We start from the raw sequence: 57,671 nt of genomic DNA on the forward strand, positions 1-57,671 counted from the left end.
AAAAAGCGAATTTATTACCAATTACTCTACCAATAACGGTCTTACGGCCAACTCTTTAATGTTAAATGGCAACGAAAACGGTTTTGTTTGGCGTGCTAGGGGGACTTACAAAAATGCCTATTCTTTTAAAACCCCTACAGGCTATTTCCCAAACTCTGGTTTTAACGAAACAGATTTGAGCGGCATGGTAGGCTTAAATAAAAGTTGGGGTTACACCCATTTAAACGTATCCAATTTCCGCAACAACATTGGCTTTTACGAACCCTCTTTAGATGAGAACGGAAACTTCGTTAAGGAAGACGGAGCGGCTTTCACAGATCAGGATAATAAAAACCGTACGTTAGGCTACCCACGGCAAGACATTAGGCATTTTAAAATTGCTCTAAACAACAACTTTATTTTAGGGAATGGCAATTTGAAAGCCGATTTTGGTTATCAGCAAAATCAGCGTCGTGAGTTGGATGGACCTGATCCAGCCTTGTTTTTCGACCTCAAAACCTACAACGCCGATTTAAAATATTACCTACACGAAACCAATGGATGGCAGCCCGTATTCGGACTAAGTGTAGATGACGCCCATAGCCAAAATAAGGGCTCAGAATTTTTAATTCCCGCTTATGATACCTTTGGATTTGGGGTATTTGCCTTTGCAAAGAAAAACTGGAATAACAACACCTTTAGCTTGGGTGCCCGCTACGATTTCCGAAAAAATAATGGGAAGCAACTTATCGAAGATGGAGAAGAAGTGTTTGCCCCTTTCCAAAATAAGTTTTCTAATGTAAGTGGTGCATTAGGTTTCACCCATCAATTTAACGAGGAATGGAACTTTAAAGCCAATGCGGGTTCTGCTTTCAGGGCACCAAACCCTGCCGAATTAGGATCAAATGGAGTACACGAAGGAACATTTAGATACGAAATTGGAAATTCAAATTTGAGTCCGGAGCGCAGTTATCAAGTAGATGCCACATTGGAATATGAAGGGAAAATTGTTAGCGCAAGTGTTGGTGTGTACAACAACTACATCCACAATTACATCTATGCCGCCAGCAATGGCGAAATTAGAGATGTAGATGGAACAGATTTTGCCATATATCGTTACGGACAAGTTAATGCAAATTTATATGGTGCAGAAGCCAGCTTAACCATTCACCCAGTTTCCTTTATTCATTTCGAAAATACCTTCGGCTATGTTCATGCACAAAACAATACCTTGGGCAAGCCACTATCATTTATCCCGGCCGGCACATTGAGAAACGAGTTGCGTTTCGAGCCTAAATTAAAAGGAACAAATGATGCTTACCTATCCGTAGGCATAAACTCGGCATTTAAACAAACCCGTGTTGATGACGTTTTCGAAACGCCAACAAGCGGTTATACCCTATTAAACGCTGGCATAGGCGCAACTGTAAATGTGGGCAAACAACCCATCAAAATATCCGTATCGGCAAACAATCTGTTAAATCAAAAGTATTACGATGCACTAAGTAGATTTAAACCAGGCCGTTTCGATCAGGAAAATCCAAACTTGGGCGTTTACAATACTGGCAGAAACATCACCTTCGGTTTGTATGTGCCTTTTACGCTGGCTAAATAGTCAAAATCATTTTCAAGATGCCTTCTTGGAAAATTGTTGCGGGGCCAGTCGGAAGATTTAGGCCCCGCTTTTTATTCCAAAAATGCTGATTGAATTGTTTAAAAAACCTTTCGTTTTTGGTACGTTTCGGCGTGGTTGATGTCTCAACCGAATAAGCTCACGCTGTGGTTTATCGTCACGAAACACAAAAAACAATTGCTTAATCTAAAGAGTTTCATTATAACTCAGATGCGATTTTTTTTTGGAAAACAACGTTCAGTGTTGCATGGCATCTTCAGTCCTGCGTTAACGATGGAAGCCAACCGCCATGGTTCGTGTCCTCACGAAACAAAAAGAAATAACTAAAAACGACAATTGGCAAATAATCTTTTTTTGGAAAGCAACGTTCAGTGGTGCTTGGCATCTTCAGTCCTGCTTTACCTCCAAGCCCAATGGAAAATTGGGGCTTTCCGTTCAATCAGGTTTGGGCACAAAGGTGCTTGCGTTAACGATGGAAGCCAACCGCCGTGGTTCGTGTCTTCACGAAACAAAAAACATCTCCTTAGTTGCGGGTACACCAACCGAACAAATTGCTAACCTCATCATGAGCAGTATAACAACAAATTGAATAACAGTATTTTATGGTTTTTCTTGAAAGGTTTGCTTTGTTCTTAAACCCGATCAAAGCGGCATCCCCCAATTTTATTGGGGATATAGCGCAGAGCGGGGTTACACTCCGCCAAGTATTCCTGAACGCTCATTTCCAAATTATAAGATTTTAAATTCCTTCAGCATCGTTCCGTTCACTGTGGTTCCTGTTTCCATGAAACAAAAAAACATCTCCTTAAATGCGGGTACACCAACCGAATAAATTGCTAACCTCATCATGAGCAGTACAACAACAAATTAAATAACAGTATTTTATGGTTTTTCTTGAAAGGTTTGCTTTGTTCTTAAACCCGATCAAAGCGGCATCCCCCAATTTTATTGGGGATATAGCGCAGAGCGGGGCTACACTCCGCCAAGTATTCCTAAACGCTCATTTCCAAATTATAATATTTTAAATTCCTTCAGCATCGTTCCGTTCACTGTGGTTCGTGTTTCCATGAAGCACCTTAAAATCAAATCATCTTACTTCCATTCGGAACGTGGCTGGCGACACTAGTTAAAACAATATCTCCATTTTCATCGGCAAAACCAGTCACCAAAAATTCAGACATAAAATTGCCGATTTGCTTTTTAGGGAAATTAACCACCCCAACAATCTGTTTTCCTGGCAGCTCCTCCAATTTGTAATGTTTGGTAATCTGTGCACTCGTCTTCTTTATGCCAAAGGCTCCAAAATCTACCTTCAATTTATAAGCGGGTCTTTTTGCCTCAGGAAATGGTAGGGCTTCTACAATGGTACCCACTCTTAACTCAACTTTTTCGAAATCTGCCCAGGTAATGTCTTGCATAGTATAAAGGTTTAAACAAAAATATAAATAAACAGGAAACAGGCTTAACCTTTTCTAAGGTAGAATCCACTAAAATATTTGCCATGTACAGATTAACAACTATATTTAAGCACCGTTTGCATAACCGAATATTAAATCAATCTCCTGGCATGTATTTATTAGGTATCGATATAGGCACCTCGTCTATAAAAGTTGCAGTTGTTGATGTAAATACCCAGAAATGTGTAGCAACTGCCCAATATCCAGAACAGGAAACCGAAATTAAATCCGTTAAACCTGGCTGGGCAGAACAATCGCCAGAAGATTGGTGGCAAAACACACAACAAGCAATTCTAAAATTAAATGCTACCGGATTATTTAATCCAAAAGACGTACAAGCCATTGGCATTGCCTATCAAATGCATGGCTTGGTTTTGGTAGATAAAAGGCAACATGTGCTACGCGACAGCATCATCTGGTGCGACAGTCGCGCAGTGGCACTTGGCGAAAAGGCATTCGACGCTATTGGTCGTGAAAAGGCTTTAAAAAGTCTTTTAAATTCCCCAGGAAATTTTACCGCATCCAAATTGGCTTGGGTAAAAACTAACGAGCCAAAAATTTATAAGGCAGTTGATAAAATGATGCTACCCGGCGATTTCATTTCCATGAAACTTACTGGTGCCGTAACTACAAGCATAGCTGCATTATCAGAAGGTGTTTTTTGGGACTTTAAAAAAGACGAAATATCTACAGCAGTAATGAGCCACTATGGATTGGATTATAATCATATTCCAGATGTAAAACCTTTATTTTCAATCCATGGAAATGTTGATGCTGCCGTTGCCAAGGCTCTAGGTTTAACAGCAGGCATTCCTGTTGCTTACAAATCGGGTGATCAGCCAAATAACGCCTTGTCTTTAAATGTATTAGCGCCTGGCGAAGTTGCTGCAACAGCAGGAACTTCAGGCGTAATTTACGGCGTAAGCGATAAGCTCACCTACGATCCGCAATCAAGGGTAAACACTTTTGCCCATGTAACGTACTCAAAAGAACAAAAGCATACAGGCGTATTGCTCTGCATAAACGGAACAGGAAGTATGTACAGGTGGGCAAAACACAATTTTTCCCCAAATTCATCATACACAGCGCTTAATTTATTAGCCGCTCAAGCACCTATCGGAAATAGAGGTATAAAAGTTCTGCCGTTTGGAAATGGCGCGGAACGCATGCTCAACAACAAATATACAGGCGCACAATTATTGGGTATTGATGTTAATATCCACAATCAGTCCCATATTTTTAGAGCTGTACAAGAAGGAATAGCATTTTCCTTTAGGTATGGTTTAGACATTATGAGGGAAAATGGCATGAAACCCTCGGTAATTAGAGCAGGTAAAGCCAATTTATTCTTAAGTGAGGTATTTGCCCAAACCTTTGTTGATGTAACCGGAATCCCTGTAGAGCTTTATGAAAACGATGGCAGTGTAGGAGCCGCACTAGGCGCAGGAATTGGCGCAGGCATTTTCAAAAATGCAAAAGAAGCATTTACACAACACAAAGTTTTGGAAGTTTTAGAACCTAAAAATTCTAAAGCCTATGAACCCTTTTATCAAGAATGGAAAGCCATTTTAAATCAATCACTATACAAGTAGAACCACAAAATAAACCACAATGACGAAAGTAGTAACCGGTACAAAAGAATTTTTTAAGGGCATCAATCAAATCCAATTTGAGGGTTTAGGGAGCGATAATCCATTGGCCTTTAGATGGTATGATGCAAAGAAAATTGTTGCAGGCAAAACCATGACCAGCCATTTTAAATTTGCCTGTGCCTACTGGCATTCTTTCAATGGAAACGGATCAGATCCATTTGGCGGCGCAACGCATGCTTTTCCTTGGGATGAAAAAAAAGATGTTATAGAACGCGCCAAAGATAAAATGGATGCTGCTTTTGAATTTATAACGAAAATGCAATTGCCCTACTATTGTTTCCATGATGTAGATGTGGTTGATTATGGCGATAACATTGCCGAGAACGAGAACAGACTGCAAACCTTAGTAGAATATGCCAAGCAAAAACAAGCAGATAGTGGCGTTAAACTTCTTTGGGGAACTGCAAATTTATTTAGCCATAAACGCTACATGAATGGCGCCTCAACCAATCCAGATTTTCATGTCCTTGCCCACGGAGCGGCACAAGTTAAAGCCGCTTTAGATGCAACCATAGCCCTTGGCGGAGAAAATTATGTGTTTTGGGGAGGTAGAGAAGGCTATATGAGTTTGCTCAATACCAACATGAAACGAGAGCAAGAGCATTTGGCAAAATTCTTACACACCGCAAAAGATTATGCACGCAAACAAGGCTTTAAGGGCACATTCTTTATCGAACCTAAACCATGCGAACCCTCAAAACATCAGTATGATTACGATGCCGCAACGGTAAAAGGTTTCTTGCAAGAATACGATTTATTGGCCGATTTTAAATTAAACTTAGAAGTTAACCATGCAACACTAGCGGGACATACTTTTCAGCATGAGCTTCAAGTGGCAGTTGATAATGGTTTGCTGGGCTCTATTGATGCCAATCGTGGCGATTACCAAAACGGGTGGGATACTGATCAGTTTCCCAATGACATTTATGAGTTAACCGAAGCCATGTTAATCCTATTAGAAGGTGGTGGTTTGCAGGGTGGCGGTGTAAATTTCGATGCGAAAATCCGACGCAACTCTACCGATCCGCAAGATCTATTTTATGCCCACGTTGGTGGGATGGATATTTTTGCACGTGCCTTAATCACCGCCGATGCAATACTGCAAAAATCTGATTATAAAAAAATAAGAACAGAAAGATATGCTTCTTTTGATAGCGGAAAGGGTGCTGAATTTGAACAAGGTAAATTAAGCTTAGAAGATTTAAGAAACTACGCAGCAGAAAATGGTGAGCCAGAAATACGCAGTGGCAAACAAGAATATCTAGAGAATATCATCAACAGATACATCTAATTATTAGGTTTTCAATACGTTGTAAATTATTAAATGTCACTTTAACATTTTTTAATTCAAAAAATAGCAAAAATAATTTTTGATTTACTACATTTAACTTTCTAAACCAAATAACATATTGTAAATGAAAGTTACAGATTACATTATCTTTCTAGCCTACTTTGCTATTGTGGCAATTTATGGCTTCTGGATCTATCACCGCAAAAAGCAAGCTCAAATGAGCAGTAAGGATTATTTCCTTGCCGAAGGTTCGCTTACTTGGTGGGCAATTGGTACATCATTAATTGCATCAAACATTAGTGCCGAACAATTCGTAGCCATGAGTGGTGATGGATTTAAAATGGGTTTAGCCATATCCACATACGAGTGGATGGCCGCCGCAACGCTAGTCATTGTTGCCACATTTTTTATCCCTGTATATTTAAAAAACAAGATTTACACCATGCCTCAATTTCTAAGTCAACGGTACAATGGTACAGTTGCAATGATTATGGCGGTGTTTTGGTTATTGTTGTATGTTGTTGTAAACTTAACTTCAATACTTTACTTGGGGGCTTTAGCCGTAAGCAGTATATCGGGTATAGGCTTTTGGTATTGTATGATAGGCTTGGCCGTTTTCGCTGTAATTATTGCCTTAGGCGGTATGAAAGTAATTGGCTATACCGATGTTATTCAAGTAGCTTTCTTAATATTTGGCGGTTTAGCCACAACCTATTTGGCTTTAAACTTGGTTAGCGATCATTTTGGTGGCCATGGCGTGTTGGATGGGCTTGCCTTTTTACGAGAAAAGGCCCCAGATCACTTCCACATGATTTTCAAAAAAGATAGTGCAAATTATGCTTCACTACCTGGCATGACGGTTTTACTGGGTGGTATGTGGATTGTTAACCTAAATTATTGGGGTTGCAATCAATACATTACCCAACGTGCCCTCGGTGCAGATTTAAAAACCGCCAGAGCAGGTATTTTATTTGCAGCATTTTTAAAGCTCCTCATGCCATTAATCGTGGTATTACCAGGTATTGCGGTGTATATGTTATATCAAGAAAAAACAGGTATCGATGTAAATTCAATGATGCCTGGAGGCGAACTCCGTCCAGATCGAGCTTACCCTACTCTACTGAACATTTTACCCACAGGTTTAAAAGGACTATCTTTTGCCGCACTAACCGCAGCCATTGTGGCCTCATTAGCGGGTAAAATCAACAGTATATCAACCATTTTTACTTTAGATATTTTCAAAAAACACATTAAAAAAGATGCAACTGAAAAAGGTTTAGTAGGTACAGGGCGCCTTGTTGTAATTGTTGCAATGGGTGTTGCTGTGGCAATCTCTCCTTTCTTAGGTATCGATAAAAAAGGTGGTTTCGAGTTTATTCAAGAATATACAGGCTTTGTAAGTCCGGGTATTTTTGCCATGTTCATACTCGGCTTCTTTTGGAAAAAAACAACCTCCAATGCGGCTTTATTCGCTACAATCGGTGGTTTCGGACTATCCGTACTGTTTAAGTTTTTACCAGGAATGATGGATTTGTCATTCTTACACGATTACGGATTCGCAGTTGCCAATGCAGATGGTGTTTATGAAATCCCGTTTTTAGATAGAATGGGCTTCGTTTTTGTAATTTGTATGGTGGTGATGTTTGCCATCAGTATGATCGAAAACAGTAAAGGCGACAAATCTAACGGTTTAGAGATCGACAGCAGCATGTTTAAAGTGCATCCTGCCTTCGCAGTAGGGTCTTTACTTGTAGTGGGTATTTTGGTAGCATTGTACTCCATTTTCTGGTAGTCAAACAGCTATTTAATTATGAAATGCTTTTCGGTTAAAATCGGAAAGCATTTTTTTTGCTAGAGGATTATCGCCGTGGTTTCTGTGCTGTAGTTAGTGTCTTCACCAAGTACAAAACTCCCGGCCATGGTTTGTGTCTCCACGAAACACAAAATAGATCATTAAAAGCCTCATTAATCATTTTTTTTGGAAAGCAACTACTCGCCATGGTTCGTGTCTCCACGAAACTCAAATTAGACTACCAAATGTGGGATTAACCGCCGTGGTTCGTGTCTCTACGAAACACAGAAGAAACTATTTAAAACCATCATTAACCTATTTTTTTGGAAAACAACGTTCAGCGGTTCTTGGCATCTTCAGTCCTGCTTTACCTCCAAGCCCAATGAAAAATTGGGGCTTTCCGTTCAATCAGGTTTGCATTACAAAGGAAATACACAAATCTGCCGTGGCTCCTGTCTTCACTAAACTCAAATTAGACTACCAAATGTGGGATTAACCGCCGTGGTTCGTGTCTTCACGAAACAAAAATAAATAACTAAAAACGATAATTGGCAACCAATTTTTTTGGAAAGCAACGGTCAGCGGTTCTTGGCATCTTCAGTCCTGCTTTACCTCCAAGCCCAATGAAAAATTGGGGCTTTCCGTTCAATCAGGTTCGCATTACAAAGGAAATACACAAATCTTCCGTGGCTCGTGCCTTCACGAAACAAATAAATACATCAAAGATTCGGCTTATCCGCCGCCATGGTTCGTGTCTTCACGAAACACAAAATAGATCATTAAAAACCATCATTAACCATTTTTTTTGGAAAACAACTCCGCCGTGGCTCCTGTCTTCACTAAACTCAAATTAGACTACCAAATGTGGGATTAACCGCAGTGGTTCGTGTCTCCACGAAACACAAAATAGATCATTAAACACCATAATTAACCAATTTTTTTGGAAAGCAACGGTCAGCGGTTCTTGGCATCTTCAGTCCTGCTTTACCTCCAAGCCCAATGAAAAATTGGGGCTTTCCGTTCAATCAGGTTTGCATTACAAAGGTAATACACAAATCTGCCGTGGCTCGTGCCTTCACGAAACTCAAATTAGACTACCAAATGTGGGATTAACCGCCGTGGCTCCTGTCTCCACGAAACACACAATACATCACAGATTGAGCTTATAAAGAATAGGCAGAGAGCGCTATCCAATTACTCGTTTGTTTTGTCAGTGGAATTGGCTTATAAGAAGCAGGATGATGATTTAGATCGAAATTAATAGAATGAATTTTACTGTGCGCAGGGGCCATCAGGGATTTCTTTGCTGATTTTAATAATCTTAGTTACAACCAGCGTAGAATCAAAATCATCCGAAACAGTTGCCGTATCAGATTTTGCAAAGTAACCCTCAAGCTCTACATAAACAGGCTCATAAGGCTTCTCAAAGTTTAATTTACTGTAAGAAAGTTCTAGATTTTTCACGCTATCTGCCACCCAATACTCCCGACCATCTTCACATAGCGTAAAAGATTTCATTTCAGGGCCAAAGCTGTATAAGCCCTTCACGGTTTTAACGTTGCTCTTTTCTCCTTCTGTCCTTTGATCACGATTACAAGCCGTAAAAACTACACCTAAAAGCATAGCAGATCCGATTACTTGTTTAAAAAACTTTCTCATTTATATTGATTGATTAATCTGGTCTATCTTTTTAACACTTAAATTAGATGACAAACCCGATGCCAAAAACGAAAAAATACCCACTGTAAAAAACACTAAAATGAAATCTTTCCATTTTAATCCTATCGGATAGGCACTTATCAAAGTCGTATTTTCTTCGCCCATTTTTACTAGGTTAAAATGTTGTTGCAGTAGGCAAAACATTAATCCTATAAACAAGCCCAACACACACCCAGACATGGTAATCATCATACCTTCAAATAAAAAGATACGTTTTATTAGTCCTTTGCCCGCACCCAAGCTGCTTAAAATAGCAATATCCTTAACTTTATCTATTACCAACATGGTTAAAGAGCCAATGATATTAAATATAGCAATAATTAATATAAAAGTTAGAATGATGTACACTGCCCACTTTTCTGTATTTAAAATGTGGTACAGCGAACGATTTTGTTCTGCTCGATTTCGCACCTCGAAACCCGAACCCGCTTTTTTGACTACCTCATTCTGAAAATCATCCACATTTACCCCAGGCTGAAGGTTTATTTCTATCGCAGATATATTTTTATCCTCTCCCAATAGGCCCCTTGCAAAATCAAGAGGAACAATGATGCCGTTATCAAACTCTTGTTGCACTTCAAAAACGCCACTTACCCTAATGCTTTTAATCACAAAATCATCGGCAGGATTTATAGAATTTACAGACATGGTTTTCTTTGGCGAAAAAATTTCCAGTTCGGTAAAAGGATCTACGGTATTTACAGCGAGATAGCTTTGTAACGCCGAGCCAATAACTGCACTGTTTCCGCTTTTGTTGCGGAGCACAAAATGACCTTCTTTAATGGTGCTATCTAATTTATCGTTTTTTAAATAATCTAAACTAACCCCTTTAACCATTCCTACCGCTTGCTTATTGTTGTATTTTAACAAAGCATTTTCTTGCAAAACTTCCGTGAAAGAGTAAATATCTTGGTTTTTCTTAAGTTGATTAAAGTAAGCCGTATTTGGATCAAAAGTTTTGCCCTGCGCTGGAGTTATTGCAATTTGAGGGGTAATGGTGTTAAACATATTTAATACCACAGTTTCGAAACCATTAAATACCGATAAAATTATAATTAATGCCGCACTCCCAACCATAACCCCCACCATAGAAATCCCAGAAATTAGGTTGATGGCATTGGTCGATTTCTTTGCAAAAAGGTATCGTTTAGCAATATAAAAGGGCGTATTCACGTCGGTAAATATAGGTAAAATGAAAAAGAGAACACCAATAATGTAGGAGATACGAAAGGAAATGATTAATCATCATCATTGGTTCTTCTACCTTATTCATCTTTTAGTAACACTAAAAGAAGGGATTATGTTCTTTCTCAAAGCCGATTGTCGTAGCCGGACCATGACCAGGGTAAACTTTTGTTTCATCGGGCAATACAAACAATTTGTCGCTTATGTTTTGAATGAGTTGTTGATGGTTACCCCCAGGTAAATCAGTACGTCCAATGCTGCCATAAAACAGCACATCTCCGCCAATTAAGAAACGATCTTGCTTACTGTAAAAGCACAAATGAGCAGGAGAATGTCCTGGTGCAAAAATTAATTCTAATGTGCTGTTACCAAAGCTTATGGTCCCAGTTTCTGGTAAAAACACTTCGGGCTCCGGAGAAAGCTCGTAGCGGCCAAAGCCCATTTGTGGTGCGTAACTCGGCACCGCCTGAAGAATTGGCAATTCACCAATGTTAAACTGTGGTTTTAAACCATAGGTATCAAAAACAAACTTGTTTCCGAAAACATGGTCGAGATGGCAATGAGTATTCAACAGCAAAACAGGCTTTAACCCATTTTCTTTAATGTAAGTAGTAAGTTCATTTTGCTCTGAGCCTTCATACATGCCAGCGTCGATAATTACACAATCTTTCGTTTCATCAAAAAGAATATAGGTGTTTTCGCTGTAGGCGTTGAAGGTGAAAGTTTTTATTGTAATCATAATTTTTTTGATGCTGATATTGCAGAAATCCTATTGCTTCCACTTAAATGTAGAAATCATTTTATCGATGTCCTTTTTGATAAACTTAACCACAGGTTCAATAGAATCGTATTGAGGTCTTTCGTTAAAATAAAGTGCCCCTCTAAAATAGTGTTGTGCACTATCGGTTAAGAAAAATTGCACCGATGAAGCTGTATTGCCCTCTATAGCATAATAAATTCCATAAACCCTTCTGTCTGGATAATTAATCATTTTTTGATCAATTGCTGTGGCTTTAATGGTATGCTTAAAAGCCAGTTTTCGAGCATCTTCTACCATTTCATCGTATTCGCCTTTTCCAGATACATCGTAATACGTTAAATGTAAAAAGCCGTTAAACTGTTTGAAATGCAAATTGTACCAATCCTTATGTGCATCACGACTTTTATCTTGCTCAATGGTGGCATAAGTTGGATATTCGAAACTGAACGGAACAGGCCGATTAAAACTTGTATATTGTTTCTTCGGAAATTCTATCCTGTAATAGGCTTTCGGCTTCGGGCTGTAATCATTGTTATTGCAGGCAGCAAGGATTAAGAGCAGAATAAAAGGTGCAAAAAAAAGGTTCTTCAATTTCATCGTTTATTCAACTATGGTGCAATTAACGGTAAAATATTTCAATTATTCCATATTGCCCAAGCTTTTTCGGCCTGTTTGTGCAACATTTCTAAGCCATTTTTAGTTTGGGCACCTTGTTGAGCTGCTTTGATCAAAAAGGCGGTTTCTAGTGGATTGTAAACCAAATCGTAAGCCAAATGATCTTTCCCAATCATCACATAATCAATTTCAGGAAAGGCATCTACGTTTGGCGACATGCCCAAGGGCGTTGTGTTAATCAATAACTTGTGTTTTGCCAAAATTTCTGGTGTAACATCATCGTATAAAATGGCTCCAGATGTTGGCTTCCGTACCACCACCAAATACTCAATATTTAACTTTTCGAGCACATATTTTACCGCTTTTGCAGCACCCCCATCGCCAAACACAAGGGCTTTATTATGGTGGGGCAAGAGTAAGGGCTTTAGCGATTCTTCAAAGCCATAAGCATCTGTATTATATCCCTTTAAATAATTTTCGCCTTCAAAAGTGCTAATTGCAATGCAGTTTACAGCCCCAATTTTTTCAGCCGCTTCATCAACTTCATTCAAATAGCAAAGTACATTCACTTTATGCGGAATGGTTACATTTAGCCCCTTTAATGTTGGGTTAGTTTCCAGCAAATTGGGCAGCGCATTGATGTTTTCAATCGGAAAAAGTTCGTATTGATGCTCGGTTATACCCTCATTCAAGAATTTTTCTGTAAAATACTTTTTGGAGAAAGAATGAGAGAGTGGGTAGCCGATTAAACCATAAGTTTTCATGAAGCATTATTTACGTGAATACAAAACATGAAGCAACCTTAAAAAGATTGCTCCGAGCTTTGCCTAAAACGATAGAAAATTATTTTGCTTGATTTAAAAAATAATCAAAAGTATCTCCACGTAAACCCAAACGAATGGTTTCTAAAGGGATCACTTCTGCCGGTGCAATGTTACCTAAGTTTACGTTCGTGCCAATTAACTTGATAAACCAAACCTGTTGCTCTTTTTGCGGGGCTTCCCAAATAATGGTTTCTTCCGGAATTTGAGTTAGTATTTCATCAACTAAGCCTTCACGTACTTCGCCACTTCCGCGGTAAATACCAACGTTACCACCTTCGCGTGCTTCGGCAATAACTTTCCAAGAACCCGCTTCAATTTCTGCATTCATCAGTTTAATCCATTTGTATGGTGCAAATATTTTAGCAGCATCTTTACTTCCAACTTCTGATATAACAGTAACTTGTTTGGCCAATTCCCGAATAAACTCACATTTTTTATCGTGCTCAATTTCTATAGAACCATCAGATACTTCTGCATATTCCATTCCGTATTGATCTAAAACACGCTGATAATCAGAAAATTGGTTACGAATAATGAAAGCTTCAAAAAGTGTTCCCCCAAAATAGGTTGGAATACCAGCACTTTTATATAAAGCTAATTTTTCTTTAAGATTTGGCGTAACATGAGATGTTGCCCAACCTAATTTTACAATGTCTGTATGTACACCGGCAACTTCAATAAAATCTTCTACCTGGCGTAGGCTTAATCCTTTATCCATAACCATGGTTAAGCCTTTTTGGCGTGGTTTGGTTGGGCGTTCAGGAACGTTTGTTAATGGGTAATTCATATGTGTACAAAAGTGAAAAAAATTTTGAGATTTATATGTTAAAATTTTCTCACAAGTTTTTTACCTAATGTAGCGGTTAATTACGTTAATTATTGCGCTATTGTCTTGCAATTGTGGCAAATATTCGAATAAGATGTAATGTTTATCCGGATCGGTGGTCAGCGCGGTCTCCAAATAACCTAAAGCATCGCCATAATTTCCTAAAGCAAATAAATAGGCAACCATTCTGTAATATAATTCAGCGGCTTCAGGATTGTTCTTAATGGCTTCAGCAATGGTTTCAGACGCTTCCAAAATCTTACCTTGCTCATAAAGCACGGTACTAAAATCCAACCAAGCCTCAACATCTACCGGATTAAACTCTAAAACTTTCTCGTAAGCCACGATAGATTCTTCAATTTGCCCCAGTTTATAATAGGCGTCTGCCATTGCAAACCAAAAATCTGGATTTTCATCCTCAATATCGATTGCTTTTTTGTAAAAATGCAACGATTCAAAATAGCGTTCTTCATGGTTTAAAGTTACGCCAATCCCAAACCAGGCATCAGCCATTTTTGGGTCCATTTTTACCGATTTTTTGTAATATGATCGGGCCTCATCCATTTTCTCCAACTTCTCATAGCACTCACCAATGGCGCAATAGGTATCAGCATTTGGTTGTTCATATTCAAAAGTATGCTTGTACACCTCTATCGCTTCATCATATTTATCTAACTGCACCAATGCATTGCCCTTATTAAAATAGGCAGAACTAAAATCTTCCTTAATTAGAATGGCATAATCGTAAGCATCAATAGCCTTTTCAAATAAATTAAGTTTATGGAAACTGTTACCCAAATTATACCAGGCGGCATAAGAGTAAGGATCGGTATCAATGTATTGCTGATAAAATTTAATACTTTCTTCCTGTTTGTCTAAAACATCATAACAAAAAGCCAATTCGTACAAGCCGTCTTGGTTTTCCATATTTTGTTCTAAACTTAGCTTAATGTAGGTAATGGCACTTTCATAGTCAGACATGCTTTGGTAAACATAAGACATCTGCAATAAAATTTCATCCGTGCTTTCTGCCAAACCCAATGCCTTTTCATAATTCTCCAAAGCCTCATCAAAACGTTCGGTGTTTTGGAAAATATTGCCACGCAACAAATAAATATCTGGTTCTGATGGCTCCAAAAGTTCGGCCTGTTGCAAAGCAATAAAAGCCTTTTCGTTATTGTTGGTCAGAATATAAAGATGCGCCTGTTTAATTAAAAAAACGGTTGCATATGGGTGTTGGCTAATTGCAAAATCTACAACCTGCAAGGCTTTAACCGGATCGTTTTTTTCAATGTAAAAATCTACAATATATTCGAATGCACCCGCATCAAAGAAATACTGATCCTGATTACGGAGCATTTCTTCATAACGCTCTACAGAACGTTGTGCGTCTTCGTTGGATTCAAAAAAGAATTCTTCTTCCATATTAATTAAATTAAAAGAACCGTGCCAATAAGCAGAAAAACACATTATAAGTTTACAAGTTTTAATTATTCGTTTCAGAAATAATTATTAACATCAGCAGGTTTATTCTATGTAAATAGCTGAATATAAACACTATTCAATGTGATTAAGATGTGTGGATAATCTTCGGATTTTTTACAACATCAGCGGCTTCTTTCCCTTCAAATACAAAAATAGTGCAAATAAATTATAAAAACGTAATGAAGGAGTCAAGAAAACGAAGTGTGCATTTTAGTAAATGTTTTGTTTTTGTAAAGCACTCGCTGTGCAATAATCAGCGTTAGTCGGGCTTTACGCTAAATCTTTTGTTTTGAAATAAAACAAAAGGATACCGCTTCAATCCCGTTTAAACGAGCAAGGTGTCTGCTAATGTTTAGGGAAATGAAAAATTATCCTTTTAACAAAATATTTGTAGGCCAATTAATCTTAAACCCCGATATTAAAAAATGTGTTAAACTAAAGCGTTAAATGTAACAGGCTTTATCTTAATTTTTTGTTTTTTTGTGTAAATCATAAGATATATATGAGAACTGAAATTCAATCCATATTAAATAAATTGGGCATAAAAGCCGATAATGCTGCTTTTAGTACCGGAAGCGTTTGGGGTGGAGATGCCAATGCAAAATCGTTGGAGAGTTACTCTCCTGTTGATGGAAAAATTATAGCCTCAGCTAAGGTGGCAACTGCTGAGGATTATGAGCTTATTGTTAAAAAATCGCAAGAAGCATTCAAACACTGGAGAACCATCCCAGCACCAAAGAGAGGCGAAATTGTACGTCAGTTTGGCGATGCTTTAAGGGCAAACAAAGATGCTTTAGGAACCCTTGTTTCGTACGAAATGGGTAAAAGCTTGCAGGAAGGTTTCGGCGAAGTTCAGGAAATGATTGATATATGCGATTTTGCCGTGGGTTTATCTCGACAACTTTATGGCTTAACCATGCACAGCGAACGACCAAACCACCGCATGTACGAGCAATGGCATCCACTTGGCCCGGTTGGAATTATTTCTGCCTTTAACTTTCCAGTGGCCGTTTGGAGCTGGAATACCGCACTGGCCCTGGTTTGCGGAAATGTTTGCATTTGGAAACCATCAGAAAAAACACCATTAACTGCAGTTTCCTGTCAGCATATCATCGCACAAGTTTTTAAAGATAACAACATCCCCGAAGGCGTTTGTAACCTAATCATCGGCGATAAAGAAGTTGGTGAATGGATGACAAATGATGTACGTGTGCCATTGATTTCTGCAACGGGTTCTACCAGAATGGGAAAAGCCGTTGCTGCGGCAGTGGGTGCTCGTTTAGGCAAAAGCTTATTGGAACTTGGTGGCAATAACGCAATCATTATCTCAGCGGATGCTGATTTGGATATGAGTTTAATAGGAGCCGTTTTTGGTGCAGTGGGTACTGCTGGCCAACGTTGTACATCAACCAGGAGGCTAATTATCCATGAAGATGTTTACGATGCCTTCGCTGCAAAATTGGTTAAGGCTTATGGTCAAATAAGAATTGGAGACCCCCTAGACCAAAACAACCATGTTGGTCCATTAATTGATACAGATGCAGTTGCCAACTACTTAAATTCAATTGAAAAATGCAAAGCGGAAGGCGGGAATTTTTTGGTAGAGGGTGGTGTTTTAGAAGGCGCAGATTATGCAAGTGGATGTTATGTTAGGCCTTGCATTGCAGAGGTCGAAAACGATTTTAAAATTGTTCAGCATGAAACTTTTGCGCCAATTTTGTACCTGATTAAGTATAAAACCTTAGATGAAGCCATTGCTTTGCAAAATGGCGTTCCGCAGGGATTGTCTTCGGCCATAATGACCTTAAACTTGAGAGAGGCAGAGCAGTTTTTGTCTAGCACGGGTTCTGATTGTGGTATCGCTAATGTGAACATTGGAACATCTGGAGCAGAAATTGGCGGCGCTTTTGGTGGTGAAAAAGAAACTGGTGGGGGTAGAGAAAGCGGATCAGATGCTTGGAGAGCATACATGAGACGACAAACCAATACCATTAATTATTCCAACACCTTACCACTTGCGCAAGGCATAAAATTCGATTTATAATGACGAGCTAAATTTAGCGTTAATGGTACGTGGAAACACGTACCATAGCGTTATAAACACATTTAATGGATTTGAAAAAAGGCAATTATCGCTTTGGGTATTGCTATACTCGTCTCGTTATTGGCTGTATCTTTCAACGCATAGGTTTGTGTTTTTACGAGCCTCATCGCTAAATTCCTTATCTTCCCACTCGAAGCAGAATTGGAAAAATCACATCTTTTTCAGCATCATCGCCCCAAGCCATTTTCAATTCCGTAAGCATATATTCTAAAGGATTTCTATCATTTGCCTTTTTATAGTGCTGAAGCGAGGACCAAGTGTTCAAATATCCCACCATCTGATTAAAATCCCACTTGGTTTTGATTTGAAAATGAGGTGCAATAATTTCTTCGAAAGGAAAAGGAATAGTTTTATATCCTTCTTCTATGTATCTGCGTTCGGGATCCCAATATTTACCCAAAATATCCTCATATAACTTGTAAATGGATTGATCCACTTTTTTATCGATTTGCATTAGCCCATAACCAATTACAGCAAATAAGCCATTGGGTTTTAAAGTACGCTTAACCTCGGTATAAAATTGTTCAAAATTAAACCAATGTATGGCTTGGGCTACTGTAATTAAATCAAAGCTAGCATCGGCTGCCGAAGTTGTTTCTGCAGGCTCAATCTTATACGTGATGTTTGGCAACTTCAACGCATTTTTAAGCTGATTTTCGCTCATATCGCTTGCATAAACCGCATCAAATTCGCCCGCTAAAACCCTAGCAACTTGCCCATTACCCGTTGCACAATCCCATGCCCTTTGTTTATTCTCTACCAGAGAAAAAAGATAGTCATACAATTCTTTTGGGTAGGTAGGTCGATAAATCGAATACCCTTCAGATTGAGTGGAGAAGTTATCTTTCATTTTTTAAAAGTTATCTGTACAACAAGGCGTTTATTTATAATTACTGATCTCAATCAAATTTAAGTCTGGGTCTCGCAGATAAACCGACAAAATTTTGCCATTTGCACCTGTTCTTTCCACTGGCCCATCCTCTATCTCAATACAATTTTCCTTCAGCTCCCGAATAACTTCATCAATATTGGTGTCTGTAATAAAACACAAATCAGCGGTACCCGGCATGGGTTTAAAGGCTTTAGGTTCAATCTCGCAGCGCAGTGGGCGGAGGTTTATTTTCTGGTTTCCAAATTTAAGCGCCGTTCTATCCTTCCCGAAGGTGATGATTTCCATTCCCAATGCTACACTATAAAATCTGCAAGTGCTTTCGAGGTTGGCAACGGTAAGCACCAAATGGTCTAAATTTTTAATGTCCATAATCATCCATTATAATTAAATAGAACTAAGCTTTGCGCGAATTGTTTTAGATTAAGATTACTGTTTGATTTTCCATTTAAGAAGTTAGATTGAGGCGATAATCCCACCACAAAATACCCAATTTTTACATATTTTTACCATTATGCAAAACCAAGCACCTTTAGCGGAAAGAATGCGCCCTCAAAATTTAAGCGAATATGTTGGGCAACAGCATTTAGTTGGTCCAGGTGCAGTTTTAAGAAAAGCCATAGAAAGTAGTCAACTCCCTTCCATGATTTTTTGGGGACCACCGGGAGTTGGTAAAACAACCTTGGCCTATATCATTTCGCAGGCTTTAGATCGACCTTTTTTTAATTTAAGTGCGATAAATAGTGGTGTAAAAGACATTCGTGATGTGATTGATAAGGCCGCAGCCTTGAAAGACAGCTTTTTGGGTTTACCAATTCTGTTTATTGATGAGATTCATCGTTTCAGCAAATCTCAACAAGACAGTTTATTGGGTGCCGTAGAAAGGGGCTTAGTTACCTTAATTGGAGCAACAACCGAAAACCCATCTTTCGAGGTTATTTCCGCTTTGCTATCTAGATGCCAAGTTTATATTTTAAAATCCTTAACCGAGGAAGAATTGGCCGGATTGCTGGAAACTGCCATTAAGAAGGATGCAATTTTAGCTGAAAAGCACATTACAATAAAAGAACACGAGGCATTAATTAGGCTATCAGGTGGCGATGCCAGAAAGTTGCTTAATGTTTTAGAGATTGCTGTAAATGGAATTGGTGGCAATAACATCACCCTAACAAATGACAGTGTTTTGGCACATGCACAGCAAAATCTGGCCTTATACGATAAAGCTGGAGAGCAACATTATGATATTATTTCGGCCTTTATCAAATCCATCCGCGGAAGTGATCCCAATGCTGCGGTATATTGGCTAGCCCGAATGATTGAAGGCGGAGAAGATCCTTTATTTATCGCTAGAAGATTACTAATCTTATCTTCAGAAGATATTGGGAATGCAAACCCCAATGCCTTGTTGTTGGCTAACAACTGTTTTACTGCCGTTAATGTAATTGGTTACCCAGAGGCACGTATAATCTTATCGCAATGCGTTACTTACCTAGCCAGTTCAGTAAAAAGTAATGCGGCTTACATGGCAATTAATGAAGCACAGGCATTGGTTAAAAAAACTGGTAATTTGCTAGTACCATTGCACATCCGCAATGCGCCAACCAAATTGATGAAAAATATTGGCTACGGCAAAGATTACAAATACTCGCACAGTTACGAAGGAAATTTCGAACCACAAGAATACCTTCCCGACGAAATTAGCGGCACCAAATTATACGACCCAGGCAAAAATCCTGCTGAAGAAAAGATCAGAGAAAAGCTAAAACAGAATTGGAAAGACAAATACAATTATTAGTGTAACAATTATTTAAAAACGGGTACTAATAAACAAACAAGACTAAACCCTATGCTAAGTACTTTTTTAAGCCATCAACGAAAATCTTTTTGGCGCTCGCGGAACCGAGGTAGTAGTATTGCCACTCAGATTATTTTAGGTTTTTTTATGCTTTACTTTTTGGCAATTGCAGTTGGGGCAGGTTTCAGTATGCCGTTCTTGCTCCCTAAAATTTTCCCGAATCAAGATGTAATCAAAAGTTTTAATGGATTAATTCTTTATTATTTTGCCTTTGAGTTTATTATGCGCTTGCAACTTCAAGAGTTGCCAACCATGAGCATTATTCCCTATCTACATCTAAAAATTAAGAAGCGCCAAATCATTAGTTTCTTAAACATAAAAGCACTTTTTTCTGCATTTAACCTTTGGCCTTTCTTTTTATTCCTCCCTTTTATTTTTATGAGAATTGCAGGTGCCTACGGTGCTTTTGCAACCATCATGTATATCATTTCGATTTTCTCGATTGCCCTCTTTAACAACTACTTAGTTTTATACATAAAAAGAAAAACCATTACCAATGTTTTATACACCGGTATTGGCTTATTGATTGTCGCTGGTTTTGCCGCTCTGGAATATTTCAAAATTATTTCCATCATGGCCGCGTCCAACTTTGTTTTCAATACCATTGCACAACATCCGTATCTTGGTTTGATCTTCACCATCGCTGCTTTTTTGGTTTTCAAGCTCAATTCGAATTTCTTAGCCAGAAATCTTTATACAGAAGAACTAAGCAGTAAACAGGAGAAAAAGGTCAGTACAGATTATGCTTTCTTAAATCGCTTTGGTAAAGTTGGCGAATTGGCCGCACTAGAGCTTAAACTGATTCTTCGCCACAAACGTTCAAGATCATCGGTTATATTGGGTTTCTTTTTCCTTTTATATGGATTTTTGTTCTACAAAACACCAGCAATTGATGGCGATAAATTTGGGCAAATGATGTTCGGAGCAATTTTTATGACAGGTGTTTCCATCATCATTTATGGCCAGTTCATGTTTGCTTGGCAAAGCTCACATTTTGATGGACTGTTAAGTGCAAAAATAAACTTTAAAGATTTTATCAGAGCAAAGTTCCTCTTGTTTACCATTGCATCAACCATTATTACGGTTTTAGCTAGTTTTTATGGATTTTTAAGTCCGAAATTGTTGCTTTTACAGCTTGCCGCCTATTTGTATAACATTGGTTTTGGGACAGTTGTAGTGCTTTATTTGGCTACCCTAAACCATAAGCGCTTGGACATTACCAAAGCTGCCAGCTTTAATTATCAGGGTACAAGCGCAACACAATTTATACTCATTTTTCCTTATGCCTTAGTTCCAATTTTATTATACGTACCCTTCGGGATGCTCAATATGCCGTATTGGGGCTTAGTGGTTGTAGGTTTGTTCGGATTAATTATGCTACTGCTACGAGGTTTCTGGGTAAACTTCATCACCAAAAAATTTGAAAAACAACGATATAAAATAGCCGAAGGCTTTAGAGAATAATTATGATTTTAGAAGTAAAAAATTTGAAAAAGGTTTATGGCGATAAAACCGTTGTAAACATTGCGCATGTGCAGATTGAGCCAGGCGAAACCATTGGCTTAGTGGGCAATAATGGCGCAGGTAAAACCACTTTCTTCAGAATGCTTTTGGATTTAATTCGCCCAACTGAGGGGGAGGTTTTATCAAAAGGCGAAAATGTAATGCAGAGTGACGGGTGGAAAGATTACACCGCTTCATTTCTGGATGAAGGTTTTTTAATTGATTATCTAACGCCAGAAGAGTATTTTATTTTTATAGGCAGTTTGCATAATTTGAGCGTAGCCGATGTTTCGTCATACTTAATGCAATACAATGAATTTTTTAACGGAGAAATTTTGAATAGCGGCAAATATATCCGCGATTTTAGTAAAGGAAACCAAAACAAAGTTGGAATTGCAGCAGCCTTGATGCAGAAGCCAGAAATTTTAATTTTGGATGAACCCTTTGCTAATTTAGATCCAACTACTCAAATCCGTTTAAAAAAATTGTTAAAGGAACACCCTGGCAATATGACCACCTTTATTTCCAGTCATGATTTAAATCACGTTACTGATGTATGTAATCGAATTATACTGGTAGAAAAAGGACAGGTAATAAAAGATTTTAAAACCGACGAAAACACATTAAAGGAACTAAAGAGCTATTTCTCTGCATAGTTTTCGTACTAAGAATGATACATACTAGAGTGTTCGCTAAAACGGCTCTCTTTTAAATACCCTTAAATTTATTTTTAATGGCGCTCCTGTAATCAAATCCAAATAATATCACTGGCGGGGTTTTTTTGGCATTGTGTTTGAATAGGATGGATAGAATTATAAATCTAGATTATTATGAGTATTTCAAAAGTAAGAATAGCGACACTAAGTATAGGATTGGCAGTAGGTTCAATGGCTTTCCAAAGTTGCGATAGTTTAACTAAAACACAAAAAGGAGCAGGTATTGGTGCCGCAGCAGGTGGTGTAATTGGCGCATTAATTGGTAAAAAAGCAGGTAATACTGCGGTAGGCGCATTAATTGGCGGTGCTATTGGTGGTACTGCTGGTGCATTTATCGGACGTAGAATGGATAGACAAGCAGCCGAAATTCAAAAAGCAATCCCAAATGCAGAGGTTATTCGCGAAGGTGAAGGTATTATTGTAAAATTTGATAGTGGTATTCTTTTCGATTTCGATAAAACAGCGTTGAAAGATGCGGCTAAAAGCAACGTTCAAAGTTTAGCTTCATCATTAAACCAATATCCTGATACCGACATTAAGATTATCGGTCATACAGATAACAAAGGTACAGAAGTGTATAACCAAGGCTTATCAGAAAGAAGAGCGGCAGCGGTAAAAGCTTATGCAGTATCACAAGGTGTTCCAGCTTCTAGGTTGGTAACCATTGGTAAAGGTTTTGCTGAACCCATTGCTGATAACGAAACTGACGCTGGCCGTGCGGCTAACCGTCGTGTAGAGATTGTTATTGTAGCCAACGATGCTTTAAAAGCAGCGGCACAAAAACAAGGATAATATTTGCAAATTCCCTCTACCTATGAGGTCATTATATAGTCAAACCCCAGTGCATTGCATTGGGGTTTTTTGTTATTCAACCCCGAACTCCGGTTAAGAATAAATATCTTCAAAATAGCTCACCACCAACGATTTCATCAAAAGCTCCTGCTCCAACATGGTGTAAGGTGGTATGGCCTTCACCAATTTCCAATGTGGCCAACCGTCTTGATCTACACCCTCCAGTTCGTAGAAATCCATTTCACTTAAAAGTCTGCAAGTTGCAATATGCATAAGCTCCTCTTTTTGGCGTTTGCTGTATTTTTTTGGTCCCTTTCCTAATTCTTGCACGCCAATTAAAAACAGCATCACTTTCAAATCCGGAAAATCAGAATCAAATTCTTTGGCAATTCGTTCCTGTAAAATTTTCCATTTCGCATTAATTTCCGACGGCTTCATAGAATGCAAAGATAGTGTAAAAAGGTTTATACCCTCTGGTAAAAGGTTTATGGTTTAGTACAAAACATTAAACCATTATTGTATTTTTGGTTACATTACATACTTATGGATACGAATTCAAATAAAATAATTACTGTTGGATTAATGGCTTACGGCATGTCTGGAAAGGTTTTTCATGCCCCATTTCTAAATGCACATCCTGGCTTTAAGTTAAAAGCAATTACCGAGCGCAACCAAAAAAAGGCACAAGAAGATTACCCAGATGTGATGAGTTACAACAGTATTGATGAGTTGCTGAACGATGAAGAAATCGAACTGATCGTAATTAATACGCCAAGTAATCTCCACTATGAGCACGCCAAAATGGCTTTGAAAAAGGGAAAAAATATTTTAGTAGAGAAACCATTTACGGCTACCTCTGCCCAAGCTCAAGAACTTTTTAACCTTGCAGATCAGTTTGGGAAACAAATTTTATTTTATCAGAATCGCCGTTGGGATAGTGACTTTATATCAGTAAAAAAGGTTTTAGATAGTGGTAAATTGGGCAAGCTGGTTGAAATGCATTTGAGATACGATCGTTATAGAAATGTAATTGGCCCCAAAGCATTTAAAGAAAACCCTGTAGAAGCCAGCGGGTTATTGTATGATTTAGGTCCACACCTCTTAGATCAAGTGATCAGTCTGTTCGGAAAACCATCGGACTACCATAAAATTACAGGTAAAAATAGACAAGGAACCTTGGTTGATGATTATTTCAGCATTCAGCTAAATTATCCAAATGACTTTAACATTTTCGTAACTTCGAGCATGTTGGTGGTAAACCCTCAAGCTGCATTTGTATTGCATGGCATAAACGGAAGTTTTATCAAACAAAAGGCCGACATTCAAGAGGAGCAGTTATTGGCTGGGATGAAACCAGCTGATGATGGATATGGCATTGAACCAAAAGGTAAAGAAGGAATTTTAACCACCATTGATGCTGAAGGCAATAAATCAGAAGAAATTATCGCATCAGAAATTGGGACATACTTACCACTCTTCGAAGCGGTTTACCAATCGTTAGTAGCACATAAGCCTTATCCAGTTGGTAGAGCAGATGTGTTAACTCAATTGGAAATCATAGAAAGTTAGTACCTACAAACCACACAAATCTAAAACAACGCAATTACAAAAAATGAATTCATTACCATTTGCTTATTTAATCCCGATCTTCCTACTTACTTTATATTTTATTCTCCGAAAAAAGAAACCTGCGATTGAACCTTTAACAGATACCGATAAGAAAATTTTGGATGATTATGTTGGCTTCTATCATAATTTAGATTCGACTGAAAAGATGAGATTTGAGCAGAAAATTGCCGAATTTTTTAGCACGGTAAAAATTGAAGCGGTTGAATTGGAAATGACAACTTTAGATGAACTCTTGATTGCCTCAAGTGCGGTAATTCCGATATTTGGCTTTGAAGATTGGCAGTATAAAAATCTAACCAGCGTACTGTTATATCCCGATACCTTCAACAAAGATTTTCAATTTGAAGGTGGCGAACGAAATATTATGGGAATGGTTGGAAGTGGTTACATGAACGGTCAGATGATTTTATCCCGATCGGCCTTAAGGCATGGTTTTTCTAAGAGCGCAGGTAAAGAGAACACTGCCATTCACGAATTTGTACATTTACTAGATAAATCTGATGGAGCCACAGATGGCGTGCCCGAAAATTTAATGAGCCATGAATATACCCTACCATGGATTAAAATGATGCATGAAGAAATGGAAAGAATTGAGGAAAACAAATCGGATATTAATCCTTATGCCATTACCAATCAGGCGGAATTTTTTGCCGTTGTTTCAGAATATTTTTTCGAAAAGCCAGAACTTTTAAAAGATAAACACCCAGATTTATATCAGGCTTTGAGTCGGATTTTTGCCCAGCAACCTGTCGGAAACAATTAAAACCCAACATCTAATTATGAAAATCTTCCCTACATTAATTTGCTTCTTTTTGATCACCAGCACATTCGCTCAAAAGGTTTATGTTTTGAAACAAAACTATCCAATAGGCAAAAAGTATGATTATAAGCTCACTTCCAACCAAATTATCAAACAAAAAATTGGAGATCAGAACATCAATCTGAGCCAGGAAATTGGAACGGCTTATACTTTTGATGTTGCTGCAAATCAGGGAGGCGATAAAACCGTAAAAGTGATTTACGACAGGATCAATATGAAATCAACCGGAATGGGAAATACCCTAATTATGGATTCCGACCAGCAAGAACCGGGTAAGCCAAATCCATTTGCGGGTTTAAAAGGTGCTTCCTTCGAAATGGTTTTTGGTCCTAATGGAAGTATAAAAAAGGTTAATGGAGTAGAAAAAATGCTGGATAACATGGCTTCTAAAATGACTTCAGACACCAGTCAGATAAGGGCAATTAAAGCTTCCATAGGCAAGCAGTTTAGTGCTGACGGCATGAAACAAACAATGGAATCCTCCTTCAAGGTTTATCCAGATAAACCAGTTAAAATTGGCGATAGCTGGACAGTTGATACCAAAATGCAAATGACCATGCCAGTGGAAACCATAACCACCTATACCCTTAAGTTGGTAAAGGATGGAATAGCCTTTTTAAATGTGAAAGGAAATTTGATTTCTAAAGGCGGTTTTGATTCGATGGGAACCAATATTGAGACCGATTTAAAGGGAACAAATTCAGGCGACATGCAGATTGACCTTCAAACTGGCGTAATACTAAGCAGTTATTTGCGTTTGGAGCTGTACGGAACCATGAAGGCTAAAAATCAAAATATAGATTTCGAAATGGAAGGCATTAACCAAATTACAGGTAAAGCCATTAACTAAAACCTCAATTGGTGATGAGGCTGTATCATCAATCAAAAATAGTTTTAGCACCAAAAACAAATTTTGAACCACCTAAGCACGCAAGAAACATATAACCCAAACGGCAATCAAAAATCGGTTGAGAAGATTAATTCGTTCTGTGTATTCGGTGTTTCCGTAGCAAAAAATCCAGTTTTAACCGTTTTGGAAGCTAAAACATAAAAGAAAGGAGACAAAGTTGAGGTGTAAGAATCGGTACTCTAAACGCATAATATATTTTGGTTACCTCAAGCGCAAAATCATACGATACATCCTAGCCAAAAAAATTGCATTTTACAAACTTCCTGTAAGCGCAACTAAAAACTCGGTAGGTATTTCAACATGCGGGATGTGCCCACAAGCATCAAATTCAACAATTTTTGCACCTGGTATTTTTGCGGCGGTTTGTTTCCCCAAAAATTTATATTGGCCATGTAAGGTTTGCTGATCGGGCGATAAAAGTCCCTTACCCACAATGGTTTTATCTTCTTTACCAATAAACAAAACGGTAGGTACCTTTAAATTTTGAAATTCATATACAACGGGTTGCTCATAAATCATGGTATAAGTTAGCGCCGCAACTTTTGCCCACCTTGGGTAATCGGCACTAAAAGTTACGCCTCCAGCAACACTTACTAAGGTTTCATATTCTGGTTTCCAATAAGTAAAATAAGAGCTTTGGTAATATTTACGTACACTTTCTGCCGTAGTTTTTAATTCGGTTTGGTATTGCTGTTCGGTGGTTTGGTAAGGAACAAAAGTTTTATAATCTTCTAATCCGATTGGGTTTTCGAGCAGCAGCTTTTCAGTTTGATCTGGATATAACAGTGCAAAGCGGGTAGCCAGCATTCCGCCCATGCTATGACCTAAAACCGAAGCCTTCTGGATGCCCAATGTATCCATTAATTTTTTGTTCCAAAAAGCCATTTGATGAAAACTGTAATGTATAAATGGCTTGGATGATTTTCCAAAGCCAATTTGATCGGGAACGAGCACTCTAAATCCGGCAGATGCTAAGGCCTTAATTACATTTCCCCAATAATACCCGCCAAAGTTTTTTCCATGGAAAAGAATCACCGTTCTGCCATTAGCCGCACTGGTTGGCGCTACGTCCATGTAAGCCATTTTAATATCCTGCCCCTCCGTACTTATTGGGAAGTATTTTACTGGATAAGGATATTTTACATTCTCAAGCGTAATGGATAAGGTATCAATCTTTTGTGCTCTGGCGTACTTGAAAACAAATAGGGAAATGGCAATTAGGAGGAAAAATCTTTTCATGATTAAATGTATAAAAATCGAATTGGCCTAAGTTAATGCATATTTACATTTTCAACCAGCCATATCGATTAAAAACCATGCCTATTCAACGGTCGATGATCTCTTAAATACTCCCTAAGCCAAATTATTGGCTTTCTCCCGCCTGTAGCACAGGCTATTGGGCATCAAAGCCAAATGTAAAGTTACTGTTGCTTTTAAATTTCGATCCTTAATTTATTCATATTCCAACATCGCTTTCAAAATTTACGGTACAGTGCCAGATTTAAATGGCCTGCAATTTAACCATCGCAAATTGCAGGCCTTAATTTAATTTTTAAAAAGCTGTTTCAGGTTTAAAACAGGCGCGAGTATGGTGGTTTGATCAGATATCTTGCCAGAGAGTTTGTTAATTTTAATATTGCCTATGGTTACGGAAGCAGTGTCAATAGTATTTATCGTTAGATTATTCACTCTATATCGATCTTTTGCGTTTTCATCTCCAGTTAAGCCAATTTCTGAACGACCTTTGGTATTGATGATTAAATTCTCATAAGAACGACCTTCACTAGAAAAAATAGAATTCACTAGGTTAACGGTTAGTTTGCCCACATTTGTGCCATTGAAGGATTGTATCACTTTTCCGTTTTGATCATTTGTGGTAATTGCTCCAGATAAACTGAATGACTCCACATGACTCAAGTTTGCCTCAAGCGAATCTGCAATGGCTGATACAACCAACATTCTGGAGTTGGAAACGTTTACACCCTTAAATTTAGGAGCGTAAATACTTATCGGAATTGCATTGCTTAAATCTGGATTTCCATTAATTGTGATGTTTAAAAATCCATTGCCATCTACTTCAAATTTGAAATAATCTTTAGCAAAATTGGGCACTTTAATTCCAAATACTTCAGAATTATTTAAATGAATTTCCATTTCTATCCCCTTAGCATCGGCAACGTTTATGAAGTTAAATGGCATCTGGATTGGGATTGCCACTCTTTGGGCAGATTTTTTATTGAAAGGCTCGTTATTGATTTGCTGCCTAGAAATATAGTCTTCGCGCACAACGTAAGCATAATTCATCTTAAAATTTATGGCAATGGTGAGTATTGGCACAATGATTAACAATGTGGCAAGAACGATTAATAATTTGTTACTTGTTTTCATGTTCTAGGCGTTAAAATTTTCTTTAACAAATGTTTCATATTTGGTTTTCAACTCATCGAAACCAATGTTTAATAAATAAATATTCCTGAATACCACCGGCAATTCATCATCCATAAATTGAACCTTTTTATAGCTTTTAACGCCCTCAATTGCATTTTCAGCTACAAAAAAGCCAATTCCTCTTTTATTATTGATGATGTTTTTGTTTTGTAGTAATTCATAGGTACGCATAATCGTATTCGGATTTACTTCTAGCTCTACAGCCAGCTCCCGTACAGAAGGTACTTTTTCGTCGGCTTTCCATTTCCCTAGCAAAATATGTTCACAAACGTATTCTGCTATTTGAAGGTATATCGCCTTGTTGTCTCTAAATTCCATTTTATACCTTTTAAATTATATTTCTTTCTCTTTCAGTCGAACGTAGGTTATCACCCAAAAAAATATGGAGATCACAGCAGATGAAACAAATATGATTGTAAATGCAAGCTGCTCGTTATTCCCCGAATCGGTAATCTTTACCATATTTTCGCCCATTTTTGAAACACAGAGATAAATCACATAGCCGATAATTGAGCATGCGATAAAAACTGAAACCGCAGTTTTGATATAATGAAAGCGGTTAAAGTACACCGAACCCAAAAGAAACATGCTGGTAACCATTACAGGAACACAGGCAAAACCTCTATACTGTTCAAAATTCATTTCACTATTCAGCAATCTTGCCTTAACTAAGGTAGCAGCGCTGTTTTTCCCGATATGAACTGGTGGAAATGCGCTGAAGGTGTTGTTTAGGTATTTGCAGAAAACCAAATCTGTAATGTAAAAGATGAATAGATAGCTTCCTATACCCAAAATGGTCGTGTAAAAAACCCCTGCCAGAAATTTTTCAAAAACAGAAGCAGGTGTCATTAAATCGATAATGGCTTTGGGTTTCTGACCGAGGTTGGTAAAGTAACTGCTTGCCAAAATACTGATGAATAGAAAGCCAACCATTCCAAAAATCGGATATCGGAATCGCAAGCTTATAAATCCATCATCCATTGATGGCAATCCATCACTTGGTTTTGGAATGTTAGTGACATAAAACCCCACCAATACCCCAAAAACTACAATTAAACTTAATAAGTAAATCTTTCCAAAATCCAACCATTGTCTTCGTAACAATAGTCCAAATCTGTTTATGTTAAATGTATTGTTCATGATGGGGGAGATTAATTAAATAACGGCTTAAACTTGATCTTTTCGGCAAGGATGGCATTAAACAGGAGTTCCATATCCAGCTTACTTTCTTCTTGATGATAATTTGGCATTACGGCATTGTAGCCAGAAAGCGATGGCTCGGCATAAATGATGCTGTCATCAACTTCTTTAACTTTTTTGAAAGTTAATTTCTCTGTAATCTCCTGTACCGAAGCTTTTAAGGCTACATCATTTTCATCAAGCATAATTACCGTATCAATTAAATTGTCTAAATCTCTAACTTGATGCGTAGATATGATAATGCAGCGATCATCTGTCATCGCTGAAGCCATAATTTTTCTAAACTGTGCCTTCGAAGGAATGTCTAGCCCGTTTGTGGGTTCGTCCATAATGATGAGTTTGGCTTGTGTTGCTAAACCAAAAGCAATAATTACTTTTTTCTTTTGGCCGTAACTCATGTTAATCAATTTCTGACTAACAGGAATATCAAACTCTTTTAAGAGGTTACCGAAGTATTGGTGGTTGAAGTTTTTGTAAAAAGGCGCATTTGCTTTTATGTATGCAGAAATTTTTACCGAAGGCAAATAAAACTCTTCTGGAATAAAACAGATTTGCTCAAGTAAAGCTGGCTGGCGTTTGGCAGGGTTAAAACCCATTACATCTAATGTCCCGCTTTGGGCGTAAACTAAGCCAGCCATGTTTTTCAACAAGCTCGATTTACCAGCTCCATTTTTTCCGAGCAAACCATAAATGTGGCCGTTGCTCAATTGCATACTCATATTCTTGAACAGTGGCTTATGCTTACTGTAGCCAAAATTAAGATTGTTAATTTTTATCATATCTACTGTATTAGTTAAATAATACACTAAAGTATGTTGTATTTTGATTACCTCCAAATTTTTTACTAATTTTTTTTCCGAAGCCAAAATTTTATAACCCGCTTGTAAAATATCGACTAAAACTTATGGCCCTAAAACTTCCTTAATGCATAGATTGTATGTTTGTATAAAAGAAACGATCATGTCAAAATTATTTTCTCCCCTAAAGCTCAAACACGTAACCTTAAAGAACAGAATTGTAATCTCGCCAATGTGCCAATACTCGGCGGTTGATGGTTTTGCGAATGACTGGCATTTGGTGCATTTAGGAAGCCGTGCAGTGGGTGGTGCGGGGCTCATTATTCAAGAAGCCTCGGCAGTAAGTCCTGATGGAAGAATTACGTATGCAGACTTAGGGATTTGGAAAGATGAACATGTAGAAAAACTAAAACAGATTGTATCTTTTATCCATGAAAATGGCGCCGTTGCCGGAATTCAATTGGCTCATGCGGGTAGAAAGGCCAGTTGCGAAGTGCCTTGGGCGGGTGGCGAACAAATTAGTGAAGGCGAAAACAGTTGGTTGCCCGTTAGTGCTTCAGCAGAGGCCTTTAAACATGGTCAGTTAGTTCCACACGAGATGAGTATCAAAGAAATTCAGGATGTTGTTTTTGCTTTTCGTGCGGCAGCGCAACGTGCTAAAGATGCTGGATATAAAGTGGTAGAAATACATGCCGCACATGGCTACTTGCTGCACCAGTTTTTTAGTCCGCTGAGTAATAAACGCAACGATATTTACGGCGGAAGTTTTGAAAACCGCATCCGTTTTACCATTGATGTTGTTGAAGCAGTACAATCGGTTTGGCCCGAAGAATTGCCAATTTTTGTTCGCATTTCGGCTACAGACTGGACAGAAGGCGGATGGGATGAAAATGACTCTGTTCAGCTGGCGGCGGTTTTAAAAGATAAGGGTGTTGATTTGATTGATACTTCTTCTGGTGGGAATGTACCAGATGCTAAAATTCCGGCTGGCCCAAATTATCAGGTGCCCTTTGCGGATAAAATTAGAAATGAGGTTGGCATTTATACTGGCGCTGTTGGTGTTATTGTAGAGGCCCATCAAGCTGAAGAAATTTTAGAACAAGGAAAAGCCGACTTAATCTTCATTGCTAGAGAATCTTTACGCGACGCCTATTTCCCAATGCATGCCGCTCAAATTTTGGGCGATGAGACGGAATGGCCAAATCAGTACGTAAGAGCTAAAAGAGAAACGTTTAAGAAGTAATGTGCTTTTAACATAAACGCCCTTACGATAAATTTAAATATCTTGAAATTATAATTGATTCATAAATTCTTTGATGATTCGGGCGTTTTAACACGCTGTCCGCTATATCTTTTTGGCTGAAAAAGCCAAAAAGGATGCCGCTTCCATCGTTAACGCAAGCATCTTTGTGCCTAAACCTGATTGAACAGAAAACCCCAATTTTTCATTGGGCTTGGAGTTAAAGCAGGACTGAAGATGCCAAGCACCACTGAACGTTGTTTTCCAAAAAAAAGATTATTTGCCAATTGTCGTTTTTAGTTATTTCTTTTTGTTTCGTGAGTACACGAACCACGGCGGTTGGCTTCCATCGTTAACGCAAGCACCTTTGTGCCCAAACCTGATTGAACGGAAAGCCCCAATTTTTCATTGGGCTTGGAGGTAAAGCAGGACTGGAGATGCCGAGCACCGCTGAACGTTGTTTTCCAAAAAAAAATTATTTGCCAATTATCGTTTTTAATTATTTCTTTTTGTTTCGTGAGGACACGAACCACGGCGGTTGGCTTCCATCGTTAACGCAAGCACCTTTGTGCCCAAACCTGATTGAACGGAAAGCCCCAATTTTTCATTGGGCTTGGAGGTAAAGCAGGACAGAAGATGCCAAGCACCGTTGAACGTTGTTTTCCAAAAAAAGATTATTTGCCAATTGTCGTTTTTAGTTATTTCTTTTTGTTTCGTGAGGACACGAACCACGGCGGTTGGCTTCCATCGTTAACGCAAGCACCTTTGTGCCCAAACCTGATTGAACGGAAAGCCCCAATTTTTCATTGGGCTTGGAGGTAAATCAGGACTGAAGATGCCAATCACCACTGAACGTTGCTTTCCAAAAAAAGATTATTTACCAATTATCGTTTTTAATTATTTATTCTTTGTTTCGTGAGGACACGAACCACGGCGGTTGGCTTCCATCGTTAACGCAATTACCTTTGTGCCTAAACCTGATTGAACGGAAAGCCCCAATTTTTCATTGGGCTTGGAGGTAAAGCAGGACTGAAGATGCCAAGCACCGCTGAACGTTGCTTTCCAAAAAAAGATTATTTACCAATTATCGTTTTTAATTATTTCTTCTTTGTTTCGTGAAGACACGAACCAAGGCGGTTGGCTTCCATCGTTATCGCAAGCGCCATTGTGCCTAAACCTGATTGAACGGAAAGCCCCAATTTTTCATTGGGCTTGGAGGTAAAGCAGGACTGGAGATGCCAAGCACCGCTGAACGTAGCTTTCCAAAAAAAGATTATTTGCCAAATATCGTTTTTAATTGTTTCTTCTTTGTTTCGTGAGTACACGAACCAAGGCGGTTGAGTGATCCTGAACAAAGCTTGGTTTCCAAAACTCCCAGCAAACTCCTTCTCCAGAAATCCTTTTAAAAGTTAACTTTGCGGCATGAGTTTCTACGATTTTGAACATACAAACCCTGAGGATGAAGACATCCACTACATGAAATTAGCACTAGCGGAAGCGCAAAAAGCTTTAGCAGAAGATGAAATTCCGATTGGGGCTATCGTGGTATGTAAGAATAGAATTGTTGGTAGAGGATATAATTTAACCGAGCGTTTTAATGATGTTACCGCACATGCAGAGATGCAAGCCTTTACATCGGCGGCGCAAACCATTGGTGGCAAATATTTAAGAGACTGCACCCTTTACGTAACCATTGAACCTTGTGTAATGTGTGCCGGGGCAAGTTATTGGACTCAAATTAGCCGCATTGTTTATGGAGCCAGAGAGGAGAAACGTGGTTTTATTTCTAAAAATGCAAGCCTATTACACCCGAAAACTGAATTAAAGGGTGGTGTACTTGCAGACCAATGTGCTTTATTGATGAAGGATTTTTTTGCCAGAAAAAGGTAGCAAAAAAAGATTTTATTCATGGGATTTAACTTTACACCATTTTAACACGATGCTTAAACAAAACTTAACCTTTGAATGTTATATTTGCTACAGTAAACATATTTAAAACTTTAAACATAACATATTATGGCTTTTGAATTACCTGCGTTACATTACGCAACCGATGCATTAGAACCGCATATTGATAAATTGACCATGGAAATCCACCATGATAAACATCATCAAGCTTACGTTACCAACTTAAACAAAGCATTGGAAGGCAAGCCTGAATCAAATTCTAGTATCGAGGAAATTGTAAAAAACATTTCAAAATATCCTGCTGCTGTAAGAAATAACGGTGGTGGACACTATAATCACTCTTTATTCTGGAACGTTTTAGGTCCAAATAAAGGTGGTGAGCCAACCGGTGATTTAGCTAAAGCGATAAACGAAACTTTCGGTTCATTTGCTGATTTGAAAACCAAATTACAAGAAGCAGGTGCTACACGTTTTGGTTCGGGTTGGGCTTGGTTATCAGTTGGTGCAGATAAAAAACTTCAAGTTTCTTCTACCCCAAATCAAGATAACCCACTAATGGATATTGCCGAAGTAAAGGGTACTCCAATTTTTGGTATTGATGTTTGGGAACATGCTTATTACTTAAAGTATCAAAACAAACGTCCTGATTATTTAGCTGCAATTTGGAACGCAGTTAACTGGGATGCTGTTGCAGAACTTTATAAAAAAGCGTTGTAAAACTTCATATTGAAATTTGGAAAGCCCGCAAAATCTATTTTGCGGGCTTTCTTGTTTTTAAGATTAATTAATAACTTTGCAGGGTATTAAATTGTTCAAAATGAAGAGGATTGTATTTTTATTCTTAATTGTAATTGGAATGGTTGGGCTAGCAAAAGCGCAACAAAATAAAGTTCCGACACCTGATGAGATTGCAAAAAAGAATGTGGAGGACTTGGATAAAAGATTAAAGTTAAACGATACCCAAAAGAGTGTGGTTTATAGATTTACCTACAACCAAGCTAAGGAACAAGCAGAATTAATTAAAAGGCAACAAGCGGGCAACCCTCGTGAGGATGATGTTGATAAATTTTACAAACTTCAGAATGAAACTTCGAAAAATATTCGCAACGTATTAAAAGGAGAGCAACAAACTGAGTACGATAAAATTATTGAAGAACGCCTAAGTGGTAAAGCAGCCAAAACGGGCAAGAAAAAGAAAAAGGCTGAGGAAGAAGAAGTAGAGGGTGATATTAAGGGTTTGCTATCGGGACCCAAACCGGAGAAACAAAATCCATAAGTTATACGCATAATTGCTAAATGCATAGCAAATCTCCAATACAATAATTGTCATTTCGACAGTGGAGCGAAAGCTTTTTCATTCCTTGTTTAAAAAATCTCTCCATTCCACTGCGCACAACTCGAGAGGTCGGAAAGCATTGCCTAGGCCACGGCAATCTTTAAATTCCTACAACGTCTTTTTTCTTCTTTTGCTTCATCGCTTTGGGGATAATTTGTAAAATTTCTTCCTTTAAAGCATTCAGCATACGCTTTTTGATGAAGTTTTTATGCGTAACCAAACTAATTTCCCTAACGGGTTCTGGTGTTTTGAAATACCGAATTTTGCTGGTTTGCTTGGCGTTAAGCTCTGCAATGGCCAGCTCTGGTAGCAGCGTAGCGCCACCATTCAAATCAACCATCCTAACCAGGGTTTCTACACTGCCAGTATTGTATTCCAAACCTTGTAAACGGTTATTTTTCGTAGAACGACAGATGTTCAAAACCTGATTGCGCATACAATGGCCTTCGTTTAGTAGCCAAATGTTTTCATCATTCAAATCCTCTGCATCAATGGCTTTCTTTTTATAAAGCTTGCTGTTCTTGCTGATGTAACTTACAAAGTTTTCATAATACAAGGGAAGTTCTGTTAAGTTGGCATCGGTTAAAGGGGTTGCCAAAATACCACAATCCAAAACGCCTGTTTTCAAGTTTTGAATAATATCTTCAGTTGTGTATTCCCAAATTAAAAGTTTTAATTCCGGGTATTTTTCTAGCATTGCAGAAATAACCTGGGGTAATAGGTATGGGGCTACAGTGGGTATCACGCCAATTCTTAGCTCGCCTAAAACATCTTGTTGTTGACTATTAATCAGCTCTTTAACTTTGCCGCTTTCTTGGAGAATGATTCGTGCCTGTGCAATAATTTGAGCACCAATTTCAGTTGGGGTAACAGGTTGTTTACTGCGATCGAAAAGTTTTACACTTAACAGTTCTTCTAGCTTTTGCACCTGCATGCTAAGCGTGGGTTGGGTTACAAAGCATTTTTCTGCAGCAGTAACAAAGCTTCTGTAGGTATCTACCGCAACAATATATTCAAGCTGAACTAAAGTCATATAGTTAAAATTGATTTATAAAATCAAATATATCAATTTTAACTATAGAATGTTTATATCAGAAACAGATTTTGAGGAACAAGCGAAAATATTGTTGATCTAGTTTTTGCTTTTAAAATCTTCATAGGCTAGGGCAATACCTTCTGGTAGCTCCACCTTATGTCTCCAGCCTAAATTATGAAGTTTTGTTACATCCATTAATTTTCGTGGTGTGCCATCTGGTTTGCTTGCATCAAAAACCAATTCTCCTTCATAGCCCAAAATATCCTTAATTAACACAGTAAGATCTTTAATGGTCAAATCGTGACCCGTACCAATATTGATTAGGTTTGGTTCATCGTAATTTTGCATTAAGTAGTAACACGCATCCGCTAAATCGTCTGCAAATAAAAATTCACGCATTGGCGAACCAGATCCCCAAATTTCTACTCGCGGGGCGTTGTTAATTTTTGCTTCATGAAACTTACGAATTAGCGCTGGTAAAACATGAGAGTTTTGAGGATGATAATTATCGTTGTAGCCATATAAATTGGTTGGCATAACTGAAATGAAATTGCAGCCATATTGGTCGCGATAAGCATCGCACATTTTTATACCGGCAATTTTAGCTATGGCATAAGGCTCATTTGTATGTTCCAGCGTGCCTGTTAAAAGATAATCTTCCTTCAAAGGCTGGGGAGCCATTTTTGGATAGATGCAGCTTGACCCCAAAAACATCAATTTTTTAACGCCACTTACATAAGCGCTGTGAATCACATGGTTTTGGATTGCCAAGTTTTCGTACAGAAAATCTGCTCTGTATGTATTATTTGCTACAATACCGCCAACTTTAGCTGCTGCTAAGAACACGTATTCGGGCTTTTCCTGATCAAAAAAATCGGCCACAGCTTGCTGATTGCGAAGATCTAACTCTGAGGAAGTTTTAACTAATAGGTTCTCGTAACCCTCTTTTTTTAGTTTACGATAAATTGCTGAACCAACCATGCCACGATGACCGGCAATGTATATTTTTGCGCTTTTTTCCAAGTTATGTGTTTTAACGAATGCAAAAATACGATTGGTTTTATAAAATCTGCTTAGTTATTGAACTAAAAAAGCCAATCGATAAACGATTTAATTGTAAATTTGCCAAAAAAACTTTTGGGTAAAGATAAACTTAGACGTTTTGCAGAAATAGAGACTTTTGCAAATGTGCATCAATTAGAAGAAGGTAAGCCGTTAAAGGGCAAATGGGCAGGCGATCACTTTAAAAATGAAAATCCAATTGTACTGGAATTGGCTTGTGGTAAAGGTGAGTACTCTGTGAATTTGGCTAGGCTATTTCCTGACAAAAACTTTATTGGAATTGACTACAAAGGCAACCGAATTTGGAGAGGTGCTAAAACAGCCATTGAGGATGGAATCAACAATGTTGCTTTTCTGCGTATTCAGATTGAAAACTTACTGGATTATTTTGATGAGGGTGAAATTGATGAAATTTGGATCACCTTCCCCGACCCCCAACCTCAAGATAGTAGAGAAAAGAAAAGATTAACTTTTCCAGCTTTCCTAAACCGATACAAGCAAGCTTTAAAGCGTGGTGGCAAGGTAAATTTAAAAACCGACAACGACCAGCTTTATGCCTATACCTGCGAAAAAGTTAAAGAACTTGACTTGGTTATACACAAAAATACCGATCATTTGTACACATCTGAGTTGGCTGACGAGGTTTTATCCATTAAAACATATTACGAGAAAAAATACTTACTACACGATAAAAACATCAATTACATTCAATTTTCTTTTGAATAGATGAACACTAACTTTTACGAACAGGTTTACGAGGTCGCTAGATTGATTCCGAAAGGAAGAGTGACTTCTTATGGCGCAATTGCTAAAAGTTTAGGGGTAGCTAAATCATCGAGGATGGTTGGACATGCAATGCTTTATGCAGGCTTGGCGCATCCCAACGTTCCTGCACATCGGGTTGTAAACAGCAGTGGTTTGCTTACGGGTAAATTTCACTTTAAAACACCAGACTTGATGGAACAGCTTTTGGCAGCAGAAGGTGTACAAGTTAAAAATGATAAGGTTGTAAATTTCAAAACCGTTTTCTGGAATCCCCTCGAAGAAATGAATCTGTAATTCAACATTCACTCATTCAATCATTCAAAATTCAATCATTCAAAATTCAAATCATGGGTAAATTAGTAGAAGAATTCAATGGCTATCGCGAAAAGATGAACGATAGGATAATGGAAACCGCAAATACAAATATCAAACGCTTTTTCGCCCTAGATACAACATCTTACGCAGAAGGCGCTTTGAATGTAAAGACCAAAGAAATGCTTGGCTTGGTGGCATCGATGGTTTTGCGTTGCGATGACTGCATCAAATATCACCTTGGCAAATGTTTCGAGGCTGGTGTAAACACGGATGAAATGAATGAGATTTTTATGATTGCTAACCTCGTTGGGGGAAGCATTGTAATCCCTCACTACAGAAGAGCAGTTGAATATTGGGACGAGCTTAATTCTTCAGGCTAAATAAGCATAGCCATATTTGTGGTGCAAGATTACGGAATTTAACATTATAAACTCCGTACCCTGCATTATTTCCTGGCCTCATTATATGCTTTAACCAACTCAATAACATCTCTACTATTCAAATCGGTATCAGCCTCTAACTTTGCTTTTAATTGAGCTTGATCTCCAAGTTTTTGAAGCAAAATTGTTTTTACTTCAGGTTTTCGGGCATCTTCAGTTATCGCTTTAATCGGAATTTCTTGTAAAGGCCCCGCTCCTGGCTTTTCTATAAAATATCGAATAACGGGTGCTCCTGCAGGCCTTTCTGGTTCAGCGTTTCTACCCCCGCCAATGCTGATTCCGCCACCCATGCCCATTCCGCCAAAACCCCCAGTTCCTGTTCCAATACCAATTGAAGGCCTGAATTTTACCTTTTTCTCTTTCTGAACAGGTACCAGACTTTCTCCACCAAAAGAATACAGGTTAACCGCACCCATTTCAATTACTTTTACAAACCGATATTCAAAATTTTTCTTATTCGCAAAACCTTTGCTAACATAGCTATTGCCATTCCAAAAGAAATTCTTCACATCTTTTGCAGGCAAAATTACATCCGCTTCATCATTGGCACTTATAAAAACCGAAAAGTAGTCCGTTCCCTTAATGGTGCCTCGAACAACTTCATCGTTATTTTTTACAATAAAATCTTGTGCAAAAAGTTTTCCAACCAAAAATACAAGCCATACTAACGAAGCGAGAAATTTCATAATAATCAAAGTGTTTTACAAATAACGCAAATAATTGGCTTTCTTATCAATTGAGATTAATTTTAATGTTACCTGTTTCGATATCTGAATGTGTTTTTTGAAAATTAGCCAAACTAACTTTCAATTGCTCTAGTGCATAAATCTTAGGGTTAGGATAATTTTTACCTAAGGCATAAAATTTATATACCACATATAGGCAAAGCAAATAATTTTTTACGTCATCTTTTGCTTGAGTATCTGTCATAACTTTGGCTAAATTTTCTCTGTCGATGAAATTCGTCAATCCTACATTTGAAGCTAAATAGGCAACCAAATTTGATAAATTATCTTTTTGATCAACATAGCCATCTTTGGAGTCCTTAATTTCTTCAACAAGTTTTAAATAGGGTGCTATTTCCTTTTCCAAAATGCGCTCATTAACAGCAATCAATCCTTTTGGAACGTAATAGGTGGAGTCTGTTTTGTAAGGATCAACATAAAGATTGATGGTAGCATGGCTTGTTGGGTTTGTGAGCGTATAAACATCAACTATCCCTTGTTTGCCCGATTTGCTTCCTCTTTTAGAAAAATCGATGGTGGAGCCATCAGGCCAACGAAAGCTACCTTTAAGCTTTGTCATTCTGCTTTGCATCGCATTGCGGTCAGCAATATTAGTAAATGCACCGGTTCCAATGGGCTTAATTGAAGTACCATAATCATCGGATTGGCCTTTCAAATTTTCGAAAGTAATGTAAGTTACCAGTTCTGGAGCGGGAAGTTGCGCTTTACAAACTGTTACTGTAAAGCAAATAAGAAATGTACAAATTGTTTTCATAAGGCGTTTTAATTTATGATGCATTAAATATAGATATTCAATAAATTAATTTGATTTTTTATTGAAAAGCAATTTACCGATATGATTAACTTTGGTTACTTTTAACATCTGATGAAATCGGCTCATCAGCATAATCATTAAATCTGTGTAATCACATGAATAATAAAAAACTCTTTCTTTTGGATGGAATGGCGTTGATGTATAGAGCGCACTTTGCATTAAGTAAAAACCCACGTTTCACTTCTACGGGCATTAATACATCGGCGGTAATGGGCTTTACCAATACCTTGCTTGATGTGATAAAGAAAGAAAAACCAACACATATTGCCGTAGTTTTTGATACGGAAGCACCTACAGAACGACATACCTCTTTCGAAGCATACAAGGCACACCGCCAAGCCATGCCCGAAGATTTAGCGGCAGCAATGCCATACGTAATAAAATTGATTACAGGCTTCAATATTCCAGTAATTACTTCTGATGGCTATGAAGCCGATGATATCATCGGTACACTGGCTAAAAAAGCAGAGTTAAAAGGTTATCAAGTTTTTTGCATGACCCCTGATAAAGATTTTGCTCAGCTGGTTTCAGAAAACATTTTCATATACAAGCCTGCAAGAATGGGTAACGACATGGAAATTCTGGGTGTGAAGGAGGTTTTGGCAAAGTGGGAAATAGAAAATGTATTGCAGGTTATCGATATTTTGGGCTTATGGGGCGATGCAGTAGATAACATCCCAGGAATACCAGGCATTGGCGAAAAAACGGCTAAGCTTTTAATTAAGCAATACGGCTCGATGGAGAACATTATTGCAAATTCGCATGAGTTAAAAGGGAAGCAACGTGAAAATGTAGAAAACTTCGCTGAACAGGGCTTAATTTCAAAAAAACTGGCAACCATACTTTTAGATGTGCCTGTAGAATTAGATGAGGCCAGTTTAGAGCTTTGCGATCCAAGCCGAGATTTATTAGAACCCCTTTTCACCGAACTAGAATTTAGAACATTAGGTCGAAGAGTTTTTGGCGATGAGTTTTCGGTTACTACTGCAAAATTTCAAGAGGGTACGCAAACCGATTTATTTGGTAACCAATCTGGTGAGGCCATTCAATATACCAACACTTTGGTTGAGGAAGAACCCGTAGAAAAACTTCCGGCTAAAACCATAGAAAATACAGAACATCATTATCAGTTGGTTGAAACAGCCGAGCAACGTGCAGAATTAATTAAATTATTGCTTACTCAAAATCGAATCTCTTTCGATACAGAAACCACAGGAACAGATGCAAATCTTGCTGAATTGGTGGGATTATCTTTCTGCATAAAACCTGGGGAGGGCTATTACATCCCTGTTCCGGCAGCGCGTGAACAAGCACAGGCCATTGTTGATGAGTTTAAAGTTGTATTAGAAAACGAAAAAATTGATAAAATCGGACAGAACACCAAATATGATATTTTGGTGCTAAAGTGGTACGGTTTGCAAGTGCAAGGCAAGATTTTTGATACCATGCTTGCCCATTACTTAATTGACCCTGATACTCGACACGGAATGGACGTTTTATCGGAAAACTATTTGGGTTACTCGCCAATTTCAATCACCAAGCTGATAGGACCAAAGGGGAAAAATCAGGGAACCATGCGTGATGTGCCAATTGTTGATGTGGTTGATTATGCGGCTGAAGATGCCGATGTTACCTTACAGCTTGCAAACATCTTCGAACCAAAATTGAAAGAGCTTAACGCAGCAAAACTTGCCGAGGAAATTGAAAACCCATTGGTTTATGTTTTAGCAGATATTGAAAAAGAAGGGGTTCGTATCGATATAGAAACGCTCCAAGCCTATTCGAAAGAACTGGAAACAGAGATCATCAAATTTGAGCAGAATGTTTACGAGAAAGCCGGCATCAAATTTAATCTGGCATCGCCAAAGCAACTGGGCGAAGTTTTATTTGATAAACTTCAGCTTGATCCAAAAGCCAAAAAGACAAAAACAGGCCAATACCAAACCGGCGAAGATGTTTTAACAGCCCTTGCCCATAAAAGCGACATTGTGCAGGATATTTTAGATTTCCGCCAGTTGCAAAAATTAAAATCTACCTATGTTGATGCACTTCCTTTGATGGTTAACCCAAAAACAGGTCGGGTTCATACCTCTTACAATCAGGCAGTTGCCGCAACAGGTAGGTTAAGTTCAAATAATCCGAATCTGCAAAACATCCCCATTCGTTCGGAGCGTGGTAGAGAAGTTAGAAAAGCCTTTATTGCCAGAGATGAGGATCATATTTTACTATCTGCCGATTATTCTCAAATAGAACTTAGAATTATCGCCGATATAAGCAAGGAAGAAAATATGTTGGATGCCTTTAGCAAGGGTATCGACATCCATACCGCAACGGCGGCAAAAGTTTACGGAATCGGCATCGAAGAAGTAGATGGAACACAAAGAAGAAACGCTAAAGCCGTAAATTTTGGTATTATTTATGGACAATCGGCCTTTGGTTTATCACAGAATTTAGGGATTCCACGTAAGGAAGCTGCTGAAATTATTGAACAGTATTTCGCCCAATACCCAGGCATTAAACGTTACATGAGCGATACCATGAACTTCGCTCGTGAGAATGGCTTTGTTGAAACGATTATGGGACGCAGGCGCTATTTAAGAGACATCAATTCCGCAAATCAAACGGTGCGTGGTTTTGCAGAACGAAATGCCATAAACGCACCCATTCAAGGTTCTGCTGCTGATATGATTAAAATCGCAATGATTAATATTCACAGAGATATGAAGGCTCAGAACTTAAAATCCACCATGACCATGCAAGTGCATGATGAGCTTGTGTTTGATGTTTTAAGGACGGAGAAAGAAACCATGAAAGCCATTATTCAAGATAGAATGCCCACTGCCATTAAAACCACTGTACCTATTGTTGTAGAAATTGGTGAAGGCGAAAATTGGCTAGCAGCACATTAAAAAGATATGAAACAGCTTTTCTTTTTTTTACTTTTATTTTCACTGCATAAAGATAGATACCTTTTAAAGTTTCTAATAAGGAAGCTAATGTTCTTTAGCATATTAACATAAACTTCGCTCTGAATTGATTTTTCATTATCTTCATTAAATCTTCATCCCTAATATTCAATTTTATATCAACAATTTAACGAGTAAAACAAAAAAATTAGAAACATGAAAAAATTATTGAGTTTAATCGCAATCGCAGCATTTGGTTTAACCACAGCATTTGCTCAAACCCCAGCAACTACTGCACAAGCTAAAAAAGTTGTTAAAAAAGAAGTTAAAAGCACTACGGCTCCGGTAAAAGCTGGCGCAAAAATGGAAGCTAAAAAAGTTGAAACAAAAACAACTACAACGGCGGCTAAAATGAAGGCAGATGGAACGCCAGATATGCGCTATAAAGAAAATAAGGCTAAAGCGGTAACTAAGGTTGCTGGGCCGACTAAAAAAGATGGTACCGCAGACATGCGCTATAAAGCAAACAAAACAACCACTAAAGTGGTTAAAAAGAACTAGGTTTAGGTTTATAATTTGAAAAGGGTCCTGATGAAAATTAGGACCCTTTCTTTTTTATTTATAAATCGATTGTTTCGCCGATGGCTGGTAACAGTAAAGTTTTGTTTTCGCGTTTAAACTTATCAACCGCAACCTCTGTATCGATTTCAATTACCGGAAAAGTGTTATAATGTACGCCGATAACTTTATCGCAATCAAAATACTTGGTTGCAACTAAAGCATCATCAACATCCATGGTGTAATTGCCACCAATGGGCAAAATAGCATAGTCAAGATTGTAAATATCAGCCAAAACCTTCATTTCGATGGTTAAGCCTGTATCACCAGCAAAATAAATCTGCTTACCGTCCACTTCCAAAACGAACCCTGCCGGATTGCCACCATAGCTACCATCTGGCAAACCTGATGAGTGTGTGGCGGTAACCATGCGCACCGTTCCCCAATCAAAAGAGAACTTTCCATAGTTCATCGGGTGAAGCTTTTCAACACCTTGTTTCTGCGCCCATTCTGCTACTTCTGGCATTGCGATAACCGTAGCGCCAGTTTGTTTTGCTAATTCAACCAAATCAGCAACATGATCTCCATGACCATGACTTACCAAAATATAATCTGCTTCGATAGCTTTGGTATCTACATCCTTCGCTAGCGGATTATGCGAAATAAATGGATCAAATAGTAGTTTTTTGTTTGAAGTTTCCAGTAAGAAACAAGATTGTCCGTAATAGGTATATTTCATTGGATTTTAAAATTAGGTCCTAAATTTTGTAGTTGGCTTGAGATAGGTTTAAGGAATGAGACATACAGCCCAAAGCATTTTGGATGGGTTATAGCATATGGCCATCCGGTCTCTTCACTTTGAATTTATCTCCAGGTGAATCCCGAATTCACTTTATTTGTTTATTGGCCGAACATTCCGCCTAAACCACCAAGCATGTCTTTTGCTGAAGCTTGCATTTCTGTAGCGCTCACCTCTTCTGCGCTTGCAAGTGCCTTGTTTATAGCGGTCTGCAACAATTCTTCAATTTCTTCTTTATCCGCATTTTTCAAAAATTCTTCACTTATTGATACGCCAGTGATGTTTTTATTGGCAGTTGCAGTAATTTTGATGGCACCATTTTCTACCTCGCCATATACCGAAATGGTATCCAATCTTTTCTTAATCTCTTCAGCTTTTTGCTGTGCTGCGAATAATTTATCAAACATAATTTTTTGTTTTTTTATAAACGATTTAAATCAAGTTGTGTTTTAATCTTTTAACGATGAATAAATATTAATTTAAGTTAATCCTCATCCGTTCCTGGCAAACTTCCATTGCCATGATAAGCACCCTTGCGTATAATTGGCATATTGAAATGTTTATACAAATCATCCAAGTGCATTAAACTACCATTGGTTAAATTACCCAAGAAAATAATTACGATGTTTTTATCTAAATCTCGAACGTAGATGTGTCTGAAGCCATGCCACCAACCCGTGTGATAAACAACTTTATCCATACCTGCTCCATCAAACATTCTCCAACCATAACCATAGTTAAAATGACCATTAACAGGCTTATTATGGCCTTTATAGGCTGAATCTAAGCTTGTTTTAGACAATAATCTGCCGTTTTTCAAATACTTATCAAAGAGTACCAAATCATGCACAGTGCTGTAGATGCCTTTATCTCCAACGGGTCCATCCAGAAAGTTTTGTGCAACGGAATATTTCCAAGTACGATCATGACCAACCACATCAACAGGAACTTTTTCATACTCTGTGGTACTGTAAACGTGTGTGTGTTTTAAGCCTGCTGGCTTGAAAACATGCTCCATCATGTATTGAGAATATCGTTGCCCAGTAACTTTTTCTATAATGGCGCCTAACACCATAAAATTAGAGTTGTTATAATGGAATCTGTTATCAGGTTTAGTGTAAGGATTGGGTTTCTTCTCTGCAATAACATTCATCACTTCTTGGTTGGTTACCCCCTTTTTCATGTTTCGCTTTTCCTTGCGCCAAATGTCATCGATAAAGTAAACATAGTTCATCATCCCACTTCGGTGCGTAAGCAAGAGCTTTACGGTAATTCCCTCATATGGGAAATTTGGAAAAAACTTCTTCACATTATCGTTTAGAGAAAGTTTTTTAGCCTCTAACAATTGCATAATTGCAGTACCTGTAAAGGTTTTGGTAATGGATGCCAGTTCAAACTCTGAATTTATTTTTAAGCTATCACGATGTAGATAGTCTGCCCAACCAATGGCCTTCTCATATAAGATTTTCCCATCTTTAGCCACAAGCATATTGCCATTGAAACCATATTTCTTATGTAGGTTATCTACAAAATTGGCTATCCATTTATCACCCTTTTCAGGATTATATGCTACTAAAATACTGTCCGCCTTATCGTCATCTTTGGTGCGGATTTTTTTCTCAGCAGCTTTTTTCTCTTCAGATTTTTTGCTTGAACATGCGGTGAATAAGGTTATGGAGATTGCTAATGCTGAAACTATACTACGAAAATTCATCTATATCGGGATACTTATTTTAAAACCCGAAAATTAAAGAAATTTGTAGCGCAAAAGGGAAAGAGTTTTACACATTTTCGCAATTATTATTGTACCAACACTCGAAAAGATGCCCTTTACTTCCATAAACAGGATCGCTATCAGGATTTTTTACTCTCGCAATATCTTCATCTGCTTCAGGTCGCTCTTCAGGCTTGCCATATTTAATATTATAGTCGAGCCCATTTGGGTATGCTCCAACTACTTTGAAATCCTCACTAGAATTCAGATTTCTGTGGGCAACTCCTGCAGGAATTAGCACTACATCTCCTTTATCCAGTTCTACGCATACGCCATGTTCGCCCCCAAATTGAACTTCTGCTTTTCCACTAAAAACACCCATTACTTCATGTGTATTGCTATGATAATGGTCGTAATTAAATATTCCATTTACCCAAGCATTAGTATAGCCATTGGTTGCAAAAACTTTTTTTATTGCATCTTCTGTATCGTCTGGATGAATTAGAAAAGCACCTTTATAAATCATTAGGGGTAACTTTGGGTTATTCGGAAAATTCCCATTCTCTTCTATTTTATGCGCAACCAAATAGGCTTCTTGTATCAATTTATCTTTATCCATGATTTTGTATTTCATTATAAACAAAGTAATTGATGAAGGGTTTGGTGATGGTGGGATTTATAGGTAATTCCTGTTCGGTGGGATAGCAAGTATTTTAATTCTTCCGAAGATCAGAATGATACATGGAGATTTATACAAACAAAAAGAGCTACCTTTTGATAGCTCTTTCTATTTTTAGAATCCTTCAACAAGTTCAGGAGTAAATTGTAATTATGCAAGTAACCGAATTGGTTCTTCTAATAAGCCCTTTAGCGTTTGTAAGAATTGTGCTCCGGTTGCCCCATCCACCACACGGTGATCGCAACCTAAAGTCAATTTCATTACGTTACCAGGAACTACAGCACCATTTTTAACAACAGGCACTTGTTGTATTGCACCTACCGATAAAATTGCACCATCAGGAGAGTTGATAATCGATGTAAACTCATCAATGCCAAACATACCTAAATTAGAAACTGTAAAAGTTGAGCCTTCCCAATCTGCAGGTTGTAATTTTTTTGCTTTTGCTTTACCGCCGAAATCTTTTACCTCAGCAGAAATGTGTGATAGAGATTTACCATCAGCGAAGCGAACAACAGGTACTAACAAGCCATCTTCCACGGCCATAGCCACACCAATGTTTGTATGTTCATTGAAACGGATTTTATCTCCACCCCATGATGAGTTAACTGCTGGATGTTTCTTCAACGCCACAGCAACGGCCTTGATAACGATATCGTTAAATGAAACCTTAACAGGAGCAACTGCATTGATTGCTGTACGAGCAGCCATCGCGTTGTCCATATCGATACTAATGGTTAAATAGAAATGTGGTGCAGTAAATAAGCTTTCTGCCAAACGTTTCGCAATAACTTTACGCATTTGAGAAACAGGTGCCTCTGTAAATTTAACTTCGCCAGCATAGGTTGGTATAACTGGAGCTGAAGCAGCAGGTTTATCTGTATTACCGGCGCTTTCCGCTTTTGGCTTTCCGCTTTCCCCTTGTGCAGCAGGTTTAAAGTTTTCGATATCTTTTTTAATGATTCGACCGCCTTCTGCACTTCCCGCAACTTGGGCCAAATCAATACCCTTATCTTTAGCTATTTTTTTAGCCAATGGCGACGCCTTTACACGACTGTCAGATGAAGTTTCGGCAACTGGAGCAGAGGTTGCATCAGCAGTTGTAGATTGTTTTTCTTCTTTAGGTGCTTCTTCTTTACTTTCAGTTTTTGCAGCTGGAGCAGATCCGCCTGCTAAAATTCCGCTAACATCTGTCCCTTCGGGACCAACGATTGCGATAATCCCATTAACTTTTGCGGCTGAACCTTTTTCTACGCCAATATGTAGCAAAGTACCAGTTGCATAGCCCATCACTTCCATAGTTGCCTTATCGGTTTCTACATCAGCTAAAACATCATCATCCTTAACTTTATCGCCAACTTTTTTATGCCATTCAGCAATTACGCCTTCAGTCATGGTATCGCTTAACAAAGGCATACGAATTACCGTAACACCTTTTGCTGCTAACTCTTCTTCGCTTAAGCCACCGCCTTGAGCAGGGGCTTCCTGTTTCTTATCTTCAGTTTTAGGGGCTTCAGCTACATCTGCTTTTGGAGCTTCTGCTTTAGCTGACCCACCGGCCGCATCAATCGCTGCCTGAAAATCTTCACCTTCTTTTCCAATTACCGCGATAATAGCATCAATAGGAACACCTTTTCCTTCTTCAACACCAATATGTAATAAAGTACCTTCCTCGTAAGATTCCAGATCCATTGTTGCTTTATCGGTTTCTACCTCAGCAAGCACATCACCACTTTTTACTTTATCGCCAACTTTAACATGCCATTTTGCCAATACCCCTTCTGTCATGGTATCGCTCATTTTGGGCATTCTAACTACTTCAGCCATTATATATTATTAATTGAAAATCTTAAAATTATTAGTCCATTACGTAAGGATAGTCCGTCTGCATATATACATCTTTGTATAATTCAGAAGCATCTGGCCAAGGCGATTCTTCAGCAAATTTCACAGCTTGATCTACTGTTGCTTTTACTTTAGCTTCAACTTCTTCAATCCAAGCCTGATCTGCATACTTTTCTTTAAGAATAGTTTCTCTTGCAAGTTCTACTGGATCTTTTGCTTTATAATCTTCTAATTCTTCTTTTGTACGATATTTTGCTGGATCTGACATCGAGTGACCGCGGTAACGGTACGTTCTCATTTCCAAGAAAGTTGGTCCTTCACCTTTACGTGCACGTTGAATGGCCTCATCCATGGCATTATGTACCGCAACTGGGTCCATACCATCAACTGGCGCACATGGCATATCGAAACCTAAACCAATTTTATAAATATCAGTCATGTTTGTGGTACGTTGTACCGAAGTACCCATGGCATAACCATTATTTTCGCAAACAAAAACAACTGGTAATTTCCAAAGCATAGCCATGTTAAATGTTTCGTTTAATGCACCTTGACGCACAGCGCCATCGCCCATGTAACAAATGTTAACATTATCTGTTCCTTTGTATTTTTCTGCAAAAGCAACTCCAGCACCTAAAGGGATTTGACCACCAACAATTGCATGACCGCCGTAGAAATTATGTTCTTTGCTAAACATGTGCATTGAACCACCTTTACCTTTAGAACAGCCAGTAGCTTTACCATACATTTCAGCCATAATGCTATCTGCACTTACGCCCAATGCTAAAGCATGCGCATGATCACGGTAAGTAGTAATCATTGAATCTCCTTTTTGCATTGCAGATATAGCACCTGCAACTACAGCCTCTTGTCCAATGTATAAATGACAAAAGCCACGAATTTTTTGTTGTCCGTATAACTGACCCGTTTTCTCCTCGAATTTACGCATAAGCAACATCGACTCGAACCACTTTAACCAGGTATCTTTATTTATTTCTACTGCACTCATTTTAGGGTATTTGTTTTTTTGCGACAGCAAATCTAATTTTTTATTGTAATAAAATGAACTATTTAGTGTAAAATGAACACGATAAAGACATCAAAATGAAAAATAATTTATCAAACTTGCTTTTGTAATAGACTTTAAATCTAATTAGAATGTTTTGGATAAAAAAATGTATTTGAAACGCTCCTATTGTGTTTTTTGAACCAATAAAATGCATAACTAAGTTATCCAAGAAGTATATTATTGATTTATCAATTACGATGAATTATAATTTGGCAAAAAGCAATGCGAGTAAAATTAATAGCGGATTAGTTTTTAATTAGAATAACGATTCAAAAACAGACCAATGAGTTAAGTTATAAACAGTTTTATGACTATTTAAATGAATATAAGGGTTATATACACAAAAAATGTTAATAACTTTAACTTTATAGCCCAAAACATTTGGATAACATTTGTATTATTAATACTTTTGAAATCCGACAATAAGCCCATGTGGTTTACGTTAATGTGTAAGTGAATACCCAAACATAACTGTATAACATGATTAAAAAATTTTTGTTTTCATCCCTAATCGTAATTTGCACGCTCTCAGTTGCATTTTCGCAAACAAAAACAAAAGAATCTGGTAAAGACCTTAATGATCCCGACAACTTAGCTTCCCAATATTTCTCACAAGTGATGGGTGTAGCTGTAGATGCGACTTCGAACTTAAAATTATATAAGTTTGTTTATGAATGGATTGGAACGCCCTACAGTTTCGGAGGAAACAGCAAAAAAGGGATTGATTGCTCTGCTTTTACAAAAGCGATCTACGACAAAGTTTTCAACACAACAATAAGACGCAATTCTCGCGATATCTTCAGTATGGTTGACCCATTATCCAAAGAGGATTTAAAAGAAGGCGATTTGGTTTTCTTCAAAATAAAAAGTAGAAGTATTTCACATGTTGGTATTTACTTAGGCGACAACAGATTTGCTCACGCATCTAGTTCTCGTGGTGTAGTAATCAGTAATTTAAACGAACCCTATTATAGCCGCTATTTTTACAAAGGCGGCCGCGTTTTAGAATCGTTCAAAAAAGAATTTACAGTAGAATAGTAATTTGGAGTTAACCAATTGTGTTAACCTCCATCAAAATACAATCCTCCTAAAGCAATTTTGGAGGATTTTTTTATATATGCTAAGTTTAAAATGAAGTTTATCAATAGTCTAATCATTTCATCCTTCACCCTAATTATTTTCATTAGTTGTACAAGCAACAGCGCTAAAGTGGTTGTTCAAAAAGCAAATACAGATACGTTAGTACGAAAAATTAAGGATACCATTTCTATTGTTGCCGTGGGCGATATGATGTTGGGCTCGGCTTTTCCATCCGAAACAAACCTTCCACCAGACGATGGTGAAGACAGTTTTAAAGCCGTAGATGGTTTGCTAAAGGGCGACATTGTTTTTGGGAACCTAGAGGGATGCTTTTTGAACTCCGGCAATTCAAACAAATGTGACGGCATTAACCCAAACAATTGTTATGCTTTCAGAATGCCTGATCGATATGCTGCAATTTATAAAAAGGCCGGTTTTAATGTTTTGAGCATAGCCAATAATCATGTTGGCGATTTTGATGCTAAAGGACGGAAAAATACTGCCCGAATGTTAGATTCCCTTCAAATCCATTATGCTGGCCAGCTTAATAAGCCTTTTGAAATTTTTGAAAAAGATAGTGTAAGATATGCTTTCTGTGCATTTGCTCCGAACGAAAACACCGTTTCGATAAAGGACATAAAAGGAGCGAAAGCTTTAGTTGCGAAATTAAAAACGATGGCAGATATTGTTATTGTTTCATTCCATGGTGGTGGCGAAGGTGCTCGTTTTGAGCATGTAACGCGCAAAACTGAATTATTTTACAATGAAAATCGAGGGAATGTTTACGCATTTTCTCACGCTGTTATTGATGCAGGTGCCGATGTAGTTCTTGGTCATGGTCCTCATGTAACCCGAGCAGTAGAAGTTTACAAGCACAAATTTATCGCTTACAGTTTAGGTAATTTTTGCACCTACGGCATGTTCAGCTTGAAAGGATCAAACGGATTTGCGCCACTCCTACACTTAAAGCTTAATGCCAAAGGCGATTTCTTGTTTGCCGACGTTGTTTCCATTAAACAAGATAAAATAAACCGTTTAACGTTGGATGACAATTTCACCGCCTTTAAACAAATCAAAACTTTAACCGATACCGACTTTGCAGGGCATCAATTAAAGTTCGAGAACAACAGAATTTCTTTAGTAGAATAATCCCAACATGAAAAAAGGAACCCTAATACATTATATAATTGGCATTTGTGCCGCCATTTTAGTGTTGGCTGCTGCCTATTACATCAATCAGAATCCTAAAAATTTAATATCTGCGGGCATTATAATTTTAGCAGGTTCTTTAGTAGCATTCAGTCAATACCTCATCATCAAAAACAAAAATAAAAGCTGATGAAGGCTTACGGGTAAGTGAGAAAGACTAAAAACAATTAATTTCCATCTGTATGCTGAAATAAATTCAGCAACACGGACTGATTTTAAAATTGTTAAAATTCATCGACATTTTATATCGTAATGAAGAAATCATTGAACTTGGTTGGAATAAAATCCGCATATCTATTGTCAATAAGATATCTCTTAGATAACCTAGTTGATTTCATTCCTAATTTCAAAGATCTCTCCATTTCGCTGCGCTCCAGTCGAGAAGAAGGATTTCTGATGCGTCTTCTCAGTTTTTAAAAGAAATTTTGTAACCAGAACTCCCTTTGATTAGATAATTCTTGGCATTCGTTTTATAAACACGAGTGGATACTTGAAAGGTTTTAAACCTCGTCTTTGGTGTTTTTTACCAGACCGATTCCAGAAACGAAGAATATTAATCCAATAATTCCATAAACCATTAAGCCTCTGGTATTTTGGCTATGGTTTACAAAGCCCCAGCCCGCGTAGATTAATCCAACAATTCCAAGTACGGTTAATATTGTTCCAAAAGTGCGTTTTACATTCATTTTGATAGATTTTATTACGTTAAGACAAATTTTTGATGAATTTGTTTTGAGATTAGTTTAAGTTGATGGCGGAGTAAAGACCATTTGCATGTATTTTTTTATAACTTCATAAAAAAAATGAATTATGCAATACACCATCTACATTCTAATCTTCCTCGCAATTATCATCCTTTTAAGTTCTTTTGTAACGGTAAAGCAGGGTACAATTGCTGTTGTAACGGTATTTGGAAAATATCGAAGACAACTAAAACCAGGCTTAAATTTCAAGATTCCACTGATTGAGCAAATTTATTCTCGTATTTCTATTCAAAATAGATCTGTAGAACTTTCATTTCAGGCGGTAACTCAAGATCAGGCAAATGTTTACTTTAAGGCCATGCTTTTGTATTCGGTTGTTAACCAAGATGAGGAAACCATCAAAAACGTAGCCTTCAAGTTCGTGGATGCTACGAATTTAATGCAAGCCTTAATCCGTACCATTGAAGGTTCGATTCGTGCTTATGTTGCTACCCAGAAGCAAGCAAATGTATTGGCTCAGCGAAATGAAATTGTTCTTCATGTTAAGGAACAGATTGATCAGGTTTTAGATGGCTGGGGCTATCACCTTCAGGATCTTCAATTAAACGATATTACTTTCGATGAAGAAATTATGCGTTCTATGAGTCGCGTAGTGGCCTCAAACAACTTAAAAGCAGCAGCCGAAAACGAAGGACAAGCTTTGCTTATTACAAAAACCAAAGCTGCCGAAGCGGACGGTAACGCAATCAAAATTGCAGCTACGGCAGAACGTGAAGCGGCCCAGTTACGTGGTCAGGGTATTGCGCTGTTCCGCGCTGAGGTTGCCCATGGTATGACAAAAGCTGCACAGGAAATGGAAGAAGCTAACCTGGATATTTCTGTAATTTTATTTACGATGTGGACCGAATCCATCAAGCATTTTGCTGAAAATGGCGATGGCAACGTTATTTTCTTGGATGGTAGTAGTGAAGGCATGAATAAAACCTTAAAAGAAATGATGGCTATGCAACTAAATAAGCCGAAAGAGCCAAAAACAAAAATATAGTTCGGTACTAATTAAATATGAGTGCGGTTAAACCCTAAGGTAGAAAGACCAGAGCAAAACAATACCAATTAAAATGCTTATTTCAAGGCCTTAACTCATTTTTTAAACAATATTTTTGTTATCCTGAACATACTATCTTTAACTAAAAAAAGCCCTTAGAAATTAAATTCTAAGGGCTTTCTTCTTATTTATCCTTTTTAAAAAGAACCTAAGTTCATCACGTAACTTCCAGATTGTTGCATGAAATCGCCCATTACTTTTAGCGATTCATCTTCGATAAAATCGAAGGTATCTTGTTTTGTAACTTTATCACCTTTTTTAACTGCTGGCAACCCTCTTAGCGCTCTTAAATCATTTTGTCTGGCTAAAGTTTTCGCTTCCTGAGCATCACGTTCTGCTTTTAATTTTGCCTCATTTAAAGGTACTGAAACTTCAGCGTCGCGTTTTTTAAGATCGGCAATATCTTGTTTCAAGTATTTAAAATCCAATGAACTATTTACACGTTGTTCACTATTTTTAATTAAGCCTGCTTTTACGGCCGTTAAATTAGCAACAGGTTTAAAAGTAGAACTTGCAATAACATCCCAAGGTAAGGCAGAGGGTTCTGTATCTTCGCCAATTTTATCCATTGGGTACACGGATGGGAAAACCACATCTGGCGTTACGCCTTTATGTTGTGTACTGCTACCAGCCACGCGATAAAACTTAGCCATTGTTAAATTAATTTGGCCTAGGTTAATATCGGCAGGGTTAGCACTTGCAGGAGATGTACCAGTGGTTTTGTTTTTGGTGACTAAACTTGCAACGCGTTGTAGCATTGATGGATTAACCAATTTATTCAAATCAATTGATGATTGAACAGTGCCTTTGCCATAAGTTTGGCTTCCCATGATAATTCCACGTCCGTAATCCTGAATTGCACCGGCAAATATTTCGGATGCTGAAGCGCTTAAACGATCTACAATTACGCCAAATGGGCCATCCCAACTAACTCCTGTATTTTGATCTTCGTCAACTTCAATTTTACCACGTAAATCTTTAACCTGTACAACTGGCCCCTTATCAATAAATAGGCCAGTTAGCGAAATGGCTTCAACTAAAGATCCTCCACCGTTTCCACGTAGATCCATTACAATGGCATCAACTTTATCTTTATTTTTTAATGTATCGATTAATAATCTAACATCACGGGTTGTACTTTTATAATTTTTATCGCCTGCATTTGCCGCTTTAAAATCAGCGTAAAATGCTGGTAATGAAATCACGCCAATTTTATATGCTTTACCATTGGTGTTGATGGTTTTAACCTTTTTCTTAGCGGACTGATCTTGAAGAATAATTTTCTCGCGAACCATTTCGATGATTACCGCTTTAGATGACATTTCTTTACCCACTGGAATTACTTTTAAACGAACTTTTGTGCCAGCAGGGCCTTTAATTTTCGATACGGTATTGTCTAATCTCCATCCAACAACATCAACAAATTCGCCATCCCCTTGTGCCACAGCAATGATTCTATCGCCAGCACTTAATTGTTTTCCTTTGAAGGCAGGTCCACCGGCTATAATTTCTGAAATTTTTACCACTTCATTTTCAAGCTGTAAACGAGCGCCAATGCCTTCGAATGAACGAGACATGTCTTCGTTAAAGGCAACTGCGTTAGATGGATTGAAGTAATTGGTATGTGGATCAATCGATTCGGTAAAAGCATCCATCAAAATTTGAAAAACATCTTGATTGTTTGTTTTAGAGGTTTGCGATTGTAAATTCTGGTAGCGTTTTGTTAGGGTTTCTACATTTTTAGCTTCTGCAGTTCCTGTTAAGTTTAAGTTTACCAATTCGTATTTAACACGTTTTTTCCAGGTATCATTTAAAGTAGCTGCCGAAGTTGCCCAAGGCATTTTTTCTCTGTCATAAACGTATGTATCGTTTTGATTGAAATCGAATTTGGTTTTAATGGAAGCCAAAGAATAGGTAAAATATTCATTCAATCGCTTTGCGTAAACGTTGTAGATGTAGAAAGGTGCGCTTAAATCGCCATTTTTAAAATCATCATCAAGAGTAAATCTATATTTCTCGAATTCTTTGATGTCTGAAGCCAGAAAATAATTCCTACCTTGATCTAAAGCTTTGATGTATTTATCTAGAATTAGAGAAGAAATAGAATCGTTAACCTGAATTTTTTTGTAGTTGTAGCTCTCAATTAAGTTCACCACCTCTTTAATAACAAGTTGTTGTTGCTCATCTGGTTTCACGTTTGTAACCCCTTCAACAATTGGTTGAGGCTTTGGTGCGGCATGACAAGCGAGTACTGCAGCAGTAAAAATTACAAAAAATATTCTTTTTAACATCTCTTTAAATAATTTAAAATCCATTTCTAATTCTATATAGCCAATATGATACCATTTTAACGAAAAAACAAAAAAGAGACAGCAATATTACCGTCTCTTGTCAAAACGTATCAAATCTACCTAAAAGCTTTTTATTAAGCAATTCTTTGATTTAACGTTAGCCAATAGTTTTTGTTTTAAAACACTGAGCTAAATGCCGATAAGACCAAATCCTATAAGTTGTAGATGCATCCAATTGGGAAATCCTTTCCACAGTACCTTTACTTTTTATTGCCTAGGGTGGATACTTAATTTGCACCTATGTACTTCTACAGCAAAAAATAATTACCTGGCTGTTTTTGCATTGGCTATTTTGGCCCCTTACTTAGAAGATACTAGCAGCTATTTTTTTGGAGAAATCTTGATGGCAATAAGTTCTCTGGCGTCTTTAATCTGAGTTTTATACTGCGTGGTTTTGATAGAATTTGCCAGCCATTCTGCGCTTTTCAAATCTCTTAAAGCCAAGGTGAAATCTTTCTTTCTGATTTTGACTTGTGCAATGCCCAAAATAGATTCTATGTACGAATTATTGCTTTTCAGTTGTTTGGCTAGAATACCTTGCTGGGTGTAAAACCACATGGATTGGGTATATTTACTACTGGCCAAATACACTTTACCCAGTAAATTATAGGTATTCATTAAGCCATTTTTACTACCCATTTTCGAATAGTTTTTGAGGGCAACATTTAGCAAAATTTGTTCGGCATCTGTAAATCGGCCTAACTGATAGTGCATATTGCTCATTTTTATGATGGCTTGACCATACCTATTGAAGTTTTTTACCGCACTATATTCGAAAGCCGCCTTGCCGAACAAGGTTAACGCTTCATTGAAGTCGCCTTTTCGTTCCAGATTTTCGGCTTCATCGAAAAACGAATTTCCATCGGCCTCATTAAATTTAGAAACGGCTATATTAATGGCATTGCCACCATTAGGTTCTTGATTTTCAGGGCGATCGATGTTTTGAGCGTAAAGTTGTAATGAGGCAAAAAGGCTAATAAAAGCCAAAACTATTTTGGTCATGCAACAAAAATAATACTTTAATTACAATATTAGCTAAATACCTGTAAATTAACATCAAATGAAGCCCAAACCATATATGGATGTGAATCACAGTGATAAATTTCGCC

General features: G+C 37.8%; 56 protein-coding genes (2 of these 56 running past the window's edge). 26 read left to right on the plus strand and 30 right to left on the minus strand.

All coding sequences use genetic code 11. The features are described from left to right. Together DHW03_RS09025 and DHW03_RS09030 are read left to right on the plus strand one after the other, a co-directional pair. Positions 1 to 1,594 carry the 3' portion of a TonB-dependent receptor gene (locus tag DHW03_RS09025; RefSeq protein ID WP_109926003.1) on the plus strand. The gene continues 719 nt to the left of window position 1, outside the view, so only the last 1,594 of its 2,313 coding nucleotides appear in the window; its start codon lies off the left edge, out of view; its stop codon occupies positions 1,592 to 1,594. 307 nt (positions 1,595 to 1,901) lie between these two features. Then, positions 1,902 to 2,201 carry a hypothetical protein gene (locus DHW03_RS09030; protein WP_109925416.1) on the plus strand — a complete coding sequence of 100 codons (300 nt, stop codon included), beginning with the start codon at positions 1,902 to 1,904 and terminating at the stop codon, positions 2,199 to 2,201. Between the two features lie 493 nt (positions 2,202 to 2,694). Here the strand turns inward: DHW03_RS09030 and DHW03_RS09035 are convergent, their stop codons facing one another. Beyond that, positions 2,695 to 3,030 (minus strand): tRNA-binding protein, encoded by a 336-nt coding sequence (locus DHW03_RS09035; protein WP_109925417.1) that lies wholly within the window; start codon positions 3,028 to 3,030, stop codon positions 2,695 to 2,697. A gap of 149 nt (positions 3,031 to 3,179) precedes the next feature. Here DHW03_RS09035 and DHW03_RS09040 point away from each other — a divergent pair, with 149 nt between their 5' ends. The 3 genes from DHW03_RS09040 (at position 3,180) to DHW03_RS09050 (ending at position 7,804) form a co-directional block, all read left to right on the plus strand. Continuing rightward, a complete protein-coding gene (locus DHW03_RS09040) occupies positions 3,180 to 4,661 on the plus strand; it encodes a xylulokinase (protein WP_109925418.1) in 1,482 nt (493 codons plus the stop codon). 19 nt (positions 4,662 to 4,680) lie between these two features. Beyond that, on the plus strand, positions 4,681 to 6,012 hold the full coding sequence (gene xylA, locus DHW03_RS09045; protein ID WP_109925419.1) for a xylose isomerase: 1,332 nt from the start codon (positions 4,681 to 4,683) through the stop codon (positions 6,010 to 6,012). Between the two features lie 124 nt (positions 6,013 to 6,136). Then, entirely contained in the window at positions 6,137 to 7,804 is a 1,668-nt protein-coding gene (locus DHW03_RS09050; protein ID WP_109925420.1) for a sodium/sugar symporter, read from the plus strand. A gap of 1,272 nt (positions 7,805 to 9,076) precedes the next feature. Here DHW03_RS09050 and DHW03_RS09055 read toward each other — a convergent pair. The 7 genes from DHW03_RS09055 to DHW03_RS09085 all read right to left on the minus strand — a co-directional run bounded on the left by DHW03_RS09055 (position 9,077) and on the right by DHW03_RS09085 (position 15,158). Next, positions 9,077 to 9,463 (minus strand): hypothetical protein, encoded by a 387-nt coding sequence (locus DHW03_RS09055; RefSeq protein ID WP_109925421.1) that lies wholly within the window; start codon positions 9,461 to 9,463, stop codon positions 9,077 to 9,079. Beyond that, positions 9,464 to 10,696 (minus strand): ABC transporter permease, encoded by a 1,233-nt coding sequence (locus tag DHW03_RS09060; protein ID WP_165825398.1) that lies wholly within the window; start codon positions 10,694 to 10,696, stop codon positions 9,464 to 9,466. It lies immediately after the preceding gene. A 112-nt stretch (positions 10,697 to 10,808) separates the two neighbouring features. Continuing rightward, positions 10,809 to 11,447 (minus strand): MBL fold metallo-hydrolase, encoded by a 639-nt coding sequence (locus tag DHW03_RS09065; protein WP_109925422.1) that lies wholly within the window; start codon positions 11,445 to 11,447, stop codon positions 10,809 to 10,811. Positions 11,448 to 11,477: 30 nt separating this feature from the next. Beyond that, positions 11,478 to 12,065: a gliding motility lipoprotein GldD gene (gldD, locus tag DHW03_RS09070; RefSeq protein WP_109925423.1), complete on the minus strand. Its 588-nt coding sequence runs from the start codon at positions 12,063 to 12,065 to the stop codon at positions 11,478 to 11,480. Between the two features lie 38 nt (positions 12,066 to 12,103). Further along, the gene (locus DHW03_RS09075) at positions 12,104 to 12,847 is read right to left on the minus strand and encodes a shikimate dehydrogenase family protein (protein ID WP_109925424.1); all 744 of its coding nucleotides are present in this window, start codon (positions 12,845 to 12,847) and stop codon (positions 12,104 to 12,106) included. Positions 12,848 to 12,926: 79 nt separating this feature from the next. After that, positions 12,927 to 13,694, minus strand: a complete 768-nt coding sequence (locus DHW03_RS09080; RefSeq protein ID WP_109925425.1) for a phosphosulfolactate synthase — start codon at positions 13,692 to 13,694, stop codon at positions 12,927 to 12,929. Between the two features lie 60 nt (positions 13,695 to 13,754). Further along, the gene (locus DHW03_RS09085) at positions 13,755 to 15,158 is read right to left on the minus strand and encodes a tetratricopeptide repeat protein (protein WP_109926005.1); all 1,404 of its coding nucleotides are present in this window, start codon (positions 15,156 to 15,158) and stop codon (positions 13,755 to 13,757) included. Between the two features lie 562 nt (positions 15,159 to 15,720). Here DHW03_RS09085 and amaB point away from each other — a divergent pair. Continuing rightward, entirely contained in the window at positions 15,721 to 17,262 is a 1,542-nt protein-coding gene (gene amaB, locus DHW03_RS09090) for an L-piperidine-6-carboxylate dehydrogenase (protein ID WP_109925426.1), read from the plus strand. Positions 17,263 to 17,440: 178 nt separating this feature from the next. On the opposite strand, the gene DHW03_RS09095 is transcribed toward amaB, so the two are convergent. Both DHW03_RS09095 and DHW03_RS09100 read right to left on the minus strand, forming a co-directional pair. Continuing rightward, complete coding sequence (locus tag DHW03_RS09095; protein WP_109925427.1) at positions 17,441 to 18,172, minus strand: class I SAM-dependent methyltransferase; 732 nt, start codon at positions 18,170 to 18,172, stop codon at positions 17,441 to 17,443. Between the two features lie 30 nt (positions 18,173 to 18,202). Beyond that, a complete protein-coding gene (locus DHW03_RS09100; RefSeq protein ID WP_109925428.1) occupies positions 18,203 to 18,583 on the minus strand; it encodes a VOC family protein in 381 nt (126 codons plus the stop codon). 142 nt (positions 18,584 to 18,725) lie between these two features. Between DHW03_RS09100 and DHW03_RS09105 the strand changes: the two genes are divergently transcribed. The 4 genes from DHW03_RS09105 to DHW03_RS09120 all read left to right on the plus strand — a co-directional run bounded on the left by DHW03_RS09105 (position 18,726) and on the right by DHW03_RS09120 (position 23,077). After that, complete coding sequence (locus DHW03_RS09105; protein WP_109925429.1) at positions 18,726 to 20,006, plus strand: replication-associated recombination protein A; 1,281 nt, start codon at positions 18,726 to 18,728, stop codon at positions 20,004 to 20,006. Between the two features lie 51 nt (positions 20,007 to 20,057). Next, the gene (locus tag DHW03_RS09110) at positions 20,058 to 21,530 is read left to right on the plus strand and encodes a DUF5687 family protein (protein WP_109925430.1); all 1,473 of its coding nucleotides are present in this window, start codon (positions 20,058 to 20,060) and stop codon (positions 21,528 to 21,530) included. 2 nt (positions 21,531 to 21,532) lie between these two features. Further along, positions 21,533 to 22,225, plus strand: coding sequence for an ABC transporter ATP-binding protein (locus tag DHW03_RS09115; protein WP_109925431.1), 693 nt, complete (start codon positions 21,533 to 21,535; stop codon positions 22,223 to 22,225). A 174-nt stretch (positions 22,226 to 22,399) separates the two neighbouring features. Beyond that, the gene (locus DHW03_RS09120; RefSeq protein WP_205940987.1) at positions 22,400 to 23,077 is read left to right on the plus strand and encodes an OmpA family protein; all 678 of its coding nucleotides are present in this window, start codon (positions 22,400 to 22,402) and stop codon (positions 23,075 to 23,077) included. A gap of 93 nt (positions 23,078 to 23,170) precedes the next feature. On the opposite strand, the gene DHW03_RS09125 is transcribed toward DHW03_RS09120, so the two are convergent. Continuing rightward, entirely contained in the window at positions 23,171 to 23,515 is a 345-nt protein-coding gene (locus tag DHW03_RS09125) for a hypothetical protein (RefSeq protein WP_109925433.1), read from the minus strand. Between the two features lie 105 nt (positions 23,516 to 23,620). Here DHW03_RS09125 and DHW03_RS09130 point away from each other — a divergent pair, with 105 nt between their 5' ends. The 3 genes from DHW03_RS09130 to DHW03_RS09140 are packed head-to-tail and all read left to right on the plus strand — an operon-like array spanning position 23,621 to position 26,376. Next, complete coding sequence (locus DHW03_RS09130) at positions 23,621 to 24,646, plus strand: Gfo/Idh/MocA family oxidoreductase (protein ID WP_109925434.1); 1,026 nt, start codon at positions 23,621 to 23,623, stop codon at positions 24,644 to 24,646. Positions 24,647 to 24,689: 43 nt separating this feature from the next. Continuing rightward, positions 24,690 to 25,469 (plus strand): M90 family metallopeptidase, encoded by a 780-nt coding sequence (locus DHW03_RS09135; RefSeq protein ID WP_109925435.1) that lies wholly within the window; start codon positions 24,690 to 24,692, stop codon positions 25,467 to 25,469. Between the two features lie 16 nt (positions 25,470 to 25,485). Further along, entirely contained in the window at positions 25,486 to 26,376 is an 891-nt protein-coding gene (locus DHW03_RS09140; RefSeq protein ID WP_109925436.1) for a DUF6263 family protein, read from the plus strand. A 312-nt stretch (positions 26,377 to 26,688) separates the two neighbouring features. Here DHW03_RS09140 and DHW03_RS09145 read toward each other — a convergent pair whose 3' ends face one another. The 5 genes from DHW03_RS09145 to DHW03_RS09165 all read right to left on the minus strand — a co-directional run bounded on the left by DHW03_RS09145 (position 26,689) and on the right by DHW03_RS09165 (position 30,863). Beyond that, positions 26,689 to 27,675, minus strand: a complete 987-nt coding sequence (locus DHW03_RS09145) for an alpha/beta fold hydrolase (protein WP_109925437.1) — start codon at positions 27,673 to 27,675, stop codon at positions 26,689 to 26,691. 306 nt (positions 27,676 to 27,981) lie between these two features. After that, positions 27,982 to 28,824 carry a hypothetical protein gene (locus DHW03_RS09150; protein ID WP_109925438.1) on the minus strand — a complete coding sequence of 281 codons (843 nt, stop codon included), beginning with the start codon at positions 28,822 to 28,824 and terminating at the stop codon, positions 27,982 to 27,984. 3 nt (positions 28,825 to 28,827) lie between these two features. Then, positions 28,828 to 29,202, minus strand: a complete 375-nt coding sequence (locus DHW03_RS09155) for a GntR family transcriptional regulator (protein ID WP_109925439.1) — start codon at positions 29,200 to 29,202, stop codon at positions 28,828 to 28,830. A 15-nt stretch (positions 29,203 to 29,217) separates the two neighbouring features. Continuing rightward, positions 29,218 to 30,024 carry a hypothetical protein gene (locus DHW03_RS09160; RefSeq protein ID WP_109925440.1) on the minus strand — a complete coding sequence of 269 codons (807 nt, stop codon included), beginning with the start codon at positions 30,022 to 30,024 and terminating at the stop codon, positions 29,218 to 29,220. Positions 30,025 to 30,035: 11 nt separating this feature from the next. Further along, complete coding sequence (locus tag DHW03_RS09165; RefSeq protein ID WP_109926006.1) at positions 30,036 to 30,863, minus strand: ABC transporter ATP-binding protein; 828 nt, start codon at positions 30,861 to 30,863, stop codon at positions 30,036 to 30,038. Positions 30,864 to 31,044: 181 nt separating this feature from the next. Between DHW03_RS09165 and DHW03_RS09170 the strand changes: the two genes are divergently transcribed. The 4 genes from DHW03_RS09170 (at position 31,045) to DHW03_RS09195 (ending at position 35,305) form a co-directional block, all read left to right on the plus strand. After that, entirely contained in the window at positions 31,045 to 32,124 is a 1,080-nt protein-coding gene (locus DHW03_RS09170; protein WP_109925441.1) for an NADH:flavin oxidoreductase/NADH oxidase, read from the plus strand. 1,419 nt (positions 32,125 to 33,543) lie between these two features. After that, positions 33,544 to 34,011 (plus strand): nucleoside deaminase, encoded by a 468-nt coding sequence (locus tag DHW03_RS09185; protein WP_109925444.1) that lies wholly within the window; start codon positions 33,544 to 33,546, stop codon positions 34,009 to 34,011. Between the two features lie 126 nt (positions 34,012 to 34,137). Next, complete coding sequence (locus tag DHW03_RS09190) at positions 34,138 to 34,746, plus strand: superoxide dismutase (protein WP_109925445.1); 609 nt, start codon at positions 34,138 to 34,140, stop codon at positions 34,744 to 34,746. Positions 34,747 to 34,846: 100 nt separating this feature from the next. Then, positions 34,847 to 35,305: a hypothetical protein gene (locus DHW03_RS09195; RefSeq protein ID WP_109925446.1), complete on the plus strand. Its 459-nt coding sequence runs from the start codon at positions 34,847 to 34,849 to the stop codon at positions 35,303 to 35,305. A 160-nt stretch (positions 35,306 to 35,465) separates the two neighbouring features. Here the strand turns inward: DHW03_RS09195 and DHW03_RS09200 are convergent, their stop codons facing one another. Together DHW03_RS09200 and DHW03_RS09205 are read right to left on the minus strand one after the other, a co-directional pair. Then, positions 35,466 to 36,398, minus strand: coding sequence for a hydrogen peroxide-inducible genes activator (locus DHW03_RS09200; protein ID WP_109925447.1), 933 nt, complete (start codon positions 36,396 to 36,398; stop codon positions 35,466 to 35,468). 99 nt (positions 36,399 to 36,497) lie between these two features. Further along, the gene (locus DHW03_RS09205) at positions 36,498 to 37,424 is read right to left on the minus strand and encodes a GDP-L-fucose synthase family protein (RefSeq protein ID WP_109925448.1); all 927 of its coding nucleotides are present in this window, start codon (positions 37,422 to 37,424) and stop codon (positions 36,498 to 36,500) included. Between the two features lie 114 nt (positions 37,425 to 37,538). On the opposite strand from DHW03_RS09205, the gene trmB reads away from it, so the two are divergent. The 3 genes from trmB to DHW03_RS09220 are packed head-to-tail and all read left to right on the plus strand — an operon-like array spanning position 37,539 to position 38,923. Next, the gene (gene trmB / locus DHW03_RS09210; RefSeq protein ID WP_109925449.1) at positions 37,539 to 38,189 is read left to right on the plus strand and encodes a tRNA (guanosine(46)-N7)-methyltransferase TrmB; all 651 of its coding nucleotides are present in this window, start codon (positions 37,539 to 37,541) and stop codon (positions 38,187 to 38,189) included. Continuing rightward, positions 38,190 to 38,522: an MGMT family protein gene (locus tag DHW03_RS09215; RefSeq protein WP_109925450.1), complete on the plus strand. Its 333-nt coding sequence runs from the start codon at positions 38,190 to 38,192 to the stop codon at positions 38,520 to 38,522. It abuts the gene before it with no gap. 53 nt (positions 38,523 to 38,575) lie between these two features. After that, positions 38,576 to 38,923: a carboxymuconolactone decarboxylase family protein gene (locus DHW03_RS09220; protein ID WP_109925451.1), complete on the plus strand. Its 348-nt coding sequence runs from the start codon at positions 38,576 to 38,578 to the stop codon at positions 38,921 to 38,923. Positions 38,924 to 38,988: 65 nt separating this feature from the next. Here the strand turns inward: DHW03_RS09220 and DHW03_RS09225 are convergent, their stop codons facing one another. After that, the gene (locus DHW03_RS09225) at positions 38,989 to 39,669 is read right to left on the minus strand and encodes a hypothetical protein (protein ID WP_109925452.1); all 681 of its coding nucleotides are present in this window, start codon (positions 39,667 to 39,669) and stop codon (positions 38,989 to 38,991) included. Positions 39,670 to 39,715: 46 nt separating this feature from the next. After that, entirely contained in the window at positions 39,716 to 40,483 is a 768-nt protein-coding gene (locus tag DHW03_RS09230) for a hypothetical protein (RefSeq protein ID WP_109925453.1), read from the minus strand. Positions 40,484 to 40,638: 155 nt separating this feature from the next. Between DHW03_RS09230 and polA the strand changes: the two genes are divergently transcribed. Both polA and DHW03_RS09240 read left to right on the plus strand, forming a co-directional pair. After that, entirely contained in the window at positions 40,639 to 43,452 is a 2,814-nt protein-coding gene (polA, locus tag DHW03_RS09235; RefSeq protein WP_109925454.1) for a DNA polymerase I, read from the plus strand. A gap of 213 nt (positions 43,453 to 43,665) precedes the next feature. Then, entirely contained in the window at positions 43,666 to 44,010 is a 345-nt protein-coding gene (locus tag DHW03_RS09240; RefSeq protein WP_109925455.1) for a hypothetical protein, read from the plus strand. A gap of 58 nt (positions 44,011 to 44,068) precedes the next feature. On the opposite strand, the gene DHW03_RS09245 is transcribed toward DHW03_RS09240, so the two are convergent. From DHW03_RS09245 to pdhA, 6 genes are all read right to left on the minus strand, one after another. Next, the gene (locus tag DHW03_RS09245; RefSeq protein ID WP_109925456.1) at positions 44,069 to 44,746 is read right to left on the minus strand and encodes a metal-dependent hydrolase; all 678 of its coding nucleotides are present in this window, start codon (positions 44,744 to 44,746) and stop codon (positions 44,069 to 44,071) included. 161 nt (positions 44,747 to 44,907) lie between these two features. Continuing rightward, the gene (locus tag DHW03_RS09250) at positions 44,908 to 45,213 is read right to left on the minus strand and encodes a YbaB/EbfC family nucleoid-associated protein (RefSeq protein ID WP_109925457.1); all 306 of its coding nucleotides are present in this window, start codon (positions 45,211 to 45,213) and stop codon (positions 44,908 to 44,910) included. 77 nt (positions 45,214 to 45,290) lie between these two features. Further along, complete coding sequence (locus DHW03_RS09255; RefSeq protein ID WP_109925458.1) at positions 45,291 to 46,520, minus strand: serine hydrolase domain-containing protein; 1,230 nt, start codon at positions 46,518 to 46,520, stop codon at positions 45,291 to 45,293. Between the two features lie 67 nt (positions 46,521 to 46,587). Next, entirely contained in the window at positions 46,588 to 47,154 is a 567-nt protein-coding gene (locus DHW03_RS09260) for a cupin domain-containing protein (RefSeq protein WP_240618506.1), read from the minus strand. A 195-nt stretch (positions 47,155 to 47,349) separates the two neighbouring features. Then, on the minus strand, positions 47,350 to 49,026 hold the full coding sequence (locus tag DHW03_RS09265; protein WP_109925459.1) for a pyruvate dehydrogenase complex dihydrolipoamide acetyltransferase: 1,677 nt from the start codon (positions 49,024 to 49,026) through the stop codon (positions 47,350 to 47,352). A 31-nt stretch (positions 49,027 to 49,057) separates the two neighbouring features. Beyond that, a complete protein-coding gene (gene pdhA / locus DHW03_RS09270; RefSeq protein ID WP_109925460.1) occupies positions 49,058 to 50,053 on the minus strand; it encodes a pyruvate dehydrogenase (acetyl-transferring) E1 component subunit alpha in 996 nt (331 codons plus the stop codon). 540 nt (positions 50,054 to 50,593) lie between these two features. On the opposite strand from pdhA, the gene DHW03_RS09275 reads away from it, so the two are divergent. The 3 genes from DHW03_RS09275 to DHW03_RS09285 all read left to right on the plus strand — a co-directional run bounded on the left by DHW03_RS09275 (position 50,594) and on the right by DHW03_RS09285 (position 52,532). Continuing rightward, positions 50,594 to 51,151, plus strand: coding sequence for a C40 family peptidase (locus tag DHW03_RS09275; protein WP_109925461.1), 558 nt, complete (start codon positions 50,594 to 50,596; stop codon positions 51,149 to 51,151). 93 nt (positions 51,152 to 51,244) lie between these two features. Further along, positions 51,245 to 52,342, plus strand: a complete 1,098-nt coding sequence (locus DHW03_RS09280) for a CapA family protein (RefSeq protein WP_109925462.1) — start codon at positions 51,245 to 51,247, stop codon at positions 52,340 to 52,342. A 7-nt stretch (positions 52,343 to 52,349) separates the two neighbouring features. Then, the gene (locus DHW03_RS09285; RefSeq protein ID WP_109925463.1) at positions 52,350 to 52,532 is read left to right on the plus strand and encodes a hypothetical protein; all 183 of its coding nucleotides are present in this window, start codon (positions 52,350 to 52,352) and stop codon (positions 52,530 to 52,532) included. 370 nt (positions 52,533 to 52,902) lie between these two features. Here the strand turns inward: DHW03_RS09285 and DHW03_RS09290 are convergent, their stop codons facing one another. Then, a complete protein-coding gene (locus DHW03_RS09290) occupies positions 52,903 to 53,088 on the minus strand; it encodes a hypothetical protein (RefSeq protein ID WP_109925464.1) in 186 nt (61 codons plus the stop codon). A 124-nt stretch (positions 53,089 to 53,212) separates the two neighbouring features. Here DHW03_RS09290 and DHW03_RS09295 point away from each other — a divergent pair, with 124 nt between their 5' ends. Next, entirely contained in the window at positions 53,213 to 54,151 is a 939-nt protein-coding gene (locus DHW03_RS09295) for an SPFH domain-containing protein (RefSeq protein WP_109925465.1), read from the plus strand. A 197-nt stretch (positions 54,152 to 54,348) separates the two neighbouring features. Here the strand turns inward: DHW03_RS09295 and DHW03_RS09300 are convergent, their stop codons facing one another. The 3 genes from DHW03_RS09300 to DHW03_RS09310 all read right to left on the minus strand — a co-directional run. Beyond that, positions 54,349 to 56,502: a carboxy terminal-processing peptidase gene (locus DHW03_RS09300; RefSeq protein ID WP_394340902.1), complete on the minus strand. Its 2,154-nt coding sequence runs from the start codon at positions 56,500 to 56,502 to the stop codon at positions 54,349 to 54,351. A 381-nt stretch (positions 56,503 to 56,883) separates the two neighbouring features. Beyond that, a complete protein-coding gene (locus tag DHW03_RS09305; RefSeq protein ID WP_109925467.1) occupies positions 56,884 to 57,564 on the minus strand; it encodes a tetratricopeptide repeat protein in 681 nt (226 codons plus the stop codon). 29 nt (positions 57,565 to 57,593) lie between these two features. Next, on the minus strand, positions 57,594 to 57,671 hold the end of the coding sequence (locus DHW03_RS09310) for an isoaspartyl peptidase/L-asparaginase (protein ID WP_109925468.1). It continues 765 nt past the right edge of the window; only the last 78 of its 843 coding nucleotides appear in the window; its start codon lies beyond the right edge, outside the window; it ends in the stop codon at positions 57,594 to 57,596.

This window comes from Pedobacter yonginensis, assembly GCF_003173595.1.
Lineage (GTDB): Bacteria > Bacteroidota > Bacteroidia > Sphingobacteriales > Sphingobacteriaceae > Pedobacter > Pedobacter yonginense.

Excerpts from the sequence above, each read along its gene's own strand:
- DHW03_RS09280 (WP_109925462.1), top strand. The coding sequence starts at position 51,245 with ATGAAGTTTATCAATAGTCTAATCATTTCATCCTTCACCCTAATTATT.
- DHW03_RS09030 (WP_109925416.1), top strand. The coding sequence starts at position 1,902 with ATGGTTCGTGTCCTCACGAAACAAAAAGAAATAACTAAAAACGACAAT.
- DHW03_RS09190 (WP_109925445.1), top strand. The coding sequence starts at position 34,138 with ATGGCTTTTGAATTACCTGCGTTACATTACGCAACCGATGCATTAGAA.
- DHW03_RS09170 (WP_109925441.1), top strand. The coding sequence starts at position 31,045 with ATGTCAAAATTATTTTCTCCCCTAAAGCTCAAACACGTAACCTTAAAG.
- DHW03_RS09240 (WP_109925455.1), top strand. The coding sequence starts at position 43,666 with ATGAAAAAATTATTGAGTTTAATCGCAATCGCAGCATTTGGTTTAACC.
- DHW03_RS09160 (WP_109925440.1), bottom strand. The coding sequence starts at position 30,024 with ATGAACAATACATTTAACATAAACAGATTTGGACTATTGTTACGAAGA.
- DHW03_RS09150 (WP_109925438.1), bottom strand. The coding sequence starts at position 28,824 with ATGAAAACAAGTAACAAATTATTAATCGTTCTTGCCACATTGTTAATC.
- DHW03_RS09105 (WP_109925429.1), top strand. The coding sequence starts at position 18,726 with ATGCAAAACCAAGCACCTTTAGCGGAAAGAATGCGCCCTCAAAATTTA.
- DHW03_RS09255 (WP_109925458.1), bottom strand. The coding sequence starts at position 46,520 with ATGAATTTTCGTAGTATAGTTTCAGCATTAGCAATCTCCATAACCTTA.
- DHW03_RS09110 (WP_109925430.1), top strand. The coding sequence starts at position 20,058 with ATGCTAAGTACTTTTTTAAGCCATCAACGAAAATCTTTTTGGCGCTCG.
- amaB (WP_109925426.1), top strand. The coding sequence starts at position 15,721 with ATGAGAACTGAAATTCAATCCATATTAAATAAATTGGGCATAAAAGCC.
- DHW03_RS09250 (WP_109925457.1), bottom strand. The coding sequence starts at position 45,213 with ATGTTTGATAAATTATTCGCAGCACAGCAAAAAGCTGAAGAGATTAAG.
- DHW03_RS09275 (WP_109925461.1), top strand. The coding sequence starts at position 50,594 with ATGATTAAAAAATTTTTGTTTTCATCCCTAATCGTAATTTGCACGCTC.
- DHW03_RS09135 (WP_109925435.1), top strand. The coding sequence starts at position 24,690 with ATGAATTCATTACCATTTGCTTATTTAATCCCGATCTTCCTACTTACT.
- DHW03_RS09055 (WP_109925421.1), bottom strand. The coding sequence starts at position 9,463 with ATGAGAAAGTTTTTTAAACAAGTAATCGGATCTGCTATGCTTTTAGGT.
- xylA (WP_109925419.1), top strand. The coding sequence starts at position 4,681 with ATGACGAAAGTAGTAACCGGTACAAAAGAATTTTTTAAGGGCATCAAT.
- DHW03_RS09075 (WP_109925424.1), bottom strand. The coding sequence starts at position 12,847 with ATGAAAACTTATGGTTTAATCGGCTACCCACTCTCTCATTCTTTCTCC.
- DHW03_RS09215 (WP_109925450.1), top strand. The coding sequence starts at position 38,190 with ATGAACACTAACTTTTACGAACAGGTTTACGAGGTCGCTAGATTGATT.
- DHW03_RS09085 (WP_109926005.1), bottom strand. The coding sequence starts at position 15,158 with ATGGAAGAAGAATTCTTTTTTGAATCCAACGAAGACGCACAACGTTCT.
- DHW03_RS09285 (WP_109925463.1), top strand. The coding sequence starts at position 52,350 with ATGAAAAAAGGAACCCTAATACATTATATAATTGGCATTTGTGCCGCC.
- DHW03_RS09225 (WP_109925452.1), bottom strand. The coding sequence starts at position 39,669 with ATGAAATTTCTCGCTTCGTTAGTATGGCTTGTATTTTTGGTTGGAAAA.
- DHW03_RS09100 (WP_109925428.1), bottom strand. The coding sequence starts at position 18,583 with ATGGACATTAAAAATTTAGACCATTTGGTGCTTACCGTTGCCAACCTC.
- DHW03_RS09050 (WP_109925420.1), top strand. The coding sequence starts at position 6,137 with ATGAAAGTTACAGATTACATTATCTTTCTAGCCTACTTTGCTATTGTG.
- DHW03_RS09035 (WP_109925417.1), bottom strand. The coding sequence starts at position 3,030 with ATGCAAGACATTACCTGGGCAGATTTCGAAAAAGTTGAGTTAAGAGTG.
- DHW03_RS09195 (WP_109925446.1), top strand. The coding sequence starts at position 34,847 with ATGAAGAGGATTGTATTTTTATTCTTAATTGTAATTGGAATGGTTGGG.
- DHW03_RS09245 (WP_109925456.1), bottom strand. The coding sequence starts at position 44,746 with ATGAAATATACCTATTACGGACAATCTTGTTTCTTACTGGAAACTTCA.
- DHW03_RS09140 (WP_109925436.1), top strand. The coding sequence starts at position 25,486 with ATGAAAATCTTCCCTACATTAATTTGCTTCTTTTTGATCACCAGCACA.
- DHW03_RS09080 (WP_109925425.1), bottom strand. The coding sequence starts at position 13,694 with ATGAATTACCCATTAACAAACGTTCCTGAACGCCCAACCAAACCACGC.
- DHW03_RS09295 (WP_109925465.1), top strand. The coding sequence starts at position 53,213 with ATGCAATACACCATCTACATTCTAATCTTCCTCGCAATTATCATCCTT.
- DHW03_RS09200 (WP_109925447.1), bottom strand. The coding sequence starts at position 36,398 with ATGACTTTAGTTCAGCTTGAATATATTGTTGCGGTAGATACCTACAGA.
- DHW03_RS09155 (WP_109925439.1), bottom strand. The coding sequence starts at position 29,202 with ATGGAATTTAGAGACAACAAGGCGATATACCTTCAAATAGCAGAATAC.
- gldD (WP_109925423.1), bottom strand. The coding sequence starts at position 12,065 with ATGAAATTGAAGAACCTTTTTTTTGCACCTTTTATTCTGCTCTTAATC.
- DHW03_RS09230 (WP_109925453.1), bottom strand. The coding sequence starts at position 40,483 with ATGAAAACAATTTGTACATTTCTTATTTGCTTTACAGTAACAGTTTGT.
- DHW03_RS09220 (WP_109925451.1), top strand. The coding sequence starts at position 38,576 with ATGGGTAAATTAGTAGAAGAATTCAATGGCTATCGCGAAAAGATGAAC.
- DHW03_RS09290 (WP_109925464.1), bottom strand. The coding sequence starts at position 53,088 with ATGAATGTAAAACGCACTTTTGGAACAATATTAACCGTACTTGGAATT.
- DHW03_RS09125 (WP_109925433.1), bottom strand. The coding sequence starts at position 23,515 with ATGAAGCCGTCGGAAATTAATGCGAAATGGAAAATTTTACAGGAACGA.
- DHW03_RS09300 (WP_394340902.1), bottom strand. The coding sequence starts at position 56,502 with ATGTTAAAAAGAATATTTTTTGTAATTTTTACTGCTGCAGTACTCGCT.
- DHW03_RS09115 (WP_109925431.1), top strand. The coding sequence starts at position 21,533 with ATGATTTTAGAAGTAAAAAATTTGAAAAAGGTTTATGGCGATAAAACC.
- DHW03_RS09040 (WP_109925418.1), top strand. The coding sequence starts at position 3,180 with ATGTATTTATTAGGTATCGATATAGGCACCTCGTCTATAAAAGTTGCA.
- DHW03_RS09185 (WP_109925444.1), top strand. The coding sequence starts at position 33,544 with ATGAGTTTCTACGATTTTGAACATACAAACCCTGAGGATGAAGACATC.
- DHW03_RS09065 (WP_109925422.1), bottom strand. The coding sequence starts at position 11,447 with ATGATTACAATAAAAACTTTCACCTTCAACGCCTACAGCGAAAACACC.
- DHW03_RS09095 (WP_109925427.1), bottom strand. The coding sequence starts at position 18,172 with ATGAAAGATAACTTCTCCACTCAATCTGAAGGGTATTCGATTTATCGA.
- DHW03_RS09305 (WP_109925467.1), bottom strand. The coding sequence starts at position 57,564 with ATGACCAAAATAGTTTTGGCTTTTATTAGCCTTTTTGCCTCATTACAA.
- DHW03_RS09165 (WP_109926006.1), bottom strand. The coding sequence starts at position 30,863 with ATGATAAAAATTAACAATCTTAATTTTGGCTACAGTAAGCATAAGCCA.
- DHW03_RS09120 (WP_205940987.1), top strand. The coding sequence starts at position 22,400 with ATGAGTATTTCAAAAGTAAGAATAGCGACACTAAGTATAGGATTGGCA.
- DHW03_RS09265 (WP_109925459.1), bottom strand. The coding sequence starts at position 49,026 with ATGGCTGAAGTAGTTAGAATGCCCAAAATGAGCGATACCATGACAGAA.
- pdhA (WP_109925460.1), bottom strand. The coding sequence starts at position 50,053 with ATGAGTGCAGTAGAAATAAATAAAGATACCTGGTTAAAGTGGTTCGAG.
- polA (WP_109925454.1), top strand. The coding sequence starts at position 40,639 with ATGAATAATAAAAAACTCTTTCTTTTGGATGGAATGGCGTTGATGTAT.
- DHW03_RS09145 (WP_109925437.1), bottom strand. The coding sequence starts at position 27,675 with ATGAAAAGATTTTTCCTCCTAATTGCCATTTCCCTATTTGTTTTCAAG.
- DHW03_RS09260 (WP_240618506.1), bottom strand. The coding sequence starts at position 47,154 with ATGAAATACAAAATCATGGATAAAGATAAATTGATACAAGAAGCCTAT.
- DHW03_RS09130 (WP_109925434.1), top strand. The coding sequence starts at position 23,621 with ATGGATACGAATTCAAATAAAATAATTACTGTTGGATTAATGGCTTAC.